The sequence below is a fragment of the Gallibacterium anatis DSM 16844 = F 149 genome (assembly GCF_000379785.1).
GTDB lineage: Bacteria > Pseudomonadota > Gammaproteobacteria > Enterobacterales > Pasteurellaceae > Gallibacterium > Gallibacterium anatis.
Genome location: NZ_KB903667.1, coordinates 1 through 57,671, shown reverse-complemented (window position 1 = coordinate 57,671; position 57,671 = coordinate 1). Strand labels below are relative to the sequence as shown.

Annotated in this window: 57 protein-coding genes and 1 tRNA gene; 39 read left to right on the top strand and 19 right to left on the bottom strand. The window is 40.3% G+C overall.

Annotation, left to right across the window (positions count from 1 at the left end; translation table 11 throughout):
- Positions 1 to 968: 968 nt before the first annotated feature.
- The 5 genes from A3EO_RS0100290 to selA all read right to left on the bottom strand — a co-directional run bounded on the left by A3EO_RS0100290 (position 969) and on the right by selA (position 9,094).
- Complete coding sequence (locus tag A3EO_RS0100290; RefSeq protein ID WP_018345493.1) at positions 969 to 2,309, bottom strand: HlyD family efflux transporter periplasmic adaptor subunit; 1,341 nt, start codon at positions 2,307 to 2,309, stop codon at positions 969 to 971.
- A 9-nt stretch (positions 2,310 to 2,318) separates the two neighbouring features.
- A complete protein-coding gene (locus tag A3EO_RS0100285; protein WP_018345492.1) occupies positions 2,319 to 4,499 on the bottom strand; it encodes a type I secretion system permease/ATPase in 2,181 nt (726 codons plus the stop codon).
- A 15-nt stretch (positions 4,500 to 4,514) separates the two neighbouring features.
- Complete coding sequence (locus A3EO_RS0100280) at positions 4,515 to 5,771, bottom strand: TolC family protein (protein ID WP_018345491.1); 1,257 nt, start codon at positions 5,769 to 5,771, stop codon at positions 4,515 to 4,517.
- A gap of 96 nt (positions 5,772 to 5,867) precedes the next feature.
- On the bottom strand, positions 5,868 to 7,706 hold the full coding sequence (selB, locus tag A3EO_RS0100275; RefSeq protein ID WP_018345490.1) for a selenocysteine-specific translation elongation factor: 1,839 nt from the start codon (positions 7,704 to 7,706) through the stop codon (positions 5,868 to 5,870).
- Entirely contained in the window at positions 7,703 to 9,094 is a 1,392-nt protein-coding gene (gene selA, locus A3EO_RS0100270) for an L-seryl-tRNA(Sec) selenium transferase (RefSeq protein ID WP_018345489.1), read from the bottom strand. The genes selB and selA overlap by 4 nt, the downstream gene beginning before the upstream one ends.
- A gap of 108 nt (positions 9,095 to 9,202) precedes the next feature.
- Here selA and A3EO_RS13280 point away from each other — a divergent pair.
- Positions 9,203 to 9,297: transfer RNA gene (locus A3EO_RS13280), tRNA-Sec, on the top strand.
- A gap of 133 nt (positions 9,298 to 9,430) precedes the next feature.
- Here A3EO_RS13280 and A3EO_RS0100265 read toward each other — a convergent pair.
- The 6 genes from A3EO_RS0100265 to fmt all read right to left on the bottom strand — a co-directional run bounded on the left by A3EO_RS0100265 (position 9,431) and on the right by fmt (position 15,591).
- A complete protein-coding gene (locus tag A3EO_RS0100265; RefSeq protein ID WP_013746024.1) occupies positions 9,431 to 9,961 on the bottom strand; it encodes a TIGR00645 family protein in 531 nt (176 codons plus the stop codon).
- Positions 9,962 to 9,972: 11 nt separating this feature from the next.
- A complete protein-coding gene (mscL, locus tag A3EO_RS0100260; protein ID WP_018345488.1) occupies positions 9,973 to 10,374 on the bottom strand; it encodes a large-conductance mechanosensitive channel protein MscL in 402 nt (133 codons plus the stop codon).
- A 90-nt stretch (positions 10,375 to 10,464) separates the two neighbouring features.
- A complete protein-coding gene (locus A3EO_RS0100255) occupies positions 10,465 to 11,907 on the bottom strand; it encodes a TrkH family potassium uptake protein (RefSeq protein WP_018345487.1) in 1,443 nt (480 codons plus the stop codon).
- A 12-nt stretch (positions 11,908 to 11,919) separates the two neighbouring features.
- Positions 11,920 to 13,296: a Trk system potassium transporter TrkA gene (trkA, locus tag A3EO_RS0100250; RefSeq protein WP_018345486.1), complete on the bottom strand. Its 1,377-nt coding sequence runs from the start codon at positions 13,294 to 13,296 to the stop codon at positions 11,920 to 11,922.
- 5 nt (positions 13,297 to 13,301) lie between these two features.
- Positions 13,302 to 14,624, bottom strand: a complete 1,323-nt coding sequence (gene rsmB, locus A3EO_RS0100245; protein ID WP_018345485.1) for a 16S rRNA (cytosine(967)-C(5))-methyltransferase RsmB — start codon at positions 14,622 to 14,624, stop codon at positions 13,302 to 13,304.
- A 10-nt stretch (positions 14,625 to 14,634) separates the two neighbouring features.
- Complete coding sequence (fmt, locus tag A3EO_RS0100240) at positions 14,635 to 15,591, bottom strand: methionyl-tRNA formyltransferase (RefSeq protein ID WP_018345484.1); 957 nt, start codon at positions 15,589 to 15,591, stop codon at positions 14,635 to 14,637.
- Between the two features lie 182 nt (positions 15,592 to 15,773).
- Between fmt and ftsB the strand changes: the two genes are divergently transcribed.
- The 19 genes from ftsB (at position 15,774) to A3EO_RS0100145 (ending at position 30,980) form a co-directional block, all read left to right on the top strand.
- Positions 15,774 to 16,052 (top strand): cell division protein FtsB, encoded by a 279-nt coding sequence (ftsB, locus tag A3EO_RS0100235; RefSeq protein ID WP_018345483.1) that lies wholly within the window; start codon positions 15,774 to 15,776, stop codon positions 16,050 to 16,052.
- Positions 16,053 to 16,066: 14 nt separating this feature from the next.
- Complete coding sequence (gene ispD / locus A3EO_RS0100230; RefSeq protein WP_018345482.1) at positions 16,067 to 16,762, top strand: 2-C-methyl-D-erythritol 4-phosphate cytidylyltransferase; 696 nt, start codon at positions 16,067 to 16,069, stop codon at positions 16,760 to 16,762.
- On the top strand, positions 16,759 to 17,244 hold the full coding sequence (gene ispF / locus A3EO_RS0100225; protein ID WP_018345481.1) for a 2-C-methyl-D-erythritol 2,4-cyclodiphosphate synthase: 486 nt from the start codon (positions 16,759 to 16,761) through the stop codon (positions 17,242 to 17,244). Before ispD ends, ispF begins: the two co-directional genes overlap by 4 nt.
- 41 nt (positions 17,245 to 17,285) lie before the next feature.
- Positions 17,286 to 18,026 (top strand): 5'/3'-nucleotidase SurE, encoded by a 741-nt coding sequence (gene surE / locus A3EO_RS0100220; RefSeq protein WP_013746015.1) that lies wholly within the window; start codon positions 17,286 to 17,288, stop codon positions 18,024 to 18,026.
- A gap of 5 nt (positions 18,027 to 18,031) precedes the next feature.
- The gene (locus A3EO_RS0100215) at positions 18,032 to 18,655 is read left to right on the top strand and encodes a protein-L-isoaspartate(D-aspartate) O-methyltransferase (protein ID WP_013746014.1); all 624 of its coding nucleotides are present in this window, start codon (positions 18,032 to 18,034) and stop codon (positions 18,653 to 18,655) included.
- Positions 18,652 to 19,227: a YqaA family protein gene (locus A3EO_RS0100210; protein ID WP_018345480.1), complete on the top strand. Its 576-nt coding sequence runs from the start codon at positions 18,652 to 18,654 to the stop codon at positions 19,225 to 19,227. Before A3EO_RS0100215 ends, A3EO_RS0100210 begins: the two co-directional genes overlap by 4 nt.
- Positions 19,228 to 19,249: 22 nt before the next feature.
- Entirely contained in the window at positions 19,250 to 20,461 is a 1,212-nt protein-coding gene (nlpD, locus tag A3EO_RS0100205; RefSeq protein WP_018345479.1) for a murein hydrolase activator NlpD, read from the top strand.
- Positions 20,462 to 20,537: 76 nt separating this feature from the next.
- The gene (gene mioC / locus A3EO_RS0100200) at positions 20,538 to 20,984 is read left to right on the top strand and encodes an FMN-binding protein MioC (protein ID WP_018345478.1); all 447 of its coding nucleotides are present in this window, start codon (positions 20,538 to 20,540) and stop codon (positions 20,982 to 20,984) included.
- A 378-nt stretch (positions 20,985 to 21,362) separates the two neighbouring features.
- On the top strand, positions 21,363 to 23,252 hold the full coding sequence (mnmG, locus tag A3EO_RS0100195; RefSeq protein WP_018345477.1) for a tRNA uridine-5-carboxymethylaminomethyl(34) synthesis enzyme MnmG: 1,890 nt from the start codon (positions 21,363 to 21,365) through the stop codon (positions 23,250 to 23,252).
- Position 23,253: 1 nt separating this feature from the next.
- Positions 23,254 to 23,877: a 16S rRNA (guanine(527)-N(7))-methyltransferase RsmG gene (rsmG, locus tag A3EO_RS0100190; protein WP_018345476.1), complete on the top strand. Its 624-nt coding sequence runs from the start codon at positions 23,254 to 23,256 to the stop codon at positions 23,875 to 23,877.
- A 180-nt stretch (positions 23,878 to 24,057) separates the two neighbouring features.
- A complete protein-coding gene (locus A3EO_RS0100185) occupies positions 24,058 to 24,453 on the top strand; it encodes an ATP synthase subunit I (protein ID WP_018345475.1) in 396 nt (131 codons plus the stop codon).
- A 26-nt stretch (positions 24,454 to 24,479) separates the two neighbouring features.
- Positions 24,480 to 25,289: a F0F1 ATP synthase subunit A gene (gene atpB, locus A3EO_RS0100180; RefSeq protein WP_013746003.1), complete on the top strand. Its 810-nt coding sequence runs from the start codon at positions 24,480 to 24,482 to the stop codon at positions 25,287 to 25,289.
- A 56-nt stretch (positions 25,290 to 25,345) separates the two neighbouring features.
- Positions 25,346 to 25,600, top strand: coding sequence for a F0F1 ATP synthase subunit C (gene atpE, locus A3EO_RS0100175; RefSeq protein ID WP_013746002.1), 255 nt, complete (start codon positions 25,346 to 25,348; stop codon positions 25,598 to 25,600).
- A 58-nt stretch (positions 25,601 to 25,658) separates the two neighbouring features.
- Positions 25,659 to 26,129, top strand: coding sequence for a F0F1 ATP synthase subunit B (gene atpF / locus A3EO_RS0100170; RefSeq protein ID WP_013746001.1), 471 nt, complete (start codon positions 25,659 to 25,661; stop codon positions 26,127 to 26,129).
- A 12-nt stretch (positions 26,130 to 26,141) separates the two neighbouring features.
- Positions 26,142 to 26,675, top strand: a complete 534-nt coding sequence (gene atpH / locus A3EO_RS0100165) for a F0F1 ATP synthase subunit delta (protein WP_018345474.1) — start codon at positions 26,142 to 26,144, stop codon at positions 26,673 to 26,675.
- Positions 26,676 to 26,687: 12 nt separating this feature from the next.
- Positions 26,688 to 28,229 carry a F0F1 ATP synthase subunit alpha gene (atpA, locus tag A3EO_RS0100160; RefSeq protein ID WP_013745999.1) on the top strand — a complete coding sequence of 514 codons (1,542 nt, stop codon included), beginning with the start codon at positions 26,688 to 26,690 and terminating at the stop codon, positions 28,227 to 28,229.
- Positions 28,230 to 28,256: 27 nt separating this feature from the next.
- On the top strand, positions 28,257 to 29,123 hold the full coding sequence (gene atpG / locus A3EO_RS0100155; protein ID WP_013745998.1) for a F0F1 ATP synthase subunit gamma: 867 nt from the start codon (positions 28,257 to 28,259) through the stop codon (positions 29,121 to 29,123).
- A 20-nt stretch (positions 29,124 to 29,143) separates the two neighbouring features.
- A complete protein-coding gene (atpD, locus tag A3EO_RS0100150) occupies positions 29,144 to 30,517 on the top strand; it encodes a F0F1 ATP synthase subunit beta (RefSeq protein WP_013745997.1) in 1,374 nt (457 codons plus the stop codon).
- A 37-nt stretch (positions 30,518 to 30,554) separates the two neighbouring features.
- Entirely contained in the window at positions 30,555 to 30,980 is a 426-nt protein-coding gene (locus tag A3EO_RS0100145; RefSeq protein WP_013745996.1) for a F0F1 ATP synthase subunit epsilon, read from the top strand.
- A gap of 58 nt (positions 30,981 to 31,038) precedes the next feature.
- Here A3EO_RS0100145 and A3EO_RS0100140 read toward each other — a convergent pair whose 3' ends face one another.
- Positions 31,039 to 32,118, bottom strand: a complete 1,080-nt coding sequence (locus tag A3EO_RS0100140) for a DNA cytosine methyltransferase (protein ID WP_018345472.1) — start codon at positions 32,116 to 32,118, stop codon at positions 31,039 to 31,041.
- 26 nt (positions 32,119 to 32,144) lie between these two features.
- Here A3EO_RS0100140 and A3EO_RS0100135 point away from each other — a divergent pair, with 26 nt between their 5' ends.
- The 6 genes from A3EO_RS0100135 to napF all read left to right on the top strand — a co-directional run bounded on the left by A3EO_RS0100135 (position 32,145) and on the right by napF (position 38,553).
- Positions 32,145 to 33,224, top strand: coding sequence for a hypothetical protein (locus A3EO_RS0100135; protein ID WP_018345471.1), 1,080 nt, complete (start codon positions 32,145 to 32,147; stop codon positions 33,222 to 33,224).
- A 236-nt stretch (positions 33,225 to 33,460) separates the two neighbouring features.
- Positions 33,461 to 35,902 (top strand): DMSO/selenate family reductase complex A subunit, encoded by a 2,442-nt coding sequence (locus A3EO_RS0100130; RefSeq protein ID WP_018345470.1) that lies wholly within the window; start codon positions 33,461 to 33,463, stop codon positions 35,900 to 35,902.
- 10 nt (positions 35,903 to 35,912) lie between these two features.
- Positions 35,913 to 36,530 (top strand): DMSO/selenate family reductase complex B subunit, encoded by a 618-nt coding sequence (locus A3EO_RS0100125; protein WP_013745993.1) that lies wholly within the window; start codon positions 35,913 to 35,915, stop codon positions 36,528 to 36,530.
- 1 nt (position 36,531) lies between these two features.
- The gene (locus A3EO_RS0100120; protein WP_018345469.1) at positions 36,532 to 37,353 is read left to right on the top strand and encodes a DmsC/YnfH family molybdoenzyme membrane anchor subunit; all 822 of its coding nucleotides are present in this window, start codon (positions 36,532 to 36,534) and stop codon (positions 37,351 to 37,353) included.
- A gap of 57 nt (positions 37,354 to 37,410) precedes the next feature.
- Positions 37,411 to 38,019 carry a Tat proofreading chaperone DmsD gene (dmsD, locus tag A3EO_RS0100115; RefSeq protein ID WP_018345468.1) on the top strand — a complete coding sequence of 203 codons (609 nt, stop codon included), beginning with the start codon at positions 37,411 to 37,413 and terminating at the stop codon, positions 38,017 to 38,019.
- Between the two features lie 6 nt (positions 38,020 to 38,025).
- On the top strand, positions 38,026 to 38,553 hold the full coding sequence (gene napF / locus A3EO_RS0100110) for a ferredoxin-type protein NapF (RefSeq protein ID WP_018345467.1): 528 nt from the start codon (positions 38,026 to 38,028) through the stop codon (positions 38,551 to 38,553).
- A 30-nt stretch (positions 38,554 to 38,583) separates the two neighbouring features.
- On the opposite strand, the gene corA is transcribed toward napF, so the two are convergent.
- The 4 genes from corA to ftsY all read right to left on the bottom strand — a co-directional run bounded on the left by corA (position 38,584) and on the right by ftsY (position 42,712).
- Positions 38,584 to 39,531, bottom strand: coding sequence for a magnesium/cobalt transporter CorA (corA, locus tag A3EO_RS0100105; RefSeq protein WP_013745989.1), 948 nt, complete (start codon positions 39,529 to 39,531; stop codon positions 38,584 to 38,586).
- A gap of 270 nt (positions 39,532 to 39,801) precedes the next feature.
- Positions 39,802 to 40,737, bottom strand: a complete 936-nt coding sequence (gene ftsX / locus A3EO_RS0100095) for a permease-like cell division protein FtsX (protein ID WP_018345465.1) — start codon at positions 40,735 to 40,737, stop codon at positions 39,802 to 39,804.
- 10 nt (positions 40,738 to 40,747) lie between these two features.
- Positions 40,748 to 41,413: a cell division ATP-binding protein FtsE gene (gene ftsE / locus A3EO_RS0100090; RefSeq protein ID WP_018345464.1), complete on the bottom strand. Its 666-nt coding sequence runs from the start codon at positions 41,411 to 41,413 to the stop codon at positions 40,748 to 40,750.
- Between the two features lie 9 nt (positions 41,414 to 41,422).
- Complete coding sequence (gene ftsY, locus A3EO_RS0100085) at positions 41,423 to 42,712, bottom strand: signal recognition particle-docking protein FtsY (protein ID WP_018345463.1); 1,290 nt, start codon at positions 42,710 to 42,712, stop codon at positions 41,423 to 41,425.
- Between the two features lie 125 nt (positions 42,713 to 42,837).
- Between ftsY and rsmD the strand changes: the two genes are divergently transcribed.
- Positions 42,838 to 43,431, top strand: a complete 594-nt coding sequence (gene rsmD / locus A3EO_RS0100080) for a 16S rRNA (guanine(966)-N(2))-methyltransferase RsmD (RefSeq protein WP_018345462.1) — start codon at positions 42,838 to 42,840, stop codon at positions 43,429 to 43,431.
- A 3-nt stretch (positions 43,432 to 43,434) separates the two neighbouring features.
- Positions 43,435 to 44,424, top strand: coding sequence for an acrylyl-CoA reductase family protein (locus tag A3EO_RS0100075; RefSeq protein WP_018345461.1), 990 nt, complete (start codon positions 43,435 to 43,437; stop codon positions 44,422 to 44,424).
- On the opposite strand, the gene A3EO_RS0100070 is transcribed toward A3EO_RS0100075, so the two are convergent.
- On the bottom strand, positions 44,421 to 45,443 hold the full coding sequence (locus tag A3EO_RS0100070) for a LacI family DNA-binding transcriptional regulator (protein WP_018345460.1): 1,023 nt from the start codon (positions 45,441 to 45,443) through the stop codon (positions 44,421 to 44,423). The genes A3EO_RS0100075 and A3EO_RS0100070 overlap by 4 nt on opposite strands.
- 158 nt (positions 45,444 to 45,601) lie before the next feature.
- Here A3EO_RS0100070 and A3EO_RS0100065 point away from each other — a divergent pair, with 158 nt between their 5' ends.
- From A3EO_RS0100065 to A3EO_RS0100045, 5 genes are read left to right on the top strand one after another with little or no spacing between them, the layout of a single operon-like run.
- Positions 45,602 to 46,039 (top strand): PTS sugar transporter subunit IIA, encoded by a 438-nt coding sequence (locus tag A3EO_RS0100065; RefSeq protein WP_018345459.1) that lies wholly within the window; start codon positions 45,602 to 45,604, stop codon positions 46,037 to 46,039.
- Between the two features lie 20 nt (positions 46,040 to 46,059).
- Positions 46,060 to 46,332 carry a PTS sugar transporter subunit IIB gene (locus tag A3EO_RS0100060; RefSeq protein ID WP_013745981.1) on the top strand — a complete coding sequence of 91 codons (273 nt, stop codon included), beginning with the start codon at positions 46,060 to 46,062 and terminating at the stop codon, positions 46,330 to 46,332.
- A gap of 18 nt (positions 46,333 to 46,350) precedes the next feature.
- Positions 46,351 to 47,703 carry a PTS ascorbate transporter subunit IIC gene (locus A3EO_RS0100055; protein WP_013745980.1) on the top strand — a complete coding sequence of 451 codons (1,353 nt, stop codon included), beginning with the start codon at positions 46,351 to 46,353 and terminating at the stop codon, positions 47,701 to 47,703.
- A 10-nt stretch (positions 47,704 to 47,713) separates the two neighbouring features.
- Positions 47,714 to 48,535 carry a transketolase gene (locus A3EO_RS0100050; RefSeq protein ID WP_018345458.1) on the top strand — a complete coding sequence of 274 codons (822 nt, stop codon included), beginning with the start codon at positions 47,714 to 47,716 and terminating at the stop codon, positions 48,533 to 48,535.
- Positions 48,528 to 49,472 carry a transketolase family protein gene (locus A3EO_RS0100045; protein ID WP_018345457.1) on the top strand — a complete coding sequence of 315 codons (945 nt, stop codon included), beginning with the start codon at positions 48,528 to 48,530 and terminating at the stop codon, positions 49,470 to 49,472. The genes A3EO_RS0100050 and A3EO_RS0100045 overlap by 8 nt, the downstream gene beginning before the upstream one ends.
- 70 nt (positions 49,473 to 49,542) lie before the next feature.
- Here the strand turns inward: A3EO_RS0100045 and A3EO_RS0100040 are convergent, their stop codons facing one another.
- A complete protein-coding gene (locus tag A3EO_RS0100040) occupies positions 49,543 to 50,361 on the bottom strand; it encodes a Cof-type HAD-IIB family hydrolase (RefSeq protein WP_018345456.1) in 819 nt (272 codons plus the stop codon).
- Between the two features lie 121 nt (positions 50,362 to 50,482).
- On the opposite strand from A3EO_RS0100040, the gene A3EO_RS0100035 reads away from it, so the two are divergent.
- The 6 genes from A3EO_RS0100035 to era all read left to right on the top strand — a co-directional run bounded on the left by A3EO_RS0100035 (position 50,483) and on the right by era (position 56,407).
- The gene (locus A3EO_RS0100035; protein ID WP_018345455.1) at positions 50,483 to 51,181 is read left to right on the top strand and encodes a hypothetical protein; all 699 of its coding nucleotides are present in this window, start codon (positions 50,483 to 50,485) and stop codon (positions 51,179 to 51,181) included.
- 105 nt (positions 51,182 to 51,286) lie between these two features.
- Positions 51,287 to 51,871, top strand: coding sequence for a Fe-S biogenesis protein NfuA (nfuA, locus tag A3EO_RS0100030; protein ID WP_013745975.1), 585 nt, complete (start codon positions 51,287 to 51,289; stop codon positions 51,869 to 51,871).
- Positions 51,872 to 52,011: 140 nt separating this feature from the next.
- The gene (lepA, locus tag A3EO_RS0100025) at positions 52,012 to 53,808 is read left to right on the top strand and encodes a translation elongation factor 4 (protein ID WP_018345454.1); all 1,797 of its coding nucleotides are present in this window, start codon (positions 52,012 to 52,014) and stop codon (positions 53,806 to 53,808) included.
- Between the two features lie 9 nt (positions 53,809 to 53,817).
- Entirely contained in the window at positions 53,818 to 54,789 is a 972-nt protein-coding gene (gene lepB / locus A3EO_RS0100020; RefSeq protein WP_013745972.1) for a signal peptidase I, read from the top strand.
- A gap of 2 nt (positions 54,790 to 54,791) precedes the next feature.
- Positions 54,792 to 55,472 carry a ribonuclease III gene (rnc, locus tag A3EO_RS0100015; RefSeq protein WP_018345453.1) on the top strand — a complete coding sequence of 227 codons (681 nt, stop codon included), beginning with the start codon at positions 54,792 to 54,794 and terminating at the stop codon, positions 55,470 to 55,472.
- A gap of 11 nt (positions 55,473 to 55,483) precedes the next feature.
- Complete coding sequence (gene era / locus A3EO_RS0100010; RefSeq protein WP_018345452.1) at positions 55,484 to 56,407, top strand: GTPase Era; 924 nt, start codon at positions 55,484 to 55,486, stop codon at positions 56,405 to 56,407.
- Positions 56,408 to 56,454: 47 nt separating this feature from the next.
- Here the strand turns inward: era and A3EO_RS0100005 are convergent, their stop codons facing one another.
- Positions 56,455 to 57,279: a DUF5718 family protein gene (locus A3EO_RS0100005; RefSeq protein WP_018345451.1), complete on the bottom strand. Its 825-nt coding sequence runs from the start codon at positions 57,277 to 57,279 to the stop codon at positions 56,455 to 56,457.
- Between the last annotated feature and the right edge of the window lie 392 nt (positions 57,280 to 57,671).

Genomic DNA, 57,671 nt, shown 5'->3' with positions numbered 1-57,671 from the left:
AATTGTAAGTTCACGTTATAGACACGAAAATAAATCTGCAAGATTTTAGCCTTTACCTAAGTTTAGGTAAATATAAAAATAACTTTCTATTCATAATTTTTTAATGATTTAAGCTAAAATTTTATTTTTTAGAGTAACAATATTTTATTTTGGAGTGTTTTTTTTGGAGTGGCGTTGAAATTTGGTTTGGTTTCGATGTAAAGGTGACTTACTTTTACTGCGGCTGCGCCTTGCATTGATACTTTGGTTTCGCCCAAAGGGCGACCCCATTTTCTTTGCTTGCCCAAAGAAAATGGGGGAAAAGAAAGGGCACCCTGAACGCTTGCTTTTCCTCATTCCGGTCAGATTTTCCGGGCGGCAAAAAAACAGATTTTTCGAGCAAGCTCGAAAAATTAACACTTTTTTTGCCTGAAAATCTTCCCTGCATTCGGGCAAGCGTTAAAGGGAACCCATTAGTGCTTTTATCGAAATTTGTGATTGGAAATAAATTAAAGACACGATTTCACGATTAAAAATTTTCACTGAACAAGATAAAATCCCCAAATCCCCCTTTACAACTTGCCTGAATGAGCGGCGAAGTGGCTAGGAGAATTTTTCGTGTTTGAGTCCCCATTTTGCCACGCAGTGGCAGTTAAAATGGGGGCGAGTTTAAAAATTCTCCGTCTGCCACTCCGCGAAATGAAGAACAGCAAGTTGTCAGGGGGTGTGTTCTTTGCCTACTTTCTTACACAAGTAAGAAAGTAGGTCGCCTTTAGGCGAAACCTAAACTCGCCGCAGTAAAATGGGGTTACCCTTTGGGCGAAACCCAAACTTACCACAGAAAAATGAAATCGCCCCTTGAGAGAAACCAAAGCATCAATGCAAGGCGCAGCCGCAGTAAAAGTAAGTCGCCTTTAGATCGAAACCTAAAACCAAATAACAAAAAAAGCGCGGTAAAACCGCGCTTCCCCCCTCATCTCAAACTAACATTACCTTTCCTGTAACGCCTGCTTCATACGTGTAATCGGTTTGATTAAGTATTGGAATACCGTTTTCTCACCGGTTTTAATATCCACAGTCGCAATCATCCCCGGTAATACCGGTAATTCGTGGCCGTTTTTATCGGTTAAATGGCTGCCGTTGGTTTTTACCAACACACGATAGAACGAGTTGTTCGGGTTCAGATTTAAATCGCTCGGTTGACGTTTATCCTGCAAAGTACTCGGACTTAATAAGGTCACAATGCCGTCCAAGCCGCCGTAAATCGCATAATCATAAGCGGTTAATTTCACCACCGCTTTCATTCCCGGGCGAATATAAGCCACATCTTTCGGGTTAATATAGGCTTCCACCAACAGATTATCCTCCACCGGCACGATTTCCATAATATCCTGTCCGGCGGAAATGACACCACCGATGGTGTTAATCCGGATATTTTTCACAATCCCTTTTAATGGTGCACGAATTAAAGAGCGTTCCACCGGATCGGCACGTGCGGCGAGGTTTTCTTTCGCTTGATCAAGATCGCCCTGCACTCGCACCAATTCATTACCGGCATCAGTGATATATTTATGTTCACGTTCGGAAATCTGCAACGCCATATCATTTGCGGAGCGTTTCATTCGCAACAATTCCACTTGCGAAACCGCTCCTTTCGCCACCATTGGCTCTGTCAAGGCAATTTCGGAATCAAGATAGGCTTTACTGTCACGCAAGGTTTTCACTGCTTCTTCCAGTGCCTGTTTCTTCGCTTTATAGACTTCCATTTCACGATCTTTAATCTCTTGCGGAATTTTTTCCGGAAAAACCGGTGTTTGCCCTGAAATTTCAGCTTTCAAACGGGTGGTGATCGCTTCCAAGTTATCCACTTTCGCTTGTGTTTCACGCAAAATAGCGGAACTTCTGGTGTCGTCCAGTTTTAATAACACCTGCCCTTTTTCCACCAAATCCCCTTCACGCACCATCATTTTATCCAAAATGCCGGGATCTAAACTTTGGATAATCTGTTCACGGCTGTTGGGAATAATTGTGCCTTGTCCACGAGTTACTTCTTCAATTTTGCTGAAATAAGACCAGATGAGGAACACCACTAAAAATGCGCCCAACAACCAAATCATTGCAAATGAACCTGTGTGTTTTTCCACCTGCAAGGCGGCATTGAGGTCATTTAACAGGCGTAAATCCTTGCTGTTGACCTTTTCTGCCGGCATTTGCGACTGTTCAGCTTTTTTGACTTCGGTACTCGGCGGCGTTGCTTGGTTAGCGGACTGCTTTTTGTGCTCGCCGCTTTGTCCGTTATCCTTTTTGTTTTCGTTATTTTTATCGCTCATTACTCAAACCTATTTATTTTCTGTGTCATTGCCACGATGCTCGATTTTTACAGTGGCTTCAGCTTCCTGTTGTTGCGGCTGCGCCAAACGTTTCAATACGGCATCTTTCGGCCCATCCATCACCACTTTGCCGTTATCCACCACAATCACACGGTCAACCAACTGCAACACTTGCGGACGATGTGTAACTACCACTAACGTACGATTTTGTACCCATTGTGACAAACCTACCAAAGCCTGTTGTTCGTGGAATTGATCCAACCCAGTAGTAGGTTCATCCAACAACACTACTTTCGGATCTTTTAACGTCATACGAGCCAATGCCACTGCCTGTTTTTGCCCACCGGATAGCCCTAAACCATTTTCCCCAAGATACATATCCAATCCTCGCGGATGGTTTTGCACTAAGCCTAACAAGCCGAAACGTTGCAACGCTACTAATAGGGTTTGATCGCTCGGGAAGGAGTCCATTCGACCGATATCCAAGTTTTCACGCAATGTGCCTAAGAATAAACGTGGATTTTGTTCCAATAACAGCACCTGATTGCGCAAATAGTAAGGGTCAAGCTGTTTGAGGTTGATGCCGTCCAACGTGATGTTCCCTTTGCTCGGATCATACAAACCAACACCTAATTTCAACGCTGTAGATTTTCCACTGCCAATTTTACCCAATACCCCTACTTTCTCACCCGGACGTACAATTAGGTTAAAATCTTGCAATGCCGGTTGGCTGTCTTCCTGATATTTAAAAGAGACGTGATTAAATTGCAAATGGCCGGAAACCTGCTTCAAACTGACATATTCACGATCCGCCGGTTTATCAATCGGTTTGGAAACAATACCTTCCACCCCTTTTAATGCCAACCACGCCTGTTGGAAACGCGTTGCTAATCCAGCAATTTGTCCCAACGGTGCTAATGCTCGCCCAGAAAGAATGACAGAAGCTATCAATGCCCCCATTGTGATACGGCTGCTCGGATCTTCACTATGAATCAAATAAGTACCGAAAATTACTAGAATTACAGTGTTTAACTGTTGCAAAGCGGTGATTAAATTGACCACAAAATTACTGGTATCTTTTACTTTAATTGAGGAAAAAGAACTTTTTGCGGTATAAAAATCCCAACGCTTCTGCGCCCACGACATTGCATTGTTATTTTTAATAGTTTCAATCCCCTCTATTGCTTCCACCACCAACCCTTGACGTTGTGAAGATTCACGCATTGATTCATTAATGGCACGGGAAAGTGGGGCCTGTGCCAAAATACCGATAACAATCACCAAAGGAATAATAATCGCCGGTACCAATGCCAATTTGCCAGCGACAATCCAAATTACAGTAACAAACAGCAATAAGAATGGTAAATCAACCAAAGTCAGCAAACTGGCACTAGTTAAAAATTCACGCACCGACTCAAAATCACGTAAGTTATTAGCATAAGAACCGGAAGAAACCGGACGATTCTGCAACTTCAATGCCATTACTCGCCGAAACAACATCGCACTAATAATTAGATCGGCTTTTTTACCTGCCACATCTGTTAAATGTCCACGTATCATTTTGGCGGCAAACTCAAAACTGATTGCCAAAATTACGCCGATACTCAACACCCATAAGGTTTCATATGCCTGATTAGGAATTACCCGGTCATACACATTCATTACATAGAGTGAACTGATTAAGGCGAGGAAATTGATAATAAATGTCGCCGCAATCACCTGATAATAATATTTTTTGAAACGCCAAATAATGCGGAAAAACCAGCTCTTCGGCAACGAATATTCCGGCAATTCGGAGCGAATATCTTTCTCCACTTTCGGCTTAATAAACCAGCAATAACCAAGATATTTCGCTGCCAAATCCGCTTCGGCAATCTGCTGTTTTAAGCCATCCGTGTGGGTAACGGTGTAAAGGCGTTTACCCTCTTCGTTGACATCAATTGCAGTAACTACCGCCGCTTCTTCATTTTGTAAAATTAAAATCACCGGCACCGCCAAAGAGGGAATTTCATTCAGCGAGCGGTGCGATAAACTGTTCTCAAAACCTTCGCTACGCAGATATTCGCATAATGATGAGAAATCAAGATTATTGCCGTTGCGGCGAATGGTGTGAGAAGCAAGTGTCGCCACAGAAAGTGGCGACCCTAAAATTTGTGTTGCCAATGCAACATTTTCAATAATTAACTTCATAACTGTTTTTATTTTCTATTTAAGATCAGTAGCCCATTTGGTGGTCATCCCTTGTGAATAAAGGTAATCCAAAACGGAATGACGTAATTGATATTCTGTGGAAACTCGGCTTAATTCAGCACTTAACAGCTCATTTTCCGCATTCAATAAATCCAATAATGAACGTTTTGCAATTTGGAATTGTAATTTATAGAAGTTGGTAACTTCATAAAGTGAATTAACCTGTTTTGATAAGGTACCGATTTGACGGCGGTACTCTTCCAAGTTGATTAATGCGGTTCTGGTTTTCTCTTCTAAATCCAATTTGGTCTGTTCCAAACGGCTTTTTTCCGCTTCCAAAGTTTGTGCTTTTTCCTGTACGCTGTATGAAGAAGCACGGTTGAACATATCCCAAGAAACATTGAGATAAACCTGACGATCCTCTTTGGTTGCTTGTCCGACTAAATCCAATTTCGGATAACGGCTCGCACGTTCAGCTTCGACACCGGCGTGTGCACTGGTAATTTTTGCCTGTGCAGTTTGGTAGGACGGGTGTAAATATTGATTTTGCGAATAGCGTTTTTTCAGTTGCGCTGCAGTCATCCCTTTAAACGGATCTGCCAAACCGTTGGCTTTTACCGCTTTACCGGAATAACGTTGTAATTGGCTTAATGCATCCTGTAATTCACGCTCAGAGGTATTTTGTTGCTGTTCCACCGCAAACATACGCGCTTCCGCCTGCACTAATTCGGAACGGCGACCTTCATCATTATCCGCAATTGCTTCAATTTCACCGATAATACTGCGTAAACGTGCCAAACCGCGTTGCTGTGCCGCAATCGCATCTTTACTGCGGATCGCCATTAAATAGAGTTCCGTAATTTTGTAAGCAATATTCTCTTTGGTTTCATCATATTTATAACGAAAAGAGGCTTCATTGGCTTCGGAATAGGCGACCTTTTTTTCAACCGCTCCGAAAGAATAAAGATTCAAATTCGCCTGCGCACCGGGCGTGAATTTGTTGTTACGGTCATTGGTATTATAACGAGAATAATCTTCCAATGATTGCCGCCCGAACACCGAGATGGTCGGATAATGTCCGGAAATCGCTTGTTCAGTTTGGCTGTGCGCAATCATCGTATTGGCTTTGGCTTCCAATAACTCCGGATCTTTTGCAAAGGCACGAGATAAAATTTGTTTCAATTCTGTATTTTGGCTATTCGCTGCATAGCTGACGCCGGATAAACATAATCCCAAAACGAGAATGGAATAGGTGAAATAATTTCGTGTCATAAACTATTTTCCTTAACCGATTTAAAAATCGCGTAATTATAGAACAAATGATGTGTAATTTGTACCTATTGTTAACTATTCTTTACATTTATCTTATTAAAAAGCATCTTCATCTCTTAATAAATGATAATTTCCTTTTCGCCGCAAAAAGCCCGAACGATCAAAATATTCGATTAACTGCACCGATAATTTTCGCCCGAAGCCAAGCTGATCACGAAACTCATTCACTGAAATTTGCTGATGATGTTTAAGATAAACTTTTAACCATTGCGCAAAACGCTGAATCTGTTGTTGGCGGAAAAAACGATCCTTCACAATCGGAATTAATAACCCCATTTTTCCCGCTTTATACATAAAGCGGCGCATCTCTTGCTCATCCAACGCTAAGGCTGTTGCCATATCACGCACCCAAATCGGCTGCGCTGTTTTTGCAAATTCCGCCTCCACCGCTTGCCATAACTGCTGCTCCTCAGCAGTGAAATTGATCTGATGTTCCGGCAAATGCAACCAACCGTTAGCTTGCAACATTTGCTGCTGCGCTGTCAGTTGATCAATAAAATGGAAAATTAATGCCATCGGCTGATGTAATGCACTCATTCGCCATAAACGAGCTTTGCTGACACCCTGTTGATCCTGATGCTGTTGGTGAAACTGTGCCAAATGTTGTAACAACGTTTGCTGCTGTTGCTGTTGGTAATGCAATGAAAACACCCAATCACGATATAAAAGCAGATGTTGTTGCTGTTGTAAATGTTGCAGCTGTTCTGTTGTCAGCTGCTCCATCCATTGCAGCTGCGCTGTCGCCAATGCCTGATTTTGCAGATAACATTTAATCCGTTCAACGCTGTTCGCACACTGTAATAATGCTTGCAAATAACTCAAACGTTCCGCTGTGCGTTTGTGCCGTTTCGGTGAGTTAATCTCCAACACAGTTGCACCGGCTAATGTCTGTTGATCATCGGCACTGCGTAAAATTAATTTATCCCCAACCGCCATCAACAACGGTTTGTCCATTATCACTTCAACCAGCTCATTGTTGCCGCTGATTAATCGATTCATTTTACCGATGGTGTGATTCGCCGCATAATAAATATGCACTGCTTGGCTGTCATTTAACGTTTGATTCGGGTTGAGTTTAACCGTGATGCGATCACTGGCTGGCATTGTTGCCAAACCGGTGAGCCAATCGCCGCGTTCAATTTCCGCTTTACTCAAATCAGTAGCAAGATTTAACGCCACACGCTGCCCGGCAATGCCGCTCGGTGCATCTTGATTCTGAGCGTGAATGGTTTTCACTCGAACCGTCTGTTGTGTCGAGGACAGATAAATTTCATCTCCTACGGAAACTTTGCCGCCAAACACCGTACCTGTTACCACCAAACCTGCGCCTTTTAATGTAAATACGCGGTCAATCGCATAACGGAACGGTTTATTTTGTTCACGCAAATTTTCCAGTTTTAATAAATACTGCTTTAACTCATCAATGCCCTGACCGGAATAGGCAGAGGTGATAAATGCCGGACTTTGCGCTAAAAATGGGAATTGTTGGCGAATTTGCTGCAATAATTGCGCGATTTGTGTCGAATCGGCACGATCCGCTTTGGTAATCACGATAATAATTTGCTTAAACTGTAATAAATGCAACAACGTTAAATGCTCAACGGTTTGCGGCTTAATGCCCTCATCCGCCGCCACCATTAACATTGCATAATCAACACCGCCTAATCCTGCCAACATATTGGAGAGAAATTTTTCGTGCCCCGGCACATCGATAAAACCTAAAATACGATCGCCAACCGGCAAATAGGCATACCCAAGGTCAATCGTCATTCCGCGCTTTTTCTCTTCCGGAAGGCGATCCGCATTCGTGCCTGTCAACGCCTGCAATAAAGCGGTTTTGCCGTGATCAACGTGTCCCGCTGTGACTATAATCATAATTCATTCACCGTTGTTAATAATGTTTCTATTTGCGCCACACTGCGTAAATCCAGCCATAATTTATTATTTTCCACCCGACCGATAATAGGTTGGGATAAGGTTTTCAACATTGTGATTAATTGATACAGATCTTCACTTTTCGCCGATTTTGCCTGCAAAGTTACTGCTAAAGAAGCAATTTTCGTCATTGGTTGTGCACCACTGCCGATTTGAGCATCGCACGCCTCTATCATTAAATCGAAACGATCTCCGAGCTTGGTCTGTAACGCTTGCAACAGTTGCTGTGCCTGTGGTTGCAATTCTGCCGTTGTTTTACTGAGTGCACTTAATGTCGGCAATGATTTAGGCAAATTTTCCGGCTCAAGATATAAACGCAAAGTGGCTTCCAACGCACTTAAAATCACCTTATCACAACGCAAAACCCGTTTTAACGGATGCTGTTGTAACTGCTCAATCAATGCTTTTTTGCCGACAATAATACCTGCCTGTGGCCCACCCAATAATTTATCACCGGAAAACGAAATTAAATCCACACCTGCCGCCACTTTTTGTTGCACTTGCGGTTCGTGCGGCAAACCATAATCACGAAAATCTATCAACGCACCGCTTCCCAAATCGGTAATTACCGGAATATTTTTCTCTTGCCCCAACTGCACCAGCTCTTCTTCGCTGACACTTTTGGTAAAGCCGACAATCTGATAATTGCTGCTATGCACTTTCAACAAAAACGCGGTATTTTCATTAATTGCTTGGGCATAATCACGCAAGTGTGTGCGGTTTGTGGTGCCAACTTCCACCAATTTACAACCTGCCTGTTGCATAATATCGGGAATACGGAAAGCACCGCCAATTTCGATCAGCTCGCCACGAGAGATAATCACCTCACGATCTTTGGCAAAGGTTGCCAACATCAACAGCACGGCGGCAGCGTTATTATTGACGATACACGCCGCTTCCGCACCGGTTAAATGCGCCAATAACTCACTGATTGCTTGGTCTCGATGCCCACGCTTACCCTGTTGCAAATCAAATTCCAACGCCACATTCTGTTGCATCGCCTGTAATGCTGCCTGTTGTGCCGCTTGCGCCCAAATGGCTCTGCCTAAATTGGTGTGTAACACCGTTCCGGTTAAGTTATGCACCGGCTGAATTGCAAGCTGTCGTTGTTGTTGCAACGCTGACTCCAGCTGCTGCAAAAAGGTCTGTTCATCGGCACAAAACGGCGGTAATTGCGCCGATGTTTTGATGAACGCTCTTGCCTGCTGTAAAAAATGACGCATTGTCGCAACCGTTGCACTATGACCATATTTTTCCAACAGGCGAGTACCGCTTTCGGTTTTCAGTAAACGATCAATAGAGGGAAGTTGTCGGTAAAGCCCTGACATAACAGATTCCTAATTATTGGAAATAAAACAAATAATACTGTTTTTATCAGAAAAATTCAGTAAAATGAGTGCGCTTTTGTGATACAAAGCACTTTTCTTATGTTCTCGGGAGAGTCGTCGTTTCCGGTGAGGCGGCAGGACTTCAAATCCTGTTAAGGCTGCCAGCAGTCTTGGGTAGGTTCAACTCCTATGACTCTCCGCCATTCATTTCATTAAAATCTCTTTATTTAATGTTATTTATGAGCAATAACGCCATTTTTACTATAAAAAAAACCTACAAAATGAACTGACGCCCAAATGTAGGTTTAATGTGAGATGCCTGTTGAAAGCACCCTATTAATGCTGTTTATGCGTAGTGTTATATAAAATTCTATCGGTATATGCCACTGCCAATGCTGACGCTAAGAAACCGAGATGTAAAAACAGTTGCCACATAATCTGTTTTTCCGGCAAATTAGCCGCATTAATAAATGTCTGCAACATATGGATAGAGGAAATACTGATAATCGCCATTGATAACTTCACTTTCAACACTGAAGCATTAACGTGATCCAGCCATTCCGGCTGATCCGGATGATTATCGGTATTTAATTTAGAAACAAAAGTTTCATAACCACCAACCAACACCATCACCAATAAGTTGGCAATCATTACCACATCAATCAGATTCAACACCGCCAACATAATGGTGTTTTCATCCATTTGATTCAGATTGACCACTAAGTGCCAAAGTGATTTCAAAAATTTAAAGGCATAAATAATCTGTACCACGATTAAACCAAGATAGATCGGCAATTGAACCCATCTACTGGCAAAAATCAATTTAGCAATCGCATTTGGTTTTGGAGTTGTTTGTTCTTGTTGCATAAAATCCTTAATTATTTATTTTTTAATAAATCACGAATTTCAGTTAATAATTTTTCTTCTGCGCTTGGTTCAGCCGGTTTTGGTTCTTCTGCCGGTTTTTCACGTTTTAATTTATTCATCGCTTTAATTGCCACGAAAATAGCAAATGCAATAATGATGAAATCAAAAACAGTTTGAATAAACATACCGTAATTTAAGGTTACTGCCGGAATATCACCGACCGGACCACGCAAAATAATTTTAAGATCTTTAAAATCAACGCCGCCGACCAATAAACCGATAATCGGCATTACCACATCACCGACTAAAGAACTGACGATTTTACCGAATGCGCCACCGATAATAACCCCGACTGCCATATCAACAACGTTACCGCGCATTGCGAATTCACGAAACTCTTTCAAAAAACTCATTTTTCATACTCCTAAGTTAAAATTAATAATCAAATGTTAAAAACGGCGCACATTATATTTTTATTGCAGATTTGATACAAATATTTTTAACTACTTTTTCCAAAAATTAGGAAACAATAAAATAAGAATTGTCATAATTTCAAGTCGTCCCAATAACATCCCTAAAATCATCAGCCATTTTGCTACTGTCGGAATATTAGCAAAACTACCACTGGCTCCCACTTCATTACCAAATCCCGGCCCTACATTGCTGATCGCCGTTGCCGCTGCGCTCCACGCACTTTCAAAATTCATTCCGGAAATTGCCATTAACACCGCTAAAACCGCCATAATCATAAAGTAACTGAAGATAAAGCCGACTATCCCGAATACGGTTTCATTTGATACCGTATGGCGATTATAATGTACAGCGGAAATACTATTTGGATGAATCAATCTTAATATTTGATGTTTTAATACTTGGAACATTATTTGAAAACGGAATATCTTAATCCCACCGGTAGTTGAACCTGAACACCCTCCTAAAATAAAAGCTACCGTAAATATCATTGTTGTGGTTGCCGTCCAAGTATCAAAATTACCTAAACTAAAGCCACAAGTGGACATAATATTAATTAAATTAAAAAAAGCATAACGAAGGCTATCCTGCCAACTAAATACATTCTCATAATTGAGCCAAGTAGCAGTAAATAAAGCAACAATAAAAACAAAAACAGTAAATCCAATTAATTGCTGATCACGGAATAAAACCAAAATATTTCGCCGATGAATTGCTTGAACCATTAATAGGAAGGGTAATGAGCCGATAAACATAAATACTGTGCAAATCCATTGTGTATTACTATTAAATTCGCTCATTGAGCCACTTCGTGTCGAAAATCCACCAGTTGAGATCGTAGTAAAAGCGTGATTAATCGCATCAAAAAAATCCATTTCCGACCACATATAACAAAATAGACAAATAACAGTTAAAGAGAGATAAATTTGGATAATACTTTTAGCAATGTCTCTCGCTTGTGGCAAAATTTTATCGGATTTATCAGAAGACTCAGTTCGGAACAATGTCATTCCACCCACATTTAAGAACGGCAACACCGCAACCGCCATCACAATAAAGCCTAAACCTCCTAACCATTGCATTGTAGAACGCCACATTAACAGTGCCGGAGAGGTATCGCTCACATCAACAATAATGCTGGAACCTGTAGTTGTCACACCAGAAACAGTTTCAAAATAGGCATCGGTAAAACTAAAATCACTGATCACAATAAACGGCAAGGCACTGAAAACACAACTAATCACCCAAATCAGTGTCGTCAACAACAGCATATCTTTCACGCGTAGGCGCATATCTTGCGGTTTTTTACGCGTTAAAATAAAAGAGACAAAATGAGTGATGCCGATACAGATTAAAAAACCAATCAAACCATCACCGTTATGAAAAAAGGTTACGATTAACGGAATAATCATCAACCACGCAATTTTAGAAAGTACTGAACCTAAAATGTAGAGAATAAATGGTCGATTAAACATAATGTTACCTTTTTAGATAAAGAACGGGCTTGGTTGGAACAATTTTTCCACTTCGGCAATATACTTTTTATCTTGCAAGAACAAAATAACGTGATCATTCTCTTCAATTATCAACTCCTCATTGGCAATCAACACTTCGCCGTTACGACTGACCGCCCCGATGATCACGCCTTGCGGAATTTTGATTTTTTTCAGTTCACGCCCGATAACTTGTGAAGTTTGCGCATTACCGTGAGCCACAATTTCGATTACTTCAGCCACACCGCGCCGCAATACGGTAACATTCACAATATCGCCTTTTCTGACATAACTTAACAGTGCCGAAACAGTCGCCTGTTGCGGTGAAATGGCGATATCGATCGTGCCGCCCTGCACCAAATGCAGATAAGCAATACGTTGGATTAAAGCAATCGCTTTTTTCGTTCCTAACCGTTTCGCCAACAGTGATGCCATAATATTGGCTTCATCATCACTGGTTAAGGCAATAAACGCATCAATATTTTCAATGTGTTCTTCAAACAGAAACGCCTGATCAGAAGCATCAGCACAAAAAACAATAGTTTTTGATAATCTCTCCGCCAGCATTTCCGCCCGCTTCTGATTACGTTCCACCAACTTGACGCTATAATCATTTTCCAATGTTCTTGCCAAGCCGGAACCGACATTACCGCCACCAACAATCATTATGCGACGATAATTTTTCTCTAAGCGTTGCAATTCACTCATCACCGCACGGATGTGCTGGCTGGCACAAATAAAGGTGACTTCATCACCTGCTTCAATAATGGTTGAACCTTTCGGTCGAATCACTTTATCCTGTCGCCAAATGGATACAACACGCGCATCAATATGCGGCAAATGTTCCTGTAACATTGAAATCGAATAACCAACCAAAGGCCCACCGTAATACGCTTTCACTACCGCTAAACTGATCAGCCCGTCAGCAAAATTGGCGACTTGCAAGGTGCCGGGATAATTCACTAAACGGGCAATATCATCAATGACCAACTGCTCCGGTGAAATAATATGATCGATAGGCAAAACTTCATTTTTAAACAGTTTGTCCTTTTCGCGAATATATTCCGCATTACGAATACGCGCGATTTTGGTCGGCACTTTAAACAGGGTGTAAGCCACCTGACAAGCCACCATATTGACTTCATCCGAACTGGTTACCGCCACCAGCATATCGGCATCGGTCGCCCCTGCTTCACGCAAGGTTCGTGGGGATGACGCATTACCGTGAACGACACGTAAATCGTGTTTATCCTGCAAGCGGTTCAAACGCTCAATATCATTATCCACTAAGGTGATTTCGTTATCTTCGCTAACCAAATTTTCTGCTAACGTACCGCCGACCTGTCCGGCACCTAATATGATAATTTTCACCGCTCTTACCTTTCAGCTTGTTTCACTAATTTGGCATAAAAGAAACCATCTCCGCCTTGTTGATGCGGAAAACATTGAAAACCGAATCCGGTATCTATGCCCTGTTCACCTAAATCCACTGCGATCAATTTTGCATCGGAATGTGTTGCTAAAAAGGATCGAATTTGCTCACTATTTTCTTGCGGCAAAATAGAACAGGTTGCATAGAGCAGAACGCCGTTTACTTTTAGCCGTTGCCATAAAGCTTGCAAAATCTGTTTTTGTAATGCAACCAACTGCTCAATATCGCTCGGCTGCCGCAACCATTTGATATCCGGATGACGGCGAATCACACCGGTTGCCGAACAAGGCGCATCCAACAAAATCCGATCAAACATTGCGCCATCCTGTAACCATTGTTGAGGCTGTGATGCATCACCGCAAATCACGTTTGCGTGCTGATTAAGGCGTTGTAAATTCTGCTCAACTCGCTGCAAACGACCGGCCTCAACATCCAAAGCGGTCACTACCGCTTGTGGTGCTAATTCTAAAATGTGCGTTGTCTTTCCGCCCGGTGCCGCACAGGCATCCAAAATCGTTTCATTATTTTGTCCATCCAACAACAACGCTGCCCATTGGGCGTGACAATCCTGAACACTGACCCAGCCCTGCTCAAAGTTAGGCAACTGTTCCACTGCAATGGCATTCTGTAAACGCAAAGCTGACGGCGGTTGTGCGCTCTCACCGGCAATGTGTTGTTGTGCCAATAACTGTTGATATTGTTCAGTGCTGCAATGTCGGTGATTGACGCGTAACCACATTGGCGGTTTTTGATTATTCTCTTCAACAATCTGTCGCCAATTTTGCGGATAACAAGATTTCAGTAAATTCACCAACCATTCCGGATGCAAGGTTTGCCAATGTTTATCAATCACTGCCAAAATCGACGCTTGCTCTCGCAAAAAACGGCGCATTACCCCATTGACCAAGCCACGAAAGCTCTCCACTTTCAACACGGCGGTTGCTTTCACCACTTCATCGACTGCGGCGTGTGCCGGTATACGGGTATAAAGTAACTGATATAAACCCACCAATAACAGACAATGAACAATGCGTGTTTTTCCTTTTAACGGCTTAGCCACCAATTTGCCGATAATGCGCTCCAATCTTGGTAACACCCGACAAACACCAAAACAAACTTCCTGTAACAATCCCATATCCTGTAGGGAAATACGTTGTTGTGCCGCCGGCAATAATGAAGAGAGCGATTTTCCTTGATCCAACACTTGCAATATCACTTCCGCCATCACCGCTCGCAATGGCATTTTTTTAGATAATTGAGGTTTCATTTCTGCTCACTTAATCAAGTTGTTTTCCGACTTCAAACCAATCACTGCGTCCGTTAAGGAAATCCTGCACTGCCATCGGTTTCTTACCCGCCGGCTGTAATTGTGTAATATTCAACACCCCATCCGCCGTTGCAATCTGTATTCCCTGTTTATTTGCCTGCAACACAGTGCCGACTGTTTGATTTTGATGCGGCAATACAGTGGCTTGATAAACTTTCAATATTTGGTTGTTACCTTGTGCATCCGTTGTTTGTAACCAACTGATCGGCCACGGATTAAACGCTCGAATGCAACGTTCAAGCTGAACTGCCGGCAATGACCAATCCAATTTTGCCTCTTCTTTACTTAATTTTTCAGCATAATTGCTGAATTCATTTTGTTGCGCTTGTGGCGGATATTTGCCCTCTTCTAAATGATCCAACACCTCAATTAATGCTTGCGGTGCCAATGTTGCCAACTTTTGATACAAGGATGCGGAGGTTTCATCCTTGCTGATTTCACAGCTGACTTTATGCAACATATCGCCGGTATCCAAACCTTCATCCATCTGCATAATGGTGACACCGGTTTGCTCATCACCTGCCCAAATCGCACGTTGAATCGGCGCAGCGCCTCGCCAACGAGGCAACAGGGAACCGTGCACATTCAAACAGCCTAAACGGGGCATCGCCAACACCGCTTTCGGCAAAATCAAGCCATAAGCGACCACCACCATTACATCGGCATTTAATTGAGCTAATTGTTGTTGAGCCTCCTCTTTACGCAACGATTTTGGTTGAAAAATCGGTAAATTATGTGCCAATGCCAACTGTTTAACTGCACTTGGTTGTAATTTTTTACCGCGCCCTGCCGGCTTGTCCGGCTGAGTATAAACCGCAATCACTCGATGCTGAGAAGCTAATAACGCCTGCAAATGTTGTGCCGCAAAATCGGGCGTGCCGGCAAAAATAATGTTTAAAGGTTTCATCAATTCGCACCTAAATCAATTCTGTTTTATGGTTAAAATAAATTGGTTATCTTACCTTAGGGGTTTACGAAATAAAATCGTTAATTCTCAAGCGGCTTTCCGTTTACATTATTAAATGTCGTATTGTGATGTAATTCAAGGTAAACTATGCGCTATTCATTTTCGCCAGCTTATTTCATTTTATGCGTTTATTAACTATCGGTTTATTCTCATTATTATTAATTTCAATTTATAACTTTTGGTTCGGTGATTCCGGTTATCAAACCTATAAACAGACAATGACTGAAATTAGCCAACAGAAACGCATTAATGAAAAACAGAGTCAAATCAACCAAGAGGCTAAAGCGGAAACACAAGATTTAAAACAGGGTTTTGCCGCTGTGGAAGAACGTGCCCGCAGCAATTATGAAATGGTCAAACCGAATGAAACTTTTTATCGTATCTTAAAATCTGAAAAATAATGGAGCATTCGTTAATGATTCGTCGAATATTTGCCATTGTTCCCGCCGCCGGTGTTGGCAGCCGTATGCAAAGCGATCGCCCGAAACAGTATCTCCATTTACTCGGTAAAACCATTTTGCAACATACGTTGGAAAAACTTCTTGCTTATACCGCAATTGAAAAAATTATTGTCGCCGTTGCCGCCGAAGATCCCTATCTCGCCCAATTTCCATTAAAAAATCATCCAAAAATCCAATGGGTTATCGGTGGTGAAAGTCGCGATCAGTCGGTATTAAATGCGTTAAACACCATTGATGAACAAGTTTGGGTAATGGTGCACGATGCCGCCAGACCCTGCATTACCCATCAGGATTTAGATAAATTATGTGCGATCACCGATATTCAAGGCGCTATTCTGGCAAAACCGGTTGTCGACACCATCAAAAAGGCATTCCCAAACCGGCAGCAGATTGAAAAAACGGAAGACAGATCCCGTTTATGGCACGCATTAACGCCACAATTTTTCCCGGCACAACGTTTAAAACAGGCGTTGCAATATGCCCATCAACAAGGGTTAAGCGTTACCGATGAAGCCTCTGCACTGGAGTTAATCGGTGATTATCCGCAATTAGTTTCCGGTCGCAGCGATAATATCAAAATTACCCGTCCGGAAGATTTGGCATTAGCCGAATTTTATTTACAGCAACAACAAAAAGAGGAACAACAATGATAAGAATCGGTCACGGTTTTGATGTTCACGCCTTTACTGATGACGGCAAGGGCTTTGTCATCCTTGGCGGCGTTAAAATTCCCTATGCCAAAAGTTTGTTAGCCCATTCAGACGGCGATGTTGCATTGCACGCCCTAACGGATGCCTTACTCGGTGCTGCGGCATTAGGCGATATCGGCAAACTGTTTCCGGATACCGATATGGCATATAAAGGGGCGGACAGCCGAGAATTATTAAAGGAAGCATTCCGTCAAATTCAACAACTTGGCTATCATATCGGAAATGTGGATGTCACCATTATTGCTCAAGCGCCGAAAATGCGACCGCATATTGATCAAATGCGAGCCAATATCGCTCAAGATTTGCAATGCGATATTGCTCAAGTCAATGTGAAAGCCACTACCACTGAAAAACTGGGCTTTACCGGTCGTAGCGAAGGGATTGCCTGCGAAGCTGTTGCGTTATTGCACAAAACTCTTTAGATTATTCCTCATTTATTCAAAAAGAAAAAAAGGAGCGCATAATGAATATTTTATTAAGTAATGATGATGGTTTTCACGCTGAAGGCATTCAAACTTTGGCTTCCCATTTACGCACTTTTGCCAATGTTATTATTGTTGCTCCTGATCGCAATCGAAGTGCCGCTTCATCCGCTCTCACACTGGTTGAACCGTTGCGTCCGCGACAAATTGATAATGGTGATTATTGTGTCAACGGCACGCCTGCGGATTGCGTCTATTTAGCGATGAATTATTTGCTTGCCGGTAAAATTGATTTAGTGGTGTCCGGTATTAATGCCGGCTGCAATCTTGGCGATGATATTCTCTATTCGGGTACGGTTGCCGCCGCCTTTGAAGGCCGCCATTTAGGTTTGCCCGCTATTGCGGTATCACTTGACGGCAGACAACATTACGACACCGCCGCTAAAGTGGTTTGTGATCTGATTCCGAAATTACACTCTCATCTATTGCGTCGTCGTGAAATTCTAAACATCAATGTTCCGGATCTGCCTTATGATCAATTAAAAGGTACAAAAGTGACTAAACTTGGTTACCGCGCCAGTGAGGGAGAAATTATTAAACAAATTGATCCGCGCGGTGAAGCTATTTACTGGTTAGGTCTGTCCAGTTTGCCGGAATATGCCGATGAAGGCACCGATTTTCACGCTGTCGCCAACGGTTTTGTTTCCATTACCCCGATACAAGCGGATATGACGGCTCATCACTCTCTAACTGCGGTGCAAGAGTGGCTTAACTTAGGATAATCACTATGTCTGTTGAACAACAACGTTTGGTTAATGAACTCTATCATCGTGGCATTCACGATCAGCGGGTTTTGCAAGCGATCTATGAAATTCCTCGTCCTTTCTTTATTGAAGAGGTTTTTCGTCAACACAGTTACGAAGATATGCCATTGCCGATTGGTGAAGGACAAACTATTTCGCAACCCTATATAGTGGCAAAAATGACAGCACTGCTGCAATTACAGCCGACCGATAAAGTGTTGGAAATCGGCACCGGCAGTGGTTATCAAACTGCGATTTTAGCCAAATTGGCGCAACAGATTTTTAGTGTAGAAAGAATCAAATCCTTGCAGTGGCAGGCAATGCACCGTTTTAAAAAATTGGAATTACATAATATTCGCTTAAAACACGGTGATGGCTGGGAAGGCTTAAAAGGGCACGCTCCTTTTAATGCGATTATCGTTACCGCCGCACCGTCAACCATACCAACCGCATTATTACAACAGTTGGCGGATGGCGGTAGGTTAGTATTACCGGTTGGAGAAGAACAACAGATTCTGCAACGTATTACGCGTATTAATGATAAATATCAGATTGAAAATATTGAAGAAGTTAAATTTGTGCCGTTAGTAAAAGGAGACACTTTATGAATCTGTTTGGCCGAATGTATGACAAAACAATGCAATGGTCGAAACATAAATTTGCCGTTTATTGGTTATTATTAGTTAGCTTCATTGAAGCTATTTTTTTTCCTATTCCACCGGATGTGATGTTGGTGCCAATGTCGATGTCAAAACCGCAAAAAGCTTTACGTTATGCACTTTATTGCGGCTTAGCTTCCACTATCGGCGGAATGATCGGTTATGCCGTTGGCTATTATGCTTTTGATTTTATTAAAGATTATATTGCACTTTGGGGCTATCAATCACATTGGGACACCGCTGTATCTTGGTTTGAAAAATGGGGCATTTTAGTGGTTTTCGTTGCCGGTTTTTCGCCAATTCCCTATAAAGTGTTCACCATTTGTGCAGGCGTAATGCAAATGGCATTCTTGCCGTTTGTTGCAACTGCATTTATTTCTCGCACCGCTCGTTTTATGTTAGTGGCAAAATTATCCGCTTGGGGCGGAGAACGATTTGCTGCACAATTACGCAATTATATTGAAATCATTGGCTGGGGCGTTGTAGTATTAGCAATCTGTGCCTATTTTCTCTTAAAGTAGCAAAATTTTAATAGGAATATTTATGAAACAATCTTTTTTACTTATCCCCGTTGTTGCTGCCGTGCTCGCAGGTTGTAGCAGTAATAATTCTGCGCCTGTCGAAGATGTTGACGGTACATTAACACCGGGAATTATGCAGTCCGTCGGTAATAGTGCAAATTCCACCTGGGAACCACAGGTACAACAACAACAAATGCCTTCCGATATGATGGCGACACCGGCAGCACCGCAACCACAAGCTCAACCGGTTCAATCTCAGCCGGTGCAAACTCAACCGACTTATCAACAACCACAACCTGTTGCAGCACCAACACCGGCACCTCAACCGGTAACAAAACCGGCTGCGAAAAAAGCGGTTTCTCAAGATTTTACTATTCCACGCAATCCACAAACCAATGCGCCTGACTATAGCAAAATTGATAAAGGTTTCTATAAAGGCGACAGTTATACTGTACGTAAAGGCGATACAATGTTCTTAATTGCCTATATTTCCGGTATGGATGTGCGTGAATTGGCAGCATTAAACCATATTCCCGAACCTTATAAATTAAGTGTCGGTCAGAAATTACGTATTAGTAACAATGCGGCGGAAAGTAATGAAACTATTGCGGCAACCACAACGACGACATCAACTACAACCGCCGCTGCCGCACCGGCGCAACCAGCCGTCACTTATACACCGGGTCCGAATGGTACCGCTTACGGCTCTGACGGCACGGTCATTGGTCCAATTAAATCTACTGCCGGCACAATGCCGACAACCAGCAACAATTCCGTCAATACCGTTCCGGTTGAACCGAAGCCAACGACCACCGTTAACCAGGCGCCACGTAATGTTGAGCCGGTTGCCGTTAATAACAGTAACATCACTTGGATTTGGCCGGCAAAAGGCAACATTATTCAAGGTTTCTCCAACAGCGATGGCGGCAATAAAGGGATCGACATCGGTGGTTCTCGCGGACAAGCCGTTTATGCAGCCGCACCTGGACGCGTTGTTTATGCCGGCAATGCATTGCGTGGCTACGGTAACTTAATCATCATTAAACACAATGATGATTACCTCAGTGCTTATGCGCATAATGAATCGATCTTAGTAAAAGATCAGCAACAGGTAACCGCCGGTCAACAGATCGCAAAAATGGGAAGTTCCGGAACCAACAGTGTTAAATTACACTTTGAGATTCGTTATAAAGGCAAATCGGTCAACCCAACCAATTACCTACCAAGAAATTAAAATGACAAACGGTATCGCCAAGATACCGTTTTTTATTGCAAAAAATAGCGACACTAATGCGCTAAGGAGTTTTTTAATGAAAAAAATCACAATTATCAGCGGCAGTACTTTAGGCGGTGCGGAGTATGTTGCCGAACATTTAGAAGACTGTTTACAGCAGCAAGGTTTCAAAACCAATTTATTTCACGGCCCTGATGAGTTAAATCAGGTGATCGAGGATAAAAACTGGCTGATAGTCACATCTACACACGGTGCCGGTGATTTGCCCGATAATTTACAACCGCTTTTTGAACAGATTAATGAAAAAAAGCCGGATCTTTCCGATCTGCGCTTTGCTGTGGTCGGTTTGGGTAACAGTGATTATGATACCTTCTGTTTTGCGGTAGATCGGGTTGAAACCGAACTTACGCAATGTCACGCCGTAAAGATCTGTCCTTCATTGCGAATTGATATGTCAGTTTGTACCGATCCGGAAACTGAAGCGGAACAGTGGCTGCCAAATTTGCTTAATAATTTTGCCTGATCTGCCGTGATCGCCTGTGGATAACCTGATGAATTTCCGTTATATAAACTGTTTTATTACTGAATATAACTTTTTGCTCAAGATCATCTGTGGAAAAAACCGCATTTTATCCACAGGAAAGATCACATTTTCACTGATGATCTTCACAAATTAAAAAAGATCCTAAGCTATTAAGATCACTGTAAAAACGGCACTTTCTCACAAGGATCTAAGGCACTAATAATAACAATAATAAAAAGATCTCTATATAAAGATCTATTTTATTATTAGCGATCCTGTTCGTGATCCTAAAAAATTAATTTTTAACAGATCCTCAAATTTCAGTTAAAATAGCCAAATTTTCTTATCACAATTCAATTTTCAAATTTTAGGTTTTTTATGCTTTATCCAAATCAATATGATGTCATTGTTGTCGGTGGCGGTCACGCCGGTACAGAAGCGGCTCTCGCCCCGGCAAGAATGGGTCTAAAAACATTATTAATCACACATAATATAGATACATTAGGTCAGATGTCTTGTAATCCGGCAATTGGCGGCATCGGTAAAGGACATCTCGTTAAAGAGATCGATGCTTTAGGCGGTTTAATGGCTCACGCAACCGACCAAGCCGGAATTCAGTTCAGAACATTAAACAGCAGCAAAGGGCCGGCAGTAAGAGCAACCAGAGCGCAAGCAGATCGTGTTTTATATCGTCAAGCAGTAAGAACTGCATTGGAAAAACAGCCTAATTTAGATCTTTTCCAACAAGAAGTAACCGATATTCTGATTGAAAATGGCCACGTTAGCGGCGTGAGTACCAAAATGGGCTTAACCTTTAAAGCTAAAGCAGTAGTATTAACGGCAGGCACGTTTTTGGCGGGTAAAATTCACATCGGTCTGGATCATTATGAAGGGGGACGTGCCGGCGATCCTGCATCGGTTCGTTTAGCGGAACGTCTTCGTGATCTTGATCTGCGCGTAGCCAGATTGAAAACCGGTACGCCACCGCGTCTTGATGCCAGAACTATCGATTTTTCCGTGCTGAAACAGCAACACGGTGATGAAATTCTGCCGGTATTTTCCTATATGGGAAGTGTTGATGAACATCCACAACAAGTGCCTTGCTACATCACACACACTAATCTTAAAACACACGATATTATTCGTGCCAATTTAGATCGCAGTCCAATGTATACAGGGATCATTGAAGGGGTTGGGCCACGTTATTGCCCTTCGATCGAAGATAAAGTAATGCGCTTCGGTGATCGCAACGGCCATCAGATCTTCTTAGAACCGGAAGGTTTAACCAGCAATGAGATCTATCCGAACGGCATTTCCACCAGCCTGCCGTTTGATGTGCAAATGGGCATCGTTAATTCAATGCAAGGTTTGGAAAATGCCCGAATTGTTAAACCGGGTTATGCGATCGAATATGATTTCTTTGATCCGAGAGATCTAAAACCCTCTTTAGAAACGAAAGCGATCAACGGTTTGTTCTTTGCCGGACAGATCAACGGTACCACCGGTTATGAGGAAGCGGCGGCGCAAGGTATTCTGGCAGGTTTAAATGCCGGTTTACACGTACAGGATAAAGAGGCGTGGTATCCACGTCGTGATCAAGCTTATATCGGTGTATTGGTTGATGATCTCTGCACCTTAGGCACAAAAGAGCCTTATCGTGTCTTTACTTCGCGTGCGGAATATCGCTTATTGTTACGTGAAGACAATGCCGATTTACGTTTAACCGCTATTGGTCGTGAGCTTGGTTTGGTTGATGATGCGCGCTGGGCAAGATTTAATCAAAAATTAGAAAATATCGAGTTAGAGCGTCAACGTTTAAGACAGATTTGGATTCATCCGCGCTCCGAATATTTGGATGAGGTCAATGCTGTATTGAACTCACCGTTGATGCGTGAAGCGAACGGTGAAGATCTGCTACGCCGTCCGGAAATGGATTATGAAAAATTATGTCAATTAACTCCTTTCCAACCGGCAATGCAAGATAAAGAAGCGGTGGAACAGGTTGAGATCTCAATTAAATATCAAGGTTATATTGAACATCAAAATGAAGAGATCGAACGCCATAAACGCCACGAAAACACCTTAATTCCGGCTGAATTTGATTATTCCGCCGTTGTCGGTTTATCTAATGAAGTGAGATCCAAATTGGAACAGCACCGACCGGTTTCCATCGGACAGGCTTCGCGTATTTCCGGCATTACTCCGGCAGCTATTTCAATTTTATTGGTCTATTTGAAAAAGCAAGGAATGCTGAAACGTGGTGAGTAAGATGTTATTGCAAAAACTGACGCAATTATTATCGATTGCCAACATTTCCTTGACCGATCAGAAAAAGTCTCAATTAGTGAAATTGGTTGAGCTTTTGCATAAGTGGAACAAGGCATATAACCTTACTTCAGTGCGTGATCCGCAAGAGATGCTGGTGAAGCATATTTTAGATAGTTTGGTGGTAAGCCGTTATTTGGTTGGCGAACGTTTTATTGATGTCGGTACCGGGCCGGGATTGCCTGGCTTGCCGTTGGCGATTGCTAATCCGGATAAAACATTCTATCTACTGGACAGTTTAGGTAAACGCATCAGTTTTATTCGTAATGCAGTCAGAGAATTGGGTTTAACAAATGTTGAACCTGTTTTAAGCCGTGTTGAGGAGTATCAACCGGAGCAAAAATTTGATGGAGTATTAAGTCGTGCTTTTGCTTCTTTATCTGATATGACGCAATGGTGCCGGCATTTACCGAATGAAAATGGCGTTTTTTATGCGTTAAAAGGGCAATATCAAACGGAAGAAGTCAAAATGCTAAGTAATGACTTTCAAGTGATTGATGTTGTTACGTTAGACGTGCCGGAATTAGAGGGTGAACGGCATTTGGTCAAAATAAAAGGTATTGCATAATTTTAACAAAAAGAGATTTTATGCAAAAAGGCAATCAAAAAGTTAAATTTTTTATCAAAAATGTTAACTGCGTAACACTTTTATAGTATTAAATCGATTGCATAAAATCATAGTCCTCGTATAATTGGGAAGTGCGTAAACGGGTGTAATCCCTTGTGTTTTATGGGCAAAATCTAAACGATGTCTTTTTGGATCAATCATACAAAAACGCTCTATAAAAAAGTATTTTTAACGATGGCAATCATTATTGCTGTCGTTTTTATTGGATTATATTTTTTAAAGCCGAATTACGCCTTTTCTTATTTAATTGGTGCTTTGATTGGTTGGATTCCACAGATTCTGTTTGTTGGGTTTCTGATTTTTAAAGGGTTAAAAACAGCGCAAATAAATAAGGTTAAAGTGTTATACCAGGCTGAAATTTTTAAAATTTGTATAACTATTTTGTTTTTCGTGATGTTGTTTGTCTTTGACAAAACAGTGTCGCCATTAGGATTATTCGGTGGTTACTTGGGCGTAATCTTCTTGAATAATCTCTTGTTATTTCGTTTAAGAAACAGTAACAAGGTAATAAACTAGCATCTTAACAATCAGTAGGAACAAATATGTCTGCAGAAGGTTCATCTCTTACTTCTATGGAATATATTAACCACCACTTAGGCAACCTTAAAGCCGGTGAGGGTTTTTGGTCATTCCATTTCGATACTCTTTTATTTTCTATTATTTGCGGTGTTGCTTTTTTGTATCTGTTCTATCGTGTAGCACAAAAAGTAACAACCGGTAAACCAACAAAACTACAAGCAGCGGTTGAGATTTTGGTTGAGTGGATCAACGGCGTTGTGACCGAAAACTTCCACGGCAGTCGTAATGTTGTTGCACCGTTAGCATTAAGTATTTTTGTTTGGGTATTTTTGATGAATACCATCGACCTTATTCCGGTCGATTATCTGCCGAAACTGGCTGCTATTTTGTCCGGCAATGATGAAATTCATTTACGTGCAGTGCCAACCACCGATATGAACCTCACTTTCTCATTGGCTTTGGGTGTGTTTGTACTGATTATTTTCTACACCGTGAAATCTAAAGGGGTAAGCGGATTTGTTAAAGAATATACAATGCATCCGTTTAATCATTGGGCATTGATTCCTGTTAACCTTATTCTTGAATCTGTAACCTTACTTTCTAAACCAGTATCTTTATCACTCCGTCTTTTCGGTAATATGTATGCGGGTGAATTGATCTTCATTTTGATTGCTGTGATGTATTCCGCCAATATGGTTGTTGCCACAATGGGTATTCCATTGCAGATTATTTGGGCAATCTTCCACATTTTGGTCGTTACATTACAAGCATTTATCTTTATGATGCTTACCGTGGTTTATTTAAGTATTGCTTACAATAAATCGGAACATTAATTGATTTTTTTAACCTCAGCATTTTGCTGTTATCTTTAACCAAACTGGAGAAAAATATGGAAACTGTAATTAGTGCAACAATTATCGCTGCATCTATCATGTTCGCTTTTGCTGCTTTAGGTACCGCTATTGGTTTCGGTATCTTAGGTGGTAAATACTTGGAATCAGCTGCTCGTCAACCAGAGTTAGCCAACTCTTTATTGACAAAAATGTTTATCGTTGCTGGTTTGCTTGATGCGATTGCGATGATTGCAGTAGGTATCGGTTTATACTTTGCGTTTGCAAACCCATTCGTTTCATTGTTAGGTTAATACATAACGGGTTACTCTTTAATAGAGTAAATCAACCAACTTCAATAGGAGGTCCGTTGTGAATATCAACGCAACATTAATTGGACAAACAATAGCTTTTATCATCTTTGTATGGTTTTGCGTGAAATATGTTTGGCCACCGATTATTAAAGCTATCGAAGAGCGTCAATCACAAATTGCAAATGCGTTGGCTGCGGCTGAAGTAGCGAAAAAAGAACAAGCGGATACACAGGCACTGATTGAAAAAGAAGTGAATGCGGCAAAGACACAGGCTCAATCTATTATTGATGCTGCGAATCGTCGCCGTAATGAAATTTTAGCTGAAGTTCAAAATGAAGCAGAAACTTTGAAAGCGAAAATCGTGGAACAAGGTTATGCTCAAATTGAAGCTGAACGTAAACGTGTTCAGGAAGAGTTACGAGCTAAAGTGGCTTCTTTAGCGGTAGCCGGTGCTGAAAAAATTGTTGCCCGCAATGTCGATGAAGCCGCTAATAACGACATTATCGATAAACTCGTGGCTGAGTTATAAGGAAGGTAAGCTATGTCAGAATTTACTACAGTAGCTCGTCCTTATGCGAAAGCGGCTTTTGATTTTGCGATTGAACACGATCAATTAGCTCAGTGGCAAACAATGTTAGGTTTTGCGGCAGCTGTAGTTACTGATGATAGAATGCAAAATTTATTAGTCAGCGATTTATCAGCAAACAAAATTGCCGATATAGTGATTAAAATTTGCGGTGATCAGTTGGATAAATACGGTGAAAACTTTATCCGTATTATGGCTGAAAATAAACGTCTACAAGTTTTGCCGGCCGTGTTGGTACAGTTTAAAGAGTATGTGGATGACTATAAGTCAATCACAGAAGTTTATGTTACCTCCGCTTTTCCATTAAGTGATAAGCAACAAAAGAATATTATTGCTGCGATGGAAAAAAGGCTTGCTCGTAAAGTTAAATTAAATTGCAATGTGGACAGTACTTTAATTGCGGGAGCAGTTATTCGTACCGATGAGTTTGTCATTGATGGAAGTAGTCGTGGTCAAATTGCTCGTTTAGCTAATGAGTTGCAATTGTAAGAGGAAAAAAAGATGCAACTAAATTCTACAGAAATTAGTGAACTGATTAAAAAACGTATTGCCCAGTTTGAAGTCGTTAGCGAAGCACGCAATACTGGTACAATCGTTTCCGTGAGTGATGGAATTATCCGCATTCATGGTTTAACAGAAGTAATGCAAGGGGAAATGATTGCATTACCTGATAATCGTTATGCTATTGCACTGAACTTGGAAAGAGATTCAGTTGGTGCGGTAGTAATGGGACCTTATGCCGACTTGGCTGAAGGTATGGAAGTACAATGTACCGGTCGTATTTTGGAAGTGCCGGTCGGTCGTGGTTTATTAGGCCGTGTGGTTAATACATTAGGTCAGCCGATCGATGGTAAAGGTGAGATTGAAAACGATGGTTTCTCTCCGGTTGAAGTGATTGCGCCGGGCGTTATTGATCGTCAATCTGTTGATCAGCCGGTGCAAACCGGTTATAAAGCGGTCGACTCAATGATTCCAATCGGTCGTGGTCAACGTGAGTTAATTATCGGTGACCGTCAAACCGGTAAAACCGCATTGGCGATTGATGCAATCATCAATCAACGTGATTCAGGCATCAAATGTGTTTATGTCGCTATCGGACAAAAAGCTTCAACAATTGCCAACGTCGTACGTAAATTAGAAGAATATGGTGCGTTGGATAACACTATTGTTGTGGTGGCTTCAGCGGCAGAATCTGCAGCTTTACAATATCTTGCACCATATGCTGGTTGTGCAATGGGTGAATATTTCCGTAACCGTGGTGAAGATGCGTTAATCGTTTATGATGATTTATCAAAACAAGCTGTAGCATATCGTCAAATTTCATTGTTATTACGTCGTCCACCTGGACGTGAAGCCTTCCCTGGTGACGTTTTCTATCTACACTCTCGTTTATTAGAGCGTGCGGCTCGTGTTAATGCCGAATTTGTAGAACGTTTCACTAATGGTGAAGTTAAAGGTAAAACAGGTTCATTAACTGCATTGCCTATTATCGAAACTCAAGCGGGTGACGTTTCAGCATTCGTTCCGACTAACGTAATTTCTATTACCGATGGTCAGATCTTCCTTGAAACCAACTTATTTAACTCTGGTATTCGTCCGGCGGTTAACCCGGGGATTTCTGTTTCTCGTGTTGGTGGTGCTGCTCAAACTAAAGCAATGAAGAAATTGTCAGGCGGTATTCGTACTGCATTGGCTCAATATCGTGAATTGGCAGCGTTTGCGCAATTTGCTTCCGACTTGGATGATGCAACCCGTAAACAACTTTCTCACGGACAGAAAGTTACCGAATTGTTGAAACAAAAACAATATTCACCGATGACTGTGGCACAACAATCTTTAGTCTTGTTTGCTGTTGAATTCGGCTATTTGGATGATGTTGAGTTAGACCGTATTGGTTCATTTGAGTCTGCATTATTGGAATATGCACAAAATAATTATGCAGAATTTATGCAAGAATTGACCAAAACCGGTAAATATGATGATGCAGTAAAAGATACCTTAAAGGCAATTTTAGACTCATTTAAACAAAACGGTGCTTGGTAATTACCATAGACGTAACGGAGAGATGAAATGGCAGGTGCGAAAGAGATAAGAACCAAAATCGCCAGTGTACAGAGTACACAGAAAATTACTAAGGCGATGGAAATGGTTGCTGCCTCCAAAATGCGTAAAACGCAAGAACGCATGTCTTCTTCACGTCCGTATTCTGACACAATACGTTACGTAATTAGCCATGTATCAAAAGGTAGCATTGGATATAAACACCCTTTCTTGGTTGAAAGAGAAATTAAGAATGTTGGTTACATTATCGTTTCAACGGATCGTGGATTATGTGGCGGTTTAAATATTAATTTGTTTAAACGTGCTATGAATGAAATGAAAGCGTTCAATGATAAGGGTGTCGGTGTTCAGCTAAGTTTGATCGGTGCTAAAGGAATTAACTTCTTCCAATCTTTGGGAATTGCGAAAGTGATTTCTCAAACTTCAGGAATTGGTGATACCCCTTCTGTGGAAGAGTTGATTGGTACTGTTAATACGATGGTGGATGCTTATAGAAACGGTGAGGTTGATGCGGTTTATCTCGTATTTAATAAATTTATTAATACAATGTCGCAAAAACCGACCCTTGAAAGATTATTGCCTTTACCTTCAATGGAAAACGATCGTTTACAAAAAGGTATTTGGGATTATATCTATGAGCCAGATCCGAAAGTATTGCTTGATAGTTTATTGATTCGTTATATCGAATCTCAAGTGTATCAGGCAGCAGTAGAAAACTTAGCATCTGAGCAAGCGGCGAGAATGGTTGCAATGAAAGCTGCAACAGACAATGCGGGTAATTTGATTAACGAATTACAACTTGTTTATAACAAAGCTCGTCAAGCAAGCATCACAAATGAATTAAATGAAATTGTCGCTGGTGCGGCTGCAATTTAAAGTAGATTAGAGGAATGATAATGGCAACTGGAAAAATTGTACAAATCATCGGTGCCGTCATTGACGTTGAGTTTCCACAAGATGCTGTGCCAAAAGTGTATGAAGCATTAAACGTTGAAACCGGTCTTGTGCTTGAAGTGCAACAACAATTAGGTGGTGGTGTTGTTCGTTGTATCGCAATGGGATCTTCAGACGGATTAAAACGTGGCTTGTCTGTAACTAATACAGGCAGCCCAATTTCTGTACCGGTCGGAACAGAAACATTAGGTCGTATTATGAATGTACTTGGTGAGCCAATTGATGAACGTGGTCCTATCGGCGAAAAAGCTCGTTGGTCAATTCACCGTGCTGCACCAAGTTATGAAGAACAAGCAAACAGTACAGAATTGTTGGAAACCGGTATCAAAGTTATTGACTTGGTTTGCCCGTTTGCGAAAGGGGGTAAAGTTGGTTTGTTCGGTGGTGCGGGTGTAGGTAAAACTGTTAATATGATGGAACTTATCCGTAATATTGCGATTGAACACTCAGGTTATTCTGTATTCGCCGGGGTAGGTGAGCGTACTCGTGAAGGTAATGACTTCTACCACGAAATGCAGGAATCCAACGTTTTGGATAAAGTATCACTTGTTTACGGACAAATGAATGAGCCACCGGGTAACCGTTTACGTGTTGCGTTAACCGGTTTGACTATGGCTGAAAAATTCCGTGATGAAGGTCGTGATGTGTTGTTCTTCGTCGATAATATTTATCGTTATACCCTTGCAGGTACAGAGGTATCAGCATTGTTAGGACGTATGCCGTCAGCGGTAGGTTATCAACCTACTCTTGCGGAAGAAATGGGGGTTTTACAAGAACGTATTACTTCAACTAAAACCGGATCAATCACTTCCGTACAAGCGGTTTACGTTCCGGCGGATGACTTGACTGACCCATCTCCGGCAACAACCTTTGCTCACTTGGATTCAACTGTTGTATTAAGCCGTCAAATCGCTTCACTCGGTATTTATCCTGCGGTGGATCCGCTTGATTCAACTTCACGTCAATTAGATCCGCAAGTTGTTGGACAGGAACATTATGATGTTGCTCGTGGCGTACAGGGTATCTTACAACGTTATAAAGAATTGAAAGATATTATCGCAATTCTTGGTATGGACGAATTGTCTGAAGAAGATAAATTAGTGGTGGCTCGTGCACGTAAAATTGAACGTTTCTTATCACAGCCGTTCTTCGTTGCTGAAGTATTTACCGGTTCACCGGGTAAATATGTGCCATTAAAAGAAACAATTCGCGGCTTTAAAGGTATTTTAAACGGAGAATATGACCATATTCCTGAACAAGCGTTCTATATGGTTGGTTCTATCGATGAAGTATTAGAAAAAGCGAAAAAAATGTAATTGCTCCTAAGGCAAACAATCGCTAAGGAGATAACTAATGGCAACGTTTAACTTAACAGTTGTAAGTGCGGAAGAAAAAATATTTTCAGGTGTTGTTGAAAGTATTCAGGTTACAGGGAGCGAAGGTGAGTTAGGTATTCTCGCCGGGCATACTCCATTATTAACTTCGATTAAACCTGGCATCGTAAAAGTGATGAAAGAAGGTAAAGAAGAAGTTATTTATGTATCCGGTGGCTTTCTTGAAGTGCAACCGGGAAATGTGATTGTATTGGCGGACACTGCGATTCGAGGAGAAGAGCTTGATAAAGAACGTATCCTTGCAGCGAAACGCCGTGCAGAAGAAAATATTCGCAGTGCGCATAAGGATGGTAATTATGAGCTTATGGCTTCTAAACTTTCCAGAGAACTTGCGAAATTGCGTGCTTATGAACTCACAGAAAAATTAGTCAAAAATAAACGCTAATTTTTAATATTGAAAAAACCGGTTATAGCGATATAGCCGGTTTTTTTATTTAAAATAATCATTTGTTTATTTTTTCTAGCATATGCCACACAGATCTTGCTATATGCCAAGCCATTACAGGAGGAACAGCATTACCTATAGCTTTATAAGCAGAAGAAGCACTAGCAGTAAAGATAAAATTATCAGGAAAGGATTGTAATCTACCACATTCTCGAACACTTAAACGTCTCCAACCATTTATATCATTCTCGTCTTCAAGAAGTGTACGATAATGTGCTTCTATATTTCCATGATGTTCGGCTCTTATTGTAGGTGAAGGTTTATCTGCTATAATTCTATTATTACCTTGCATTTTTTTTCCTAAATAGAATTTAGCTTTTGAAATATCTCTGATAGTATGATTAGGAATAGATGCATTTATTAGATCCCAAAGATCATCTATCCCTTGTTTAGCACTTATCCATTTAGGTAGATCTATTCCAGATTCACTAAATTGTGGCTGTGGATATACTATATCATTAATGTTCCCTAGATCATTTCTAATACCTATAATGATAACTCTTTTCCGAACTTGCGGAACTCCATAATCTGCAGCATTTAAAATATGATATTCGGTGTGATAACCGACATTTTGGAAATCTTTTAAAATAATATCTAAAGCAGATTCTATTTTTTGATTAGTATGGGTCTTATTAGCATTACGAATACCATCAACATTTTCTGCAACGAAAATTTTAGGCTTATAATGTTGAATAACTCTAATCATTTGTTTATATAATTGTCCTCTAGGATCGTTTAATCCTTTTCTTTTACCTGCATAACTGAAACTTTGACAAGGGAATCCTCCTAAAATAACATCGATTTTTTCTTTAGGTAAGTCTTTATCTAGATCTAAATCTAGAATACTTTTTTGATTAACCTTATGATGAAAATTACTTTCATAAATTTCAGCAGCTTGTTTAAAAATGTCATTAGCAAAAAGGATATCAAATGGATTTTTGCTATAATAATGTTCCAAGAATTGAAAATCACCTTTAAATCCAAGATCCATACCGCCTAGACCGGAGAAGAGACTTATAACATTATACCTAACTTTAGGTGTATTAAATGGAGTATTTAATGTATCGATTGTATTCATATATGAACCTCTATTAAGGATAAATTATGATTGAAGAATTGTTGTGTTTACTAAAACAAAGTATAGAAAATCGTCTAAATTTAGATAAAAAATTCACTGAAAGTAAAGGAGAGAAAAATGGATTTGAATTATTAGTTTGTGATGTATTAGATACATTAAAACATCATAATATAAAAAATATTCGGTTTGAATATGAATCCCATTTTTCACATCATTTTCCTGATCTATCTATTGAAATAGATAATAAAAAATATGGAATTGAATTAAAAAGTAGAAATTCGTTAACTTGGACAACTAATGGTAATTCTATATTTGAAAGTATTAGTGATATTGAATATGAAGAAATTTATTTATTTTTTGGAGCATTGGATACTTCAAAAAATTGTTTTCAAATAAAGTATGCACCATATTGGAAAACAATAAGTGATATAAAAGTAACACATAGTCCACGTTTTTTTATTAATATGAACTCATTAAATGAAAAAAATATTTTTACATCAAACGAAGAATATTTTGAACTTAGAAGTTTAACTAAAGAAGAAAAGAATCAATTTGTTTCAAACAAATTAAGAGAAAGAACATCAGAATCTCAATGGTATTTACCAGATAATGAAATTCAGCCTATATTATTTTCTTCTTTAAATGATAAAGAAAAAGGGAATATTATTTCTGAAATATTTATTTTATATAGTCACGAATTGTTAAAAACAGTAAATGGAAAAAACGATCAAGAAACTGTAAGAGCTGATTATAACAATGCAACATCATATATAATCTCTGAATATTACTACTATAGCCCTAACTTTAGAGATATATTCTCCGCTGGAGGAAAGTTCTTTTTTAAAGAGCAAGTTTATCCAAAAGTATTTAAAACTTTAGCAGATAATCTACCCAATATAGTTAGTATTCTTAAATCGTGTAACGATGAATTAAGAATAAAATATCAAAAAAATTGGTCTAAATATAATATTTGTTGTAAATCAAATGATAATTTAATTGAGGAATTTTTTCTTTATTTAGACCAAATAGGTAGACAATATTATTCCCACACATTAAATGGAAAAACTTTATCAAGTTTGATTCTGGAGATGAATACTACCAAATAAAACATATTGCGTCAATTACCGCGTATGTATAAAAAAACAGTATTTTTTAACGGCTATAGCGATATAGCCGGTTTTTTGTTGGCAATAATTCTCATTAATTATAATTAGTTGATATATATCATCTTTTTTCTCTTTTTTTATCTTGGTTCAGAAAACACTCCATATAATAGCTACCCCTCAAGGGTGACATAAAAATAAGTTTATTTTTTTAAACATATTTTGAAAATGGAGTGAATATGGATAAATCAATTATTAATCCTAAAGTAAATAGAAGGAATTTTCTTAAATCCTCCTCAAAGTTAGCGGCGATCTTAGCCTCTTCCGAATTAGCAATTCCTTTTAGAGCGATTGCAGCAGATGAGAAAAAAGCATTAACCGATACTGTAAATAATGATGAAAAGATTGTTTGGAGTGCTTGTACCGTCAACTGTGGTAGTCGTTGTGCATTAAGAATGCACGTGAAGGATAACAAAATTACCTATGTTGAAACCGACAATACCGGCACTGAAACTTATAATGTGGATCATCAAGTCAGGGCTTGTTTGCGTGGGCGCTCAATGCGTCGTCGTGTGTATAATCCGGATCGTTTGAAATATCCAATGAAACGTGTCGGTAAACGTGGTGAAGGAAAATTTAAACGTATCAGCTGGGATGAAGCCTTAACAGAAATTGCTCAGTCATTACAAAAAAATATTAAACAATATGGCAATGAGTCAATTTATTTGAATTATGGTACCGGAACTTTAGGGGGAACCATTACCAAATCTTGGCCACCGGGCTCAACCTTAATTGCACGTTTAATGAACTGTATTGGCGGTTATCTTAACCATTACGGTGATTACAGTACCGCACAAATTGCGGTTGGTTTGGATTACACTTACGGTGGCGGTTGGGCTTCCGGTAATGGTATGGCGGATATTGAAAACACCAAACTGATCGTTTTATTCGGAAATAATCCGGCTGAAACCCGTATGAGTGGTGGCGGATTAACCTATTGTATTGAACGTGCAAAAGCAAAATCCAATGCGAAATTGATTGTGATCGATCCACGTTATAACGATACCGCCGTAGGAAAAGAAGATGAATGGATTCCGATTCGTCCCGGTACTGATGCGGCATTAGTTTCTGCTTTAGCGTATGTAATGATTACCGAAGATTTGGTGGATCAACCGTTCCTTGATAAATATTGTGTTGGTTATGATGAAAAAACATTGCCGGCATCTGCACCGAAAAATGGGCATTATAAAGCCTATATTTTAGGACAAGGAAAAGACGGCATTGCCAAAACACCGGAATGGGCATCAAAAATTACAGGTATTCCGGCAGATAGAATTATTAAATTGGCAAGAGAAATTGCAGGTGCGAAACCGGCTTTCATCTCTCAAGGTTGGGGGCCGCAACGTCGTAGCAATGGTGAGCTTATTTCTCGTGCGATCGCAATGTTGCCGATTTTGACCGGAAATGTTGGGATTAATGGCGGTAATACCGGCGCGCGCGAGAGTTCTTATAGTATTCCTTTTGTCAGAATGCCGACTTTGACAAACCCGGTTCAAGCCAGTATTCCAATGTTCTTGTGGACTGATGCCATTGTGCGTGGCCCGGAAATGACAGCGACAACCGATGGTATTCGTGGTGTAGAAAAACTTTCCGCACCGATTAAATTTATTTGGAACTATGCAAGTAACTGTTTAATCAATCAGCACGCTCAAGTTAATCGTACCCACGATATTTTGCAGGATGAGTCAAAATGCGAAATGATTGTAACCATTGATAATCATATGACACCGACCGCAAAATATAGCGATATTCTTTTGCCGGACTGCACAACATCCGAACAGATGGATTTTTGTCTGGATGCGTTTGTATCTAATATGGCATACGTTATTTTCGCCGATCAGGCGGTTAAACCGGCGTTTGAATGCAAAAATATCTACGATATGATGACCGGCTTAGCAGAAAAGTTAGGTGTAAAAGAAAAATTCACGGAAGGCCGTACTCAAGAACAGTGGTTGCGTCATTTGTATGAACAATCCAGAGCGAATTTGCCTGAATTGCCGACCTTTGATCAGTTCAGAAGAGAAGGAATCTTCAAAAAAGTCGATCCGAACGGTTTCTTTGTTGCTTATAAAGATTTCCGTGAAGATCCAGAAAAAAATCCATTACAAACTCCATCAGGAAAAATCGAAATTTACTCCAGCCGTTTAGCGGAAATTGCAAAAACGTGGAAATTGGCGGAAGGGGATGTGATTGATCCGTTGCCGATTCACGTAGACAGTTTTGAACATTATGGTGATCCGCTAATGGAAAAATATCCGTTGCAATTAAGTGGTTTCCACTATAAAGCACGTACTCACTCAACTTACGGTAATGTTGATGTATTAAAAGCAGCCAATCCGCAAGAAATGTGGATTAATCCGATTGATGCACAGGCGCGCGGCATTAAAGACGGTGATCGTATCCGTATTTTTAATGATCGTGGTGAAGTTCAGATTAATGCAAAAGTTACTCCGAGAATTATTCCGGGAGTCGTTGCATTGGGAGAAGGTGCTTGGTATGCGCCGGATAATCACAGAGTGGATCATTCCGGTTGTATCAACGTACTGACTACACAACGCCCATCACCGTTAGCTAAGGGAAATCCTCAACATTCTAACTTAGTACAGGTTGAGAAAATTTAAGGAGTAAAGTATGGAACAATATGGATTCTATTTTGATTCAGAACGTTGCACAGGCTGCAAAACTTGTGAATTAGCCTGTAAAGATTATAAAGATTTGGGTACAGAGGTTAATTTCCGCCGTATTTATGAATATTGTGGCGGAAATTGGTTAGTCAAAGAAGACGGTACATTTGAACAGGATGTATTTGCTTATTACCTTTCTATTTCCTGTAACCATTGTGAAAATCCGGCTTGTACTAAAGTGTGCCCGACAGGTGCAATGCACAAAAATGAAGATGGTTTTGTGATTGTCAATGAGGAGGTGTGTATCGGCTGCCGTTATTGCCATATGGCGTGCCCTTATGATGCACCTCAATATGATGCGAAAAAGGGACATATGACCAAATGTGACGGTTGTTATTCCCGTATTAAAGCAGGTCAGAAACCGATTTGTGTGGAAGCCTGCCCATTAAGAGCGTTAGATTTTGCTCCAATTGAAGAACTTAGAGCAAAATACGGTAATCAGGCTTCGATCGCACCGTTACCGCCGGCAGAAGTAACCAAACCTAATTTGGTGGTCAAGCCGAATAAAAATGCACGCCCAAGTGGCGATACAAGCGGCTTTTTAGCAAATCCGAGGGAGGTGTAAGATGAATGCGGGATTACTTGAATTGCCTTTGGTCTTTTTTACTGTATTGGCACAGGCGGCAGTCGGAACATTATGGGTGTTTGCTTATGTCCTTTGGCAAAAAGAGGCGGAAACCGAAAAGAGCCGAATTTATAAATTAATGTTTTTACCATTGGTGTTATTAGGTATCGGTTTTATTGCATCAATACTGCATTTAGGAACACCGATAAGAGCGTTTAATTCACTTAATCGTGTCGGCGAATCAATGCTGAGTAATGAAATTGCCAGTGGTGCACTCTTTTTTGCTATTGCCGGTTTTTATTGGTTAATCGCGATTATAGGAAAAATGCCTAGTGGCTTATCACGCATATGGTTAGTTGTAATGGTGATCAGCGGCGCGGTATTTATGTATATGATGAACAATGTTTATCATATTGATACTGTTCCAACTTGGAACAATGCCATCACCTCTTGGCAATTTTATTTAACCGTTGTGCTAATGGGAACTGCTTTGGGATATACTTTATTACATCCTATTCGTCCATTATGCCTATTGCCGTGGTTATTCGGTTTGGCAATGGTGGCATCAGTTGCGGTCGTGATCTACCAAAGTTTTACCTTAGCTTCCATTCACAGCGCCGTTCAACAGGCGATTAATTTAGTTCCGGAATATGTCTGGTTAAATATTATTCGTTTATTGTGCTTAGTGTTGGCAAATTTATTACTTTGTAAAAGTAATCATAGAGCTGGATTACTATTCGCGGTATTATTGGTGTTCGGTGGAGAAGTGTTAGGTCGCATCATTTTTTATGGACTGCATATGACAGTAGGTATGGCAGTTTGATGTTAATGATGACTACGCCTAAGGATTTAGGCGTAGTTCCTTTCTGTGGGAGACACAATGATGGAACGAGAAAAGTTTGTAGAATGGGTAAAAACAAGCGGTTATTGGATGGGAATGTTATTATATTTCGAGCCAAGACACACTGTTTTAAAGCCTATTCTAGATGCATTGGATAATATGGATTGGCAAGAAGGTTGGCTTCCGGCACTCAAAAATGAGGATGAAATTGTAGCGTTGTTACGCCAACGTGATAATTTGCCGGAACAATTCCAAGCGCAATTTATAGGGCCTAATGCTTTGCCGGCACCGCCTTGGAGCACTGTTTATTTGGATGAAGAGGCTGTCATCTTCGGCAAACCCTTGATAGATTTACGCAAATTTATGCTGAGAAATGACATCTGCTGTAATGTCGGCACTGAAGAACCGGAAGATCAGGTCGGCTTGATGTTAATGATGGCAGGTTATATTGCCAATAGTAATCCGAAAATTCTGGATGAATATTTAGCGAAGTATCTGTTTACTTGGGTGTGGCGTTATTTAAGTTTACTCACCAAACAAACGGAATCGCCTTTTTATCAAGGAATCGGCTTAATTGCGGAACAGACTTTATCGTTGTGGCAGATGAATATTAAATGTGCCGTTCCAAAATTGCCGCTCTATTTTTAGACAATGATGACAAAAGACGAACGTTATTATTCGGCATATTTGTCGCATCATAATATCTCAAGACGGGGGCTTTTCCGTCTTTTCAAACAATCACCGCAACAACAATCGTTGCGGCGATTACAAAATCGCCCACCTTTTGCTGCAAAAGAGGAGCTGTTTACCGCTTTTTGTGATGGCTGTGGTAAATGTGCGCAAGTTTGCCCATATGGGTTAATCCAAATTGAACAACAAAAAGCGACTTTAGCGATAACTTATGCCGCCTGTGATTTTTGTGGACTCTGTGCACAGGCTTGTCCAACAAAAGCATTGCATCCGGCATTTAAAGCAGACACTGAGTTAAGACCGCGCTTCTTAGCGGAATGTTTACAACAACAGGGACAAGCGTGCGACAGTTGTATACAAAGCTGTCCGACAAAAGCGATCCGACTTGATAGCAATAAACAACTTATGGTTGATTTATCGCACTGCAATGGCTGTGGTGAATGTAAAGTCAGCTGTTTTATGAGTGCGATAGAGTTGACGTTAATGAAATGAAAAATGCAGTGTCGGAACACTGCACTTTTCTCACAACCACCCTTTCCGTTTGAAATAAAGGAATGGGAATAAGGCGGCGAGCGCCATTAAAACTAAGGCGAATGGGTAGCCGAATTTCCAAGTTAATTCCGGCATATTGGCAAAGTTCATACCGTAAGTGGAAGAAACCAATGTTGGCGGTAGGAAAATCAAGGATGCCACAGAGAAGATCTTCATAATTCTGTTCTGTTCGATATTCATAAAACCCATTGCCGCCTGCATTAAGAAGTTCACTTTTTGGAACAAAGATTCGTTATGAGGTTGTAGTGATTCAATATCTCGTAACACTTCGCGCGCTTGCTCCAACTGGCTGGCTGGCAAACGTGTTTTACGTACCAAAAAACTCAATGCACGTTGCGTATCCATCAAACATAAACGCACTTTTGAACTCACATCTTCCTGTTCAGTCAATGTGGCTAATGCCTGATCAAACGCTTCACCTTGTTTTCCCTCCAGAATGATACGGCTTAATTTTTCCAAATCGGCATAAACTGTTTCAATCACATCCGCTAATTGCTCGATTTTAGTTTCAAACAGATCCAATAATAATTCGTAGGCATTACATTCAAGTAAGCGTTGGGTACGGGAGCGCATACGATAAAGGCGGAAAGCCGGCAATTCACGATCTCTGAGAGAGAATAAACGACCGTCACGCAAGGTAAAAGCAACGGTGGCGATATCGGCATAATCATCTTCATCTTCGCAATAAAAGAAAGAGTGTAAATGTAAGCCGTCTTCATCTTCAAAGAAACGTGCGGATGCCTCAATATCTTCCAGCTCGAGATAAGAGGCTAAACTTTGACCTAGTCCTTGTTGTAACATCTCACGCTCTTCAGCGGTCGGCTCTAATAGGTCAATCCAAATTGCATCATTTAATGCATCGCTGTTTTCGTCAATTCGCACTAAACGTGCGTCATCTAAGGCAAATGCTCCAATCATCTGTTCTTACTCCCTCAGTTGGGTTTTGAACAACGCAATGAACAAAATAAAAAAGATTCCAGTTTATTTTATGGGAAGTTTGATACTTACCGACTTTTCGCCGATAAGCAAAAGAGGCTATGAGGCGAAAAGATTAGTTGTAATAGTAAAACCAGTATCGACTGTGACTGTCCAAAGTGTTTGTCCTCATAGAAAAAATATCGGGCGGAATGTTACTCTTGTCAAATCAGATAGTCAAGTTTCACGATGGATGAAACTTGACTTTAGAGATTAATTTTTCTTTTCAAAATCATTGATATGCTTGTTTGCGGAGATCCACGCTGCGGCATAACCGATAGCGGCGCAAATAATGATCATAAAGAGAATTTCTGAGAGAGCTAAACCGTTTAATGCTATTTTGATCGCAAAAATATCGGCAACATAGCTTACCGCTGTTGAGAAATAAGCGATGAGCAGAAAACTGAAAATGGTGGCGAGCATACTGCCGAGCACGCCGTAAATGATACCGGTGCAGAGGAACGGGCGAAGAATAAAATGGTTAGTGGCTCCAAGCAGTTTCATTACTTCAATGCTTGAGCGGCTGCTGTAAACATCGGAGCGTACGCTGTTTCCAATCACTAAGAACACCGCTAAACTCATTAAAACACAGCAAATAACGGCAATTTTGGCAACTAAATAGGAGATCGCACCCAATTTTTCTATCCAGCCGTCATCTAAGCGCACTTCCTGCACGCCTTTCACTTTCATCAGTTCAGTGCGTAATTCCATCACTTTATCGCTGCTTTTGAACTCTTCGGTAGGTTTGATCATCACCACTGCCGGCAATGGATTGTCATCCAAAAGCGATAATTCCTCATTAAAGCCCGACCACTGGCGGAAATCTTCGAGGCTTTTCTGACGAGAGATATAATTTAGGGCATCAACACCTTGCTGTGCTCTGAGTGATTCAACGACACGTTCGGCATCCTGTTCACTTAAATTTTTATTCAGATAGACCGCCAATTCAGATTCCGGATAGAAGTTATCGATAGTATATTCCACGTTTTTCCATAATAAATAAGTCGTTACCGGAATAGTTAATGAAACGGCGATCACAATAACGGTTAATAATGTACCGAGTTTTCTTTTTAATAGTTCACGAAATACCATTTGGAAGACAATTTTTAATTGCAAGAATATGGAAGCGTTGAGATGACGTTGGTTCATAATAATCCCATTAACAAATAAACTGTTTTAAATGCCCTTGTTCTAAAACGATGGTCGGTTTTGGATTCTGTGCGATGATATTGACATCGTGCGTGGCAATAATCACCGTTACCCCCATACTGTTCAATTGCTCGAAAAGATGAAAAATATCCAATGAAAGCTCTTTATCCAGATTGCCGGTTGGCTCGTCCGCCAACAGAAGTTGTGGGCGATTCACAATGGCACGAGCAATATCGACACGTTGCTGCTCACCGCCTGAAAGTTGCTGCGGATAGTAGTCGGCACGATGGAATAAACCAACACGATCCAATGCTGCCGAAGCACGTCTTTTGACTTCATTAGGGTGCATTCCGTTAATGACTAACGGCAAACCGACATTATCCAACACAGTGTAGTTAGTGAGCAGACGATAATCCTGATGCACCATTCCGATTTGGCGGCGTAAATAAGGCATTTCAGATGCGGGTAAACGAGTAATATCGTGATTATTGAACCAAATATTACCGCCATTGGCACGTTCAATACCGAGGATCAGTTTTAACAGCGTGCTTTTACCGGCACCGGAATGACCGGTGATATAGGTCATACTGCCGACAGGTAAATGAAAACTGATTCCTTGCAGGGCGGGTTTGTTTCCGCCACTATAAACTTTACTCACATCTGAAAACCGAATCATAACTGTTCCTTAAACCTCTTTATCCGATGTAAACAGTGCTTCAATAAACTCTTCGCTATTAAATGGGCGTAAATCATCAATTTTTTCACCCACGCCGATATAACGAATAGGCACATTAAATTGATCTGCCAGTGCAAAAATGACACCGCCTTTTGCTGTGCCGTCCAATTTGGTTAATGTAATTCCTGTAATGCCGACCGCTTCATTAAATAATTTCATCTGGCTAATTGCGTTTTGACCGGTGCCGGCATCTAATGTCAGCATAATTTCGTGTGGTGCATTTTCATCATATTTTTTCATCACTCGCACAATTTTTCTTAGTTCATCCATTAGATTATTTTTATTTTGCAAACGACCGGCGGTGTCGGCAATCAGAATATCCACGCCTTTCGCGGTTGCAGATTGCATTGCATCAAATAATACCGAAGCGGAATCTGCGCCGGTTGCTTGAGCAATAACCGGAATATGATTGCGTTCACCCCAAACTTGTAACTGTTCTACCGCCGCTGCACGGAAGGTATCACCGGCAGCTAACATAACGGATTTACCTTGCTGTTGGAACTGTTTTGCTAATTTACCAATGGTGGTGGTTTTACCGACGCCGTTTACGCCAACCATCAAAATAACAAAAGGTTTTTTATCGGTTAGCACTAAAGGTTGTTCATTCGGTTTTAAAATAGTTGCTAATTCAACTTTTAATTGTTGATAGAGTAATTCCGCCTCTTTTAACTGCTTACGGCTGGCGTGTTCTGTTAAATTTTTAATAATTTTATTTGTGGTCGGCACACCGATATCCGCAATTAACAGCTGTTCTTCTAACTCTTCAAACAGATCATCATCGATTTTTTTACCTGAAAAAAGAGAACGAAAACCGGCACCGATATTTTGTTTGGTTTTCACCAGTCCTTGTACTAAACGGCTGAAAAAACCTTGTTTAGTAGGTTTTTCCTGTGTTTCAATTTTTGTAGGCTCAGGCTCAGGCTCAGGCTCAGGCTCAGGCTCAGGCTCAGGCTCAGGCTCAGGCTCAGGCTCAGGCTCAGGCTCAATTTGTTGTGGTGGAAGTGAAGAAGTTTGTTGTTCTTGCTGTTCTGTGGTTGTTATTTCTGTGTCGGTAAGTTGTGATTCAGCAATCGGTGTTTCAGTTTTCGGTGCTTCAGTTTGTGGATGCTGATCTGAAATAACATTATCTGCATCTGTATCAGGTTTGGTTTCCTGTTGTGTATTTTGTTGCGGTTGTTGAGATTTATTACGACCGAATAACGATGCCCAAAAGCCTTTTTTCTGTTTGTTTTCCGACATATTTATTTCCAAATTAGTATAAAAAGATAATCTGCATAAGGTTATGCACAAAGTGAAAAGAATAGACTAAAATACCAGCTAGTTTATCATTTTAATGTTATTGATGTTTAGCATTTCTTTTATTTATGGCAAAAAACCTTTCAAAAATAGCACAATTGAGTAACAACAAGGGCGAAGTGAGAATTATCGGTGGATTATGGCGAGGGCGTAAATTGCCGGTATTGTTGTCCCAAGGGTTGCGTCCAACTTCAGATCGCGTGCGTGAAACATTGTTTAATTGGCTAATGCACGATATTGTCGGAGCAGATTGTTTAGATTGTTTTTCGGGTAGCGGTGCTTTGGGGCTTGAGGCGTTATCTCGTCAGGCAAATTCGGTAGTAATGTTGGAAAAATCGCCACAAGTGGCAAAACAGTTAAAGCAAAATTTACAACAGCTTAAAACAGAGCAGGGCGAAGTGATTTGTGCGGATACCTTGTCGTTTTTAGCAACGGCTGAAGCGAAAGGTTTTAATATCGTTTTTATTGATCCGCCGTTTCATCAGAATCTGCTTTCAGAAACACTGTTATTATTAAATAATCACGGTTGGTTGGCGGAGGAAGCGTTGATTTACATTGAAACGGAAAAAAACTTAACACCGACCGTGCCGGAAAACTGGCAGTTGTTAAAAGAGAAATTTACACAGCAAGTTGCATATCGTTTATATCAGAAACAGGGGTGAATTATGAAAGCATTGGTATTACGTCAATCGGAAAATCAACCTTTTCAGGCAAAAATTGAAAATATCGATTCACAATTTTTCTCTGAAGCACAACGACAAGGCATTAAAGTTAAAGTGCATTATTCAGCGTTGAATTATAAAGATGCGTTGGCATTATGCGGAACCGGTCGGATTATTAAACAGTACCCTTTCATTCCCGGCATTGATTTGGTCGGCAGTGTTGCCGAAAGCAATGATCCAGCGTTTAAGGTGGGGGATTTAGTGTTGGTTACCGGCTTTGGTTATGGAGAATTGCAGTTCGGTGCGATGGCGGAATATACCTATGTACAACCGCAACATTTGTTGAAATTGCCGATAACGCTGACAGAATATAAAGCGATAGCATTAGGAACGGCAGGTTTTACTGCAATGTTGTGCGTGAATGCGTTGCAACAGGCAGAAATTACGCCTGACAAAGGGCAAATTATTGTGACCGGTGCAAGCGGCGGTGTTGGCTCACTTGCGGTCTATTTATTGCATAAATTAGGCTATTCAGTGATTGCCGTTTCAGGAAATACGGATCGTTATCAACAACTTTTGGATTTCGGTGCAGAGAAAATTTATGATCGATCCCATTTTGCACAGCCAAGCCGTCCATTAGAAAAACAACAGTTTGCCGGCGTGATTGATACTGTCGGTGGCGATATTTTGGCAAATTTAATAAGTCGTGTGCAGTATCACGGTTGTGTTGCTTGCTGCGGTTTAGCACAAAGTTATCAACTACAAACCACAGTAATGCTGTTTATATTGCGTAATGTGCGATTGCAAGGCGTAGAGTCAGTTTATTTTCCGCTCGAAAAACGCACCTCCGTTTGGCAGCAACTGGCACAACTGATCGGTGATGATTATTTACAAGCGTTCACGCGTGAAATCCCATTAGCAGAAGCTGCCGAATATGCTAAAAAGATGCTCGATCACCAGTTATACGGCAGAACAATTGTGAGGGTGGGTTAGGTACTGTCTCGGATGATGAGCCGGCTACGAACAAGAATACTATCCGGTTTATAAGCTATTTGTTGATTGAATAAGCGTCTTACAGTTCGCCCAGCTAGAATTCCCATTTCTTTATAAGGAATGGCTACAGTTGTTAATTTGGGATAACACACTTCGCTAACTTCTAAACCGCCTATGCTGCTTATTGTTGTTTCATAAGGAATATTAATATGACGACGATGAGCCTCAAATAGCGCACCGCAAGCCATTTCATCAGATAGGCAGATAAAAGCGTCAATTCGTCCCCAAAGTAAAAACGCCTCGTTGAACAGTTGCGCTCCAGTTTTGAAAGAGGCGTGATTAGCACCGTGTAGGACAAGGTGAGGGTTAATGGCGTATTGCAAACAAGCGCTATGCCAACTTTTCATATATTGTTGGAAAATAGAAAGTTGCTGACTGGCGCAAAGTAAACCTATTTCTTGTTTTCCTTTTTGTAATAAATGCGAAACCAACAGATGAATGACTTGTGATATATCAACGCCTATGTTGATACCTAAACTATCAGTTTTGTGTGCGCCAATGGATATGAGAGGCAAATTAAGACTTTTTAGTCGTTGTGCTTGATTGGCATCATATTCCATATTTAATAAAACAATAATTTCAGGGGAATATTGAATTGCTTCGTTGATCCAATCTTTGTCTTTTTCAGTAAGAAGAAACAGAAGTTGTACATTAGCGGTTTGTAATTCCTTCTGTAGCCCTTCTAGAATAAGTGTATTCTCAGTGGCAATTAATGATGTTGTAACAATCACGATATTATTGGAGTTGACACTTGCCAGATTTCTTGCTGCTACATTCGGAATGTAACCCATTTCCTGAATAGTCTGTTGAATTTTATTCCTTAACTCTTCAGAAACCAAATCTGGTTTATGAATAGCTCGGGAAACCGTCATTGCACCAACCCCCACTTTCTTGGCGATATCAGCTAAAGTTACTTTCCCTGTACTACGGCGAGGTTTATTACTTTTTTGTTCAGTCATAATGAGTGAAATAGAGTCAAAATAATAGGGTTAAGTATACCATTCTCTTCCTTCGAAAAAATAAAATGTTAGCGCTATCACAAAATTGAAATTTGGTGATTGATAGAAAATTAAAGCTCCTCTAGACTGCAATTATGAACAAGATTTAAGGAGGCACTATGTTAGAACAATTTTTACCAAAAAAGCATTTGCAACGCATAGAAAAGGTGACTTCGTGGCAAGAAGCAGTGAAATTGTGTGCTACACCATTGCTTAGCGAGAAGATTATTGAGCCACGTTATCTCGATAATATTTTCCGTTTATATGAGGAACTCGGTGCTTATTTTGTGATTGCTCCGCAGATTGCCATGCCTCACGCCAGACCAGAAGATGGGGCAATAGAAACAGGATTATCGTTATTAGTCGTTTCTTCCGGCGTGAATTTCGGTTCGGATGAAAATGATCCAGTACATTTAATTGTGATGTTGGCAGCAAAAGATAGTACAGCTCATCTTTCTGTACTTTCAGAATTAGCAGAATTATTAGGCGACGATGATAAGGTAAAACAAATTATCAATGCCAAAACAATAGATGAAATTTTTTCTCTTATTCAATAGTAACAGTTCGGAGGTTTATGATGAAAATTATGGCAGTTTGTGGTTCTGGATTAGGCAGCAGCTTTATGATGGAAATGAACATCAAGAAAGTGTTGAAAAAAATGGGAATTGAGGCGGAAGTTGAACATACCGATCTCGCTTCTGTCAGTCCGAATGATGCAGATGTTTTTGTAATGGCAAAAGACATTGCGGCAAGTAGCGGTATTGCAGAAGATAAATTAATTGTCGTGACCAATATTGTAAGTTTGGCGGAGTATGAACAAAAACTTACAGCCTATTTTCAAAAAAATTAATGTTAGAAGGAGTTTATTATGAACGCTTTCCTTTTCTTTATTTTAGATATTTTAAAAGTACCGGCAGTGTTAGTTGGACTTATTGCATTGGTCGGTTTAGTTGCGCAAAAGAAAGCATTACCGGACATTATTAAAGGCACGATTAAAACTATTTTAGGTTTTATTGTGCTAGGTGGTGGTGCCGGTGTTTTATTAGGATCACTGACTCCGCTTGGTGATATGTTCCAACACGCTTTTAATGTGCAAGGTATTATTCCGAATAATGAAGCAATTGTTTCATTAGCATTACAAAAATATGGCACAGCAACTGCATTAATTATGGCATTTGGTATGGTTGCCAATATTATTATTGCTCGTTTTACTCGTTTGAAATTTATCTTTTTAACGGGTCACCATACTTTCTATATGGCTTGTATGATTGGAATTATCTTAACTGTTGCTGGATTTGAAGGTGTTCAACTTATTTTTGTCGGTGCTTTGTCTTTAGGGTTGGTAATGGCATTTTTTCCATATATTGCACACCGTTATATGAAACATATTACCGGTAGCGATGACGTGGGTTTTGGGCATTTCGGTACAGTAGGATACGTGTTAGCAGGGGCAATTGGAGAATGGACAGGTAAAGGTTCAAAATCTACTGAAGAGATGAATTTACCGAAAAATTTAAGTTTCTTACGTGATAGTTCCATCTCCATTTCTCTTACAATGATGGTGATATATTTCATCTTAGCGATTGCTAGTGGCCCAGAGTTTATTGAAACAAAATTCAGTGCAGGACAAAATTATTTAGTTTATGCGCTTATTCAAGCGGTAACTTTTGCAGCAGGTGTATTCATCATTTTGCAAGGTGTTCGTTTAATTCTGGCAGAAATTGTGCCGGCATTTACCGGCTTCTCTGAAAAATTAGTGCCGAATGCAAAACCCGCTTTAGATTGTCCGATTGTTTTCCCATATGCACCAAATGCGGTATTGATTGGCTTTTTATCTAGTTTTGTTGGTGGTTTAGTTGGGTTGTTTATTTTAGGTCAGCTTAGCTGGGTTCTTATTTTACCTGGTGTGGTTCCTCACTTCTTCTGTGGTGCGACAGCTGGTGTATTCGGTAATGCAATGGGTGGAAGAAGAGGTGCAATTCTAGGTGCATTTGCACACGGTATATTAATTACATTCTTACCTGTATTCCTATTACCAGTATTAGGAAGTTTAGGTTTCTCAAATACGACTTTCTCAGATGCGGACTTTGGTGTCATTGGGATTATCTTAGGAAATATGGCTAATTATTGGGATAAAAACATTATCACTGTAGTGATTGTCGGATTATTTGCTGTATTAGTGGCATATAACTATCTAAAAAAAGAGAAAATTAATCATTAAGGAGACGAGAATGGAAACTGATATAACCCGATTTGCGAATCAGATCCGAATCGAAACCTTAAAAATGTTGGTTCATTTAGGATTTGGTCATTTTGGAGGCAGTCTTTCTGTAGTGGAAACCTTAGCTGCCTTATATGGAAAAGTAATGAAAATTGATCCTAAAAAGCCGGATTGGAGTGAACGAGATTATTTTGTGTTATCAAAAGGTCACGCAGGGCCGGCTTTATATAGTACATTGGCGTTAAAAGGATATTTCCCACTGGAACAATTAAAAACACTTAACCAAAACGGCACATTATTACCAAGCCATCCGGATCGTTTGAAAACACTTGGTGTTGATGCAACAACCGGTTCTTTAGGACAAGGTTTGTCAATTGCAAGTGGTATTGCTTTTTCTCACCAATTAAGGAATTTACCGAACAGAACATTTTGTATAGTGGGTGATGGTGAATTAAATGAAGGGCAATGTTGGGAAGCGTTTCAATTTATTGCTCATCATCGTTTAACTAATCTCACTGTGATGGTGGATTACAACAAAATGCAGTTGGATGGTGCTTTAACAGAGATCATAGATCCTTTTAATTTGCAGGAGAAATTTACAGCGTTTGGTTTTAATTGCCTTGCTGTTGATGGTGCTGATGTACAAATGTTGGCTCGAATTTTATCTGAACCAGCACAAGACAAACCGAGAGTTATCATTCTAAACACGAAGAAAGGTCAAGGCGTGCCTTATTTGGAAGATTTGAAAAATAGTCATCATTTAAGACTAAATGATGAAATGAAGGCACAGATTGAAAAGGCCATTGCAGATTTGGAGGTTAAGAATGCGTAATTTAGAGAAAGATACTCTGGAAATGAGAGCAGTTTATGCCTCTACTATGGCTGAATTGATCCAAGAAAATCCTTTAATCATTGATTTAGAAGCAGATTTAATGAGCTCTATGTCTATGGATAAAGTACAGAAGTTGTATCCGAAACATGTGATTAATTGTGGCATTATGGAAGCGCATAGTATCGGTTTAGCAGCAGGAATGTCGATAGCCGGACATATCCCGTTTTTTCATACTTTTACCGCTTTTGCTAGCCGTAGATGTTTGGATCAACTGTTTATGTCAGTGGATTACCAACAAAATAATGTAAAAGTGATTGCTTCCGATGCTGGTATTACTTCAGCACATAATGGCGGTACGCATATGTCATTCGAAGATATGGGTATTGTTAGGGGATTAGCTTCTACTGTTGTAATGGAAATGACGGATGCAGCAATGATGGAAAGTATTGTGCGTCAATTGGCTTCGTTAAAAGGATTTTATTGGGTAAGAACCATTCGTAAGCAGGCAACTAAAATTTATTCTGACAACGAGGAATTTGTTATTGGTAAAGCGAAAGTGTTGCAACAAGGCAAGGATGTAACATTAATTGCTAATGGTATTATGGTTGCAGAAGCGTTACGTGCGGCGGATATTTTAGCTGAACAGTATCGAATTTCCGCAGCTGTAATTGATATGTTTACCTTAAAACCGATAGATACAGAAACGATAGTGAAATTTGCCCAACAAACAGGAAAAGTGGTGACCTGTGAAAATCATAGTATTGAAAACGGTTTAGGCTCGGCAGTTGCCGAAGTACTAGTTGAACATTGTCCTGTGCCAATGAGGAGAGTAGGGATAAAACAGCGTTATGGGCAAGTGGGAACGGTCGATTTTTTGCAAAAAGAGTACCAACTCACTGCGGAGGATATTGTTAAACAAGCATTATCAATGTTTTAATTAAAAAGAAAGCGTTTATAAGTGGCTTAACTGTTTGTTCTGTAAGAAAAATTAAGCCACTTTACTATTCCTAAATTAAATCCTCTTCAGTTAACACACCTAAAGCCAATAAACCTTTGAGAACTCCATCGTGTTCAATATCTTCGGTGACATAATCGGCAATTTTTTTCAGTTCGGGGTGGGCATTGCCCATCGCGACACCTGTGCCAACGTGGGTTATCATTTCAATGTCATTTAAGCCATCACCGAACGCCATAACATTATCAATCGTAAGGCCGAAATGGTTGACGACGGCATCGATACCGCTCGCTTTGGAACCGCTTGCAACAAGGCAATCTACAGAATAATCGTGCCAGCGGACAGTTTTAAATTGCTCACCCAAAATGCCGGAATTGGCGATAAATTGGTCTTGTGATTCAGGATAGAACAGCAAAAGTTGATAAATATCGTGCGTTTTATAATAGTCTTGGCCGATAAAATATCGGGTGGTGATCGGATCAAGTGCCTTTTTTAATTGCGGCGTGATATTGGAAACTGCAATGGCTTCATTGCCGACAAAAGCATAATCTATTTGGTGTATTTGTAAAAAATGGATGATTCGTTCAATCTCTGTTGTCGCAATAGGATGTTTGCTAATAACTTGATTTTTATAACTATTATATTGGCCGTTAATGGTTACAAATAATTCGATACCTTCTTGCTTAATTAATTGATCAATTTTTTCCGGAAATGCACATCTTGCTCGTCCGGTGGCGATAGCCGGGATAATGCCTTTATGTTTTAAACTGCGGATAACGCTTGGTACGCTGGTAGGCAGAATAGCTTTATTTTTTACGTAAAGTGTTTCGTCAATATCGAAAAAGATAATTTTAATGTCTGGTTTTGTCATAACTTGCCTTGGAATAATGAAAAGAGTGTTAATTTTAGCAGTTTTTCTTTATTTCTCGATCCTCTTCACAAAAATTATCACTATCTCATTAATAGTTAAGGATTTTGATTAAGATAATGGAATGAAGCGGAATAATATTTTTGATTTTTGTTGCATTCAGTGTGGAAGACGCTTGCAGATTGCGGCGCACGGACTTTGTTCGTTTTGCTATAAACAGATTAAGGCATTTCACTATTGTGGTTGTTGCGGTACAAAATTGCCGGAGGATCGACAACGTTGCGGTATTTGTTTGTTAACTCCGCCGTTATGGCAAAAAATAGTCTTTGTTTCCGCATTTGAAGATCCGTTGCAATCGCTTATTTATCGTTTCAAATTTCAGCAAGATTATTGGTTGGATCGCAGTTTAGCCAGATTATTGTTATTGGCGGTGAAAGAAGCAAGGAGGACACATCAGTTAAATCTGCCGGAATTGTTAATTCCGGTGCCGTTGCATCATCGGCGGCAATGGCAACGTGGTTATAATCAATCTTCGTTGTTGGCTCGATATTTAAGTCGGTGGTTGAATATTCCCTGTTTAGAGAATGTTGTTATTCGTCAACGTGCCACCTCGACACAGCGAGGCAAAAATAGCCGGCAAAGAGAGCAAAATATGCAGCAGGCATTTGCCTTAAAACAGCGTCTTCCGGCGCAAATAAAGCGAATTGCGTTAATTGATGATGTTATCACTACCGGAGCGACAATGGAGGCAATTTGTCGTTGCCTGATGCAACAGGAGTTGGCAGAAATTCAGGTATGGGCATTGTGTAGAACGCAAAAATGATTTTTCCTTTCGGTTTAATTGAGTGAGGGAGTAGAAAAAATTTTAGATTAGGCGTATTATTCCCGACCATATCAGTCAAGTATTAACAAAAAGGATAGATAAATTATGCAGCAAATTGTGATTTCCAGTGCGGCACAGGCACATTTCCGTAAACTGCTTGATCAACAGGAAGAGGGAACAAATATCCGTATTTTTGTCGTTAATCCGGGTACACCGAATGCGGAATGCGGGGTGTCTTATTGTCCGAAATCAGCAGTTGAAGCAACAGACCATGAAATGAAATATGAAACATTTTCAGCGTTTGTTGATGAGTTAAGTTTGCCGTTTTTGGAGGATGCGGAAATTGATTTTGTGACTGATGAAATGGGGTCACAATTAACTTTAAAAGCACCGAATGCCAAAATGCGTAAAGTAGCGGATGATGCACCATTAATTGAACGTGTTGAATATGTTATTCAAACACAGATTAATCCGCAGTTGGCAAACCACGGCGGACGCATAACTTTGATTGAAATTACGGATAAAGGGGAAGCAATCCTTCAGTTCGGCGGCGGTTGTAATGGCTGTTCAATGGTTGATGTCACCTTGAAAGACGGTGTAGAAAAACAGCTATTGGCACAGTTTGAAGGTGAGTTAACCGGCGTGAAAGATGTTACTGAACATCAACGCGGCGAACACTCTTATTATTAATAAAATATTCAATGGCAGGATAATTTCCTGCCATATTGATATTGTCGACAAATCCCTTTCTTGTAGCAGTTTTTGCTAGTTTCTTGTAAAATCTTGCGGTTTATTTGATTAACCAACCATTTTATTAAAATTATCCATTTATGAAGAATATCCGTAATTTCTCAATTATTGCTCACATCGATCACGGTAAGTCCACACTTTCGGATCGTCTTATTCAAATTTGTGGCGGTTTAAGTGACCGTGAAATGGAAGCGCAAGTATTGGATTCGATGGACTTGGAGCGTGAACGTGGGATTACTATTAAAGCGCAAAGCGTAACCTTAAACTACACGGCGAAAAATGGTGAAACTTATCAGTTAAATTTTATTGATACGCCGGGGCACGTCGATTTTTCTTATGAGGTTTCTCGTTCATTGGCGGCTTGTGAGGGGGCATTATTGGTGGTTGATGCCGGGCAAGGTGTGGAAGCACAGACGTTAGCGAACTGTTACACTGCAATTGAGATGGATCTTGAGGTTGTGCCGATCTTGAATAAGATTGATTTGCCAGCAGCCGATCCGGAAAGAGTGGCGGAAGAGATTGAGGATATTGTCGGGATTGATGCGATTGATGCGGTTCGTTGTTCGGCGAAAACCGGCGTTGGGGTTGAGGATGTGTTGGAAGAGATTGTTAAACGTATTCCGGCACCACAAGGTGATCCTGAAGCGCCGCTACAAGCGTTAATCATTGATTCGTGGTTTGATAATTATTTAGGGGTTGTTTCCCTCGTTCGTATTAAAAATGGCACCTTAAAGAAAGGTGATAAGATTAAAGTAATGAGCACCGGGCAAAGTTATGGTGTTGATAGACTTGGTATTTTTACGCCTAAACAGGTTGATACGAATGAATTATCGTGTGGAGAAGTCGGCTGGGTTGTTTGTGGTATTAAAGATATTCTTGGCGCACCGGTAGGAGATACTTTGACATTACAATTTAATCCTGCATTAAAACCATTACCGGGGTTTAAAAAAGTAAAACCGCAAGTATATGCCGGTTTATTCCCTGTGAGTTCTGATGACTATGAAGCATTCCGAGATGCATTAGGAAAATTAAGTTTAAATGATGCATCGCTATTTTATGAACCGGAAAATTCTAGTGCGCTTGGTTTTGGTTTCCGTTGCGGTTTCTTGGGTTTGCTTCATATGGAAATTATCCAAGAACGTTTGGAACGTGAATATGATCTGGATTTAATTACCACTGCGCCGACAGTAATTTATGAAGTGGCAATGACTAATGGCGAGGTCATTTATGTCGATAGTCCGGCAAAATTGCCGCCGATAAATAATATTGCTGAAATCAGAGAGCCGATTGCTGAGTGTAATATGTTATTGCCGCAGGAGTATCTTGGTAACGTGATTACGTTGTGTGTTGAGAAACGTGGCGTGCAGACGCATATGGTGTATCACGGCAATCAGGTGGCATTGACGTATGAAATGCCAATGGGCGAAGTGGTGTTGGATTTCTTCGATCGTTTGAAATCAACTTCACGCGGTTATGCTTCATTGGATTATTCATTTAAACGTTTCCAAGCGGCGGATATGGTGCGGGTGGATATTATGATTAATGGCGAACGTGTAGACGCTTTAGCCTTGATTGTTCATAAAGATAATGCGCCTTATCGTGGTCGAGAGTTGGTGGAAAAAATGAAAGAGCTTATTCCTCGCCAACAATTTGATATTGCAATTCAGGCAGCCATTGGCAACCATATTATTGCACGCTCAACGGTTAAACAGTTACGGAAAAACGTGTTGGCAAAATGTTATGGTGGGGATGTCAGCCGTAAGAAGAAACTGTTACAGAAACAAAAAGAGGGTAAAAAACGGATGAAATCACTTGGTAATGTTGAAGTCCCTCAAGAGGCGTTTTTGGCGATTCTACACGTTGGAAAAGATAAATAAGGAGCAAGTATGTCAAACTTTTTCTTGCCTATTTTGTTAGTCGTTGGATTTATCCTGTGGAAAGTATTGGATTATTTTCAACTGCCGAACACATTTACCATTTTGTTGATTGTGTTCTCGGTGTTATCAGGTATTTTCTGGTGTCATCAACGTTTTGTGTTGAAGCCGAAACGTCAACGTCAAATTGCCAGAGCGGAACAGCGTAGCGGTAAACAGCTAACTGATGAAGAAAAAGCGAGAATTGAGCCAATTTCAGAAGGTGCGGAATTTATTGCTTCATTATTTCCGGTGTTGGCAGTAGTATTAATTGTGCGTTCTTTTTTATATGAACCGTTCCAAATTCCTTCGGGCTCAATGGAGCCGACTTTAAGAGTCGGGGATTTTTTATTGGTCAATAAATATGAGTACGGCATTAAAGATCCGGTTTTTCAAGAGAAATGGGTTGCGCTAGGTGAGCCGAAACGTGGAGACGTTATTGTTTTTAAAGCACCAATGCAGCCGAATGTGGATTATATTAAACGTGTTATCGGATTACCGGGCGATCATATTAAATACGATCAGCAGAATGGTGTTTTAACGGTAACACCGGCTTGTGGGCAGGATCTTTGCGAAAGCCAAACTTATCAGTATGAAGGGGTTGAGCCTAATCCGGAATTCGTATATCACGGTAATGCTCAAATTGAACGAACTGAAATAGGTGCGGTAACGCATCAAATTTTACTGAATCCGGATCGTTTTAATTATGATCCTTACTATTTCAAACAGGATGGAAATGCTGTCGGTGAATGGACGGTGCCGGAAGGTGAGTATTTTGTGATGGGTGATAACCGCGATAACAGTAATGACAGTCGTTTTTGGGGATTTGTGCCGGAAAGGAATATTGTTGGTAAAGCGACGGTGATTTGGTTAAGTTTAGATAAAAAAGAAGGTGAGTGGCCGAGTGGTATTCGGACTGATCGTTTCTTTAAACAAATTAAATAGTTATGAATAATCAACATCTAGATAGATTACAAAATAAATTGAGTTATCAATTTAAAAAAATGGCGTTATTGCAACAAGCATTAACACATCGCAGTGCGGCAAGCGAACATAATGAACGTTTAGAGTTTTTAGGCGATTCAATTTTGAATTTTACGATTGGTGAGGCGTTATATCATCAATTTCCTAAATCCGCTGAAGGAGATTTAAGCCGAATGCGTGCAACATTAGTCAGGGAGCAGACTTTAGCGCAGATCGCAATAGAATTCGATTTGGGTGAATATTTGAAATTGGGGCCGGGTGAATTAAAAAGCGGTGGTTATCGTAGAAGCTCAATTCTTTCCGATTGTGTGGAGGCGATTATTGGCGCGATTTATTTGGACAGCAATTTTGAGAAAGTGAAGGAAACCATTTTAAAATGGTATCAGCAACGCTTAGCAGATATTAAGCCGGGCGATAATCAAAAAGATCCGAAAACACGTTTACAGGAATATCTACAAGGTATCCGTCAACCGTTGCCGACTTATAATGTGGTGGAAATTAAGGGTGAAGCGCATAATCAGACCTTTAAAGTGACTTGTAAAATTTCACAATCGGATACTTTATTTGAAGGTATCGGCAGTAGTCGTCGTAAAGCCGAGCAAGCTGCGGCAGAGAAAATTTTGTCAGCATTAAAAATAAAATAAATGAGAGCAGAATGACAGTAGATCATCAAACAGACAATCAACAAGAAACCTATTGTGGTTTTATCGCTATTGTTGGGCGGCCGAATGTCGGTAAATCAACATTATTAAATAAAATTTTAGGGCAAAAAATATCCATTACCTCAAGAAAAGCACAAACTACACGCCATCGTATCGTTGGAATTGATACGGATGGTGCATATCAGGCGGTATATGTTGATACGCCGGGGCTTCATATTGAAGAGAAACGTGCGATTAATCGCTTGATGAATCGTGCGGCGAGCAGTGCAATCGGCGATGTGGATTTAATCATTTTTGTGGTTGACGGCACCCATTGGACTGATGATGATGAAATGGTGTTAACAAAATTACGCAGTGCAAAAGCGCCAGTAGTGTTGGCCATCAATAAAATTGATAATGTGAAAAATAAAGATGAACTATTGCCTTTCATCCAGCAGTTGACTGAAAAATTTTCATTTAAAGAGGTTGTGCCTATCTCGGCACAGCGAGGCAATAATGTGCATCAATTAAAAGCGATTGTGCGCCAATCTTTACGTAAAGGTGTTCACCATTTCCCGGAAGAGTATGTCACCGACCGTTCTCAACGTTTTATGGCATCAGAAATTATTCGCGAGAAGTTAATGCGTTTTATGGGTGAAGAGTTGCCTTATTCTGTCACAGTAGAAATTGAGCGGTTTAAAATTAATGAACGCGGTACTTATGAAATTAATGGCTTAATTTTAGTTGAACGTGATGGACAGAAAAAAATGGTGATTGGCCATCAAGGTCAGAAATTAAAAACGATTGGAACAGAAGCACGACAGGATATGCAGCGATTATTCGATGCGAAAGTGCATTTGGAACTTTGGGTTAAAGTGAAAAGTGGTTGGGCTGATGATGAGCGGGCGTTAAGAAGTCTAGGCTATATGGATGACTAAAAAAGAAAACCTCAAAAAGCAAGCAGATTTTTGAGGTTTTTTATTCATTAAGCACTCACTTTTTGAATTAATGCAGAAATGTCGTCAGGGAAGTTTTCGGCTTGGGCAAATTGCGCAATCTGTTGATGATGATATTGTCTTCCATCATACACGACCACGATACTGGTATCTCCAACTTGTAAATAATGGGTTTCACCGAATTCGGTATATCTGGTTGCACCAATACTGATAATTGCTTGAGAGGGATAATTTGCCTGTTTCAATAATTCGGGAATGTCATTCATCGGGCCTTGATCAGGCTGATTATTCATTCTGTCAATGAGCCAATCTACTAATTTTTGATTGAAATAATTATAGCCGGATATAGGGCTATCTATGCCGTATGCAGTTAAAACATCATTTCTTTTGTGAAAGCAGGCAATGCGATAATGATCGAGTTTTTTGCCTTTATCCAAAGAATCAACATCTAAAAAGCGGCTAGAAATACCTTTTGAAGCACTTCCCCAATTCTTTTTCTCACAAATTTTCTTGGCATTAGGTTTGCGGATAGAGCAATCATTATAAGCTGCAAACGCAAAAGGCGATAAAGCGATGACTTTTTTGTTACTGTTATAACTAATATTAAATAGCACGGCAACTTCCGGCTCTATTTGTAAATTATCTGCTCCAACAGGGGCTTGAATGGTTGAGGATGAAAGCGGAAAAGTTGCTAAAAAATTATCAGCATTAGGCACATAAAAAGGGAAAATAGCTTTTGGTTGAGAAGCTTCTTTTGTTACGACCTGTTCAAAATCTTTTGCCTCACCGGCTTGTTCTAAATGTCCAGCAAAGTTACCGGCTACACCAAAACCGATAAATTGAGTTAAGTCCATAGTGATCTCCATAGTGGTAAAAAATACAGATTAAAAAGAAAATTGATGTAAAACAATACATTTTGCAGAAATTCTAGGCAGTTAAATAAAAAAGTGTGATATTCGTCATAAAAACAGTTGCAAGGCATAAAAAAATCCCTATAATGCCGCCTCACGCAACGAGAGAGGAGCAACGCCGGTTAAGCAATATCGGTGAATATCCAAGAGAGAGAAAAACTTGAAAAAATCTTGTTGACAATAAAGGTCGAGATAAGTAGTATAGGCGACCTTGTCGCGAAAGTGCGACATTGTTCTTTAAAAAACTATCAGACAATCTGTGTGGGCATTCGTAGATAACAAATTGAGTGACTCAATAGAATTCAGGGCTTGGTTAAGCAATAAAACGTAAAGTT

Coding starts and splice junctions, on each gene's coding strand:
- A3EO_RS0100210 (WP_018345480.1), top strand. CDS start 18,652: ATGAATCTGTTTGGCCGAATGTATGACAAAACAATGCAATGGTCGAAA.
- A3EO_RS0100215 (WP_013746014.1), top strand. CDS start 18,032: ATGTCTGTTGAACAACAACGTTTGGTTAATGAACTCTATCATCGTGGC.
- A3EO_RS0100280 (WP_018345491.1), bottom strand. CDS start 5,771: ATGACACGAAATTATTTCACCTATTCCATTCTCGTTTTGGGATTATGT.
- rsmD (WP_018345462.1), top strand. CDS start 42,838: ATGGCAAAAAACCTTTCAAAAATAGCACAATTGAGTAACAACAAGGGC.
- lepB (WP_013745972.1), top strand. CDS start 53,818: ATGTCAAACTTTTTCTTGCCTATTTTGTTAGTCGTTGGATTTATCCTG.
- ftsY (WP_018345463.1), bottom strand. CDS start 42,712: ATGTCGGAAAACAAACAGAAAAAAGGCTTTTGGGCATCGTTATTCGGT.
- ftsB (WP_018345483.1), top strand. CDS start 15,774: ATGCGTTTATTAACTATCGGTTTATTCTCATTATTATTAATTTCAATT.
- A3EO_RS0100140 (WP_018345472.1), bottom strand. CDS start 32,118: ATGAATACAATCGATACATTAAATACTCCATTTAATACACCTAAAGTT.
- ispF (WP_018345481.1), top strand. CDS start 16,759: ATGATAAGAATCGGTCACGGTTTTGATGTTCACGCCTTTACTGATGAC.
- A3EO_RS0100120 (WP_018345469.1), top strand. CDS start 36,532: ATGAATGCGGGATTACTTGAATTGCCTTTGGTCTTTTTTACTGTATTG.
- A3EO_RS0100070 (WP_018345460.1), bottom strand. CDS start 45,443: ATGACTGAACAAAAAAGTAATAAACCTCGCCGTAGTACAGGGAAAGTA.
- ftsX (WP_018345465.1), bottom strand. CDS start 40,737: ATGAACCAACGTCATCTCAACGCTTCCATATTCTTGCAATTAAAAATT.
- atpG (WP_013745998.1), top strand. CDS start 28,257: ATGGCAGGTGCGAAAGAGATAAGAACCAAAATCGCCAGTGTACAGAGT.
- lepA (WP_018345454.1), top strand. CDS start 52,012: ATGAAGAATATCCGTAATTTCTCAATTATTGCTCACATCGATCACGGT.
- nfuA (WP_013745975.1), top strand. CDS start 51,287: ATGCAGCAAATTGTGATTTCCAGTGCGGCACAGGCACATTTCCGTAAA.
- corA (WP_013745989.1), bottom strand. CDS start 39,531: ATGATTGGAGCATTTGCCTTAGATGACGCACGTTTAGTGCGAATTGAC.
- mscL (WP_018345488.1), bottom strand. CDS start 10,374: ATGAGTTTTTTGAAAGAGTTTCGTGAATTCGCAATGCGCGGTAACGTT.
- A3EO_RS0100065 (WP_018345459.1), top strand. CDS start 45,602: ATGTTAGAACAATTTTTACCAAAAAAGCATTTGCAACGCATAGAAAAG.
- A3EO_RS0100135 (WP_018345471.1), top strand. CDS start 32,145: ATGATTGAAGAATTGTTGTGTTTACTAAAACAAAGTATAGAAAATCGT.
- ftsE (WP_018345464.1), bottom strand. CDS start 41,413: ATGATTCGGTTTTCAGATGTGAGTAAAGTTTATAGTGGCGGAAACAAA.
- A3EO_RS0100255 (WP_018345487.1), bottom strand. CDS start 11,907: ATGTTTAATCGACCATTTATTCTCTACATTTTAGGTTCAGTACTTTCT.
- rnc (WP_018345453.1), top strand. CDS start 54,792: ATGAATAATCAACATCTAGATAGATTACAAAATAAATTGAGTTATCAA.
- atpB (WP_013746003.1), top strand. CDS start 24,480: ATGTCTGCAGAAGGTTCATCTCTTACTTCTATGGAATATATTAACCAC.
- A3EO_RS0100040 (WP_018345456.1), bottom strand. CDS start 50,361: ATGACAAAACCAGACATTAAAATTATCTTTTTCGATATTGACGAAACA.
- A3EO_RS0100055 (WP_013745980.1), top strand. CDS start 46,351: ATGAACGCTTTCCTTTTCTTTATTTTAGATATTTTAAAAGTACCGGCA.
- mioC (WP_018345478.1), top strand. CDS start 20,538: ATGAAAAAAATCACAATTATCAGCGGCAGTACTTTAGGCGGTGCGGAG.
- atpH (WP_018345474.1), top strand. CDS start 26,142: ATGTCAGAATTTACTACAGTAGCTCGTCCTTATGCGAAAGCGGCTTTT.
- A3EO_RS0100285 (WP_018345492.1), bottom strand. CDS start 4,499: ATGAAGTTAATTATTGAAAATGTTGCATTGGCAACACAAATTTTAGGG.
- rsmG (WP_018345476.1), top strand. CDS start 23,254: ATGTTATTGCAAAAACTGACGCAATTATTATCGATTGCCAACATTTCC.
- A3EO_RS0100005 (WP_018345451.1), bottom strand. CDS start 57,279: ATGGACTTAACTCAATTTATCGGTTTTGGTGTAGCCGGTAACTTTGCT.
- A3EO_RS0100045 (WP_018345457.1), top strand. CDS start 48,528: ATGCGTAATTTAGAGAAAGATACTCTGGAAATGAGAGCAGTTTATGCC.
- rsmB (WP_018345485.1), bottom strand. CDS start 14,624: ATGAAACCTCAATTATCTAAAAAAATGCCATTGCGAGCGGTGATGGCG.
- A3EO_RS0100145 (WP_013745996.1), top strand. CDS start 30,555: ATGGCAACGTTTAACTTAACAGTTGTAAGTGCGGAAGAAAAAATATTT.
- mnmG (WP_018345477.1), top strand. CDS start 21,363: ATGCTTTATCCAAATCAATATGATGTCATTGTTGTCGGTGGCGGTCAC.
- A3EO_RS0100035 (WP_018345455.1), top strand. CDS start 50,483: ATGAAGCGGAATAATATTTTTGATTTTTGTTGCATTCAGTGTGGAAGA.
- A3EO_RS0100060 (WP_013745981.1), top strand. CDS start 46,060: ATGAAAATTATGGCAGTTTGTGGTTCTGGATTAGGCAGCAGCTTTATG.
- dmsD (WP_018345468.1), top strand. CDS start 37,411: ATGATGGAACGAGAAAAGTTTGTAGAATGGGTAAAAACAAGCGGTTAT.
- selB (WP_018345490.1), bottom strand. CDS start 7,706: ATGATTATAGTCACAGCGGGACACGTTGATCACGGCAAAACCGCTTTA.
- atpA (WP_013745999.1), top strand. CDS start 26,688: ATGCAACTAAATTCTACAGAAATTAGTGAACTGATTAAAAAACGTATT.
- ispD (WP_018345482.1), top strand. CDS start 16,067: ATGATTCGTCGAATATTTGCCATTGTTCCCGCCGCCGGTGTTGGCAGC.
- A3EO_RS0100290 (WP_018345493.1), bottom strand. CDS start 2,309: ATGAGCGATAAAAATAACGAAAACAAAAAGGATAACGGACAAAGCGGC.
- A3EO_RS0100125 (WP_013745993.1), top strand. CDS start 35,913: ATGGAACAATATGGATTCTATTTTGATTCAGAACGTTGCACAGGCTGC.
- A3EO_RS0100265 (WP_013746024.1), bottom strand. CDS start 9,961: ATGCAACAAGAACAAACAACTCCAAAACCAAATGCGATTGCTAAATTG.
- A3EO_RS0100185 (WP_018345475.1), top strand. CDS start 24,058: ATGTCTTTTTGGATCAATCATACAAAAACGCTCTATAAAAAAGTATTT.
- surE (WP_013746015.1), top strand. CDS start 17,286: ATGAATATTTTATTAAGTAATGATGATGGTTTTCACGCTGAAGGCATT.
- A3EO_RS0100130 (WP_018345470.1), top strand. CDS start 33,461: ATGGATAAATCAATTATTAATCCTAAAGTAAATAGAAGGAATTTTCTT.
- fmt (WP_018345484.1), bottom strand. CDS start 15,591: ATGAAACCTTTAAACATTATTTTTGCCGGCACGCCCGATTTTGCGGCA.
- atpE (WP_013746002.1), top strand. CDS start 25,346: ATGGAAACTGTAATTAGTGCAACAATTATCGCTGCATCTATCATGTTC.
- A3EO_RS0100050 (WP_018345458.1), top strand. CDS start 47,714: ATGGAAACTGATATAACCCGATTTGCGAATCAGATCCGAATCGAAACC.
- atpD (WP_013745997.1), top strand. CDS start 29,144: ATGGCAACTGGAAAAATTGTACAAATCATCGGTGCCGTCATTGACGTT.
- nlpD (WP_018345479.1), top strand. CDS start 19,250: ATGAAACAATCTTTTTTACTTATCCCCGTTGTTGCTGCCGTGCTCGCA.
- A3EO_RS0100075 (WP_018345461.1), top strand. CDS start 43,435: ATGAAAGCATTGGTATTACGTCAATCGGAAAATCAACCTTTTCAGGCA.
- selA (WP_018345489.1), bottom strand. CDS start 9,094: ATGTCAGGGCTTTACCGACAACTTCCCTCTATTGATCGTTTACTGAAA.
- era (WP_018345452.1), top strand. CDS start 55,484: ATGACAGTAGATCATCAAACAGACAATCAACAAGAAACCTATTGTGGT.
- napF (WP_018345467.1), top strand. CDS start 38,026: ATGACAAAAGACGAACGTTATTATTCGGCATATTTGTCGCATCATAAT.